At 42.6% G+C, this 57,671-nt stretch carries 55 protein-coding genes (1 of these 55 only partly in view); 28 read left to right on the forward strand and 27 right to left on the reverse strand.

Annotated features, from left to right (window positions below):
- The 3 genes from AAEY75_RS10515 to AAEY75_RS10525 all read left to right on the forward strand — a co-directional run.
- On the forward strand, window positions 1–5 hold the final stretch of the coding sequence (locus AAEY75_RS10515; RefSeq protein ID WP_227681475.1) for a DNA/RNA non-specific endonuclease. 817 nt of this gene lie to the left of the window's left edge; 5 of the gene's 822 nt are visible here — the last part of the coding sequence; its start codon lies beyond the left edge, outside the window; its stop codon occupies window positions 3–5.
- An 86-nt stretch (window positions 6–91) separates the two neighbouring features.
- Window positions 92–355, forward strand: a complete 264-nt coding sequence (locus tag AAEY75_RS10520; protein WP_110923647.1) for a hypothetical protein — start codon at window positions 92–94, stop codon at window positions 353–355.
- Window positions 356–614: 259 nt separating this feature from the next.
- On the forward strand, window positions 615–998 hold the full coding sequence (locus AAEY75_RS10525; protein ID WP_110923646.1) for a DUF2147 domain-containing protein: 384 nt from the start codon (window positions 615–617) through the stop codon (window positions 996–998).
- Window positions 999–1,483: 485 nt separating this feature from the next.
- Here the strand turns inward: AAEY75_RS10525 and AAEY75_RS10530 are convergent, their stop codons facing one another.
- The 4 genes from AAEY75_RS10530 to AAEY75_RS10545 all read right to left on the reverse strand — a co-directional run bounded on the left by AAEY75_RS10530 (window position 1,484) and on the right by AAEY75_RS10545 (window position 6,169).
- Entirely contained in the window at window positions 1,484–2,746 is a 1,263-nt protein-coding gene (locus AAEY75_RS10530; protein ID WP_110923645.1) for an ammonium transporter AmtB, read from the reverse strand.
- A 78-nt stretch (window positions 2,747–2,824) separates the two neighbouring features.
- Complete coding sequence (locus AAEY75_RS10535; RefSeq protein ID WP_010197981.1) at window positions 2,825–3,163, reverse strand: P-II family nitrogen regulator; 339 nt, start codon at window positions 3,161–3,163, stop codon at window positions 2,825–2,827.
- Between the two features lie 480 nt (window positions 3,164–3,643).
- Window positions 3,644–4,498 carry a universal stress protein gene (locus AAEY75_RS10540; protein ID WP_110923644.1) on the reverse strand — a complete coding sequence of 285 codons (855 nt, stop codon included), beginning with the start codon at window positions 4,496–4,498 and terminating at the stop codon, window positions 3,644–3,646.
- A gap of 171 nt (window positions 4,499–4,669) precedes the next feature.
- Entirely contained in the window at window positions 4,670–6,169 is a 1,500-nt protein-coding gene (locus AAEY75_RS10545; RefSeq protein WP_352259551.1) for a SulP family inorganic anion transporter, read from the reverse strand.
- Window positions 6,170–6,830: 661 nt separating this feature from the next.
- On the opposite strand from AAEY75_RS10545, the gene murD reads away from it, so the two are divergent.
- Window positions 6,831–8,243, forward strand: coding sequence for a UDP-N-acetylmuramoyl-L-alanine--D-glutamate ligase (murD, locus tag AAEY75_RS10550; protein ID WP_352259552.1), 1,413 nt, complete (start codon window positions 6,831–6,833; stop codon window positions 8,241–8,243).
- A gap of 275 nt (window positions 8,244–8,518) precedes the next feature.
- Window positions 8,519–9,715 carry a putative lipid II flippase FtsW gene (gene ftsW, locus AAEY75_RS10555; protein WP_181416295.1) on the forward strand — a complete coding sequence of 399 codons (1,197 nt, stop codon included), beginning with the start codon at window positions 8,519–8,521 and terminating at the stop codon, window positions 9,713–9,715.
- Between the two features lie 122 nt (window positions 9,716–9,837).
- On the opposite strand, the gene gluQRS is transcribed toward ftsW, so the two are convergent.
- From gluQRS to AAEY75_RS10585, 6 genes are all read right to left on the reverse strand, one after another.
- The gene (gluQRS, locus tag AAEY75_RS10560; RefSeq protein ID WP_110923639.1) at window positions 9,838–10,764 is read right to left on the reverse strand and encodes a tRNA glutamyl-Q(34) synthetase GluQRS; all 927 of its coding nucleotides are present in this window, start codon (window positions 10,762–10,764) and stop codon (window positions 9,838–9,840) included.
- Window positions 10,765–11,171: 407 nt separating this feature from the next.
- On the reverse strand, window positions 11,172–11,609 hold the full coding sequence (gene dksA / locus AAEY75_RS10565; RefSeq protein WP_110923638.1) for an RNA polymerase-binding protein DksA: 438 nt from the start codon (window positions 11,607–11,609) through the stop codon (window positions 11,172–11,174).
- Window positions 11,610–12,097: 488 nt separating this feature from the next.
- A complete protein-coding gene (locus tag AAEY75_RS10570; RefSeq protein WP_352259553.1) occupies window positions 12,098–12,946 on the reverse strand; it encodes a metallophosphoesterase in 849 nt (282 codons plus the stop codon).
- A gap of 285 nt (window positions 12,947–13,231) precedes the next feature.
- On the reverse strand, window positions 13,232–14,050 hold the full coding sequence (locus AAEY75_RS10575) for a metal ABC transporter permease (RefSeq protein WP_201592340.1): 819 nt from the start codon (window positions 14,048–14,050) through the stop codon (window positions 13,232–13,234).
- A gap of 99 nt (window positions 14,051–14,149) precedes the next feature.
- The gene (locus AAEY75_RS10580; protein ID WP_201550369.1) at window positions 14,150–14,893 is read right to left on the reverse strand and encodes a metal ABC transporter ATP-binding protein; all 744 of its coding nucleotides are present in this window, start codon (window positions 14,891–14,893) and stop codon (window positions 14,150–14,152) included.
- 162 nt (window positions 14,894–15,055) lie between these two features.
- A complete protein-coding gene (locus AAEY75_RS10585) occupies window positions 15,056–15,619 on the reverse strand; it encodes a transcriptional repressor (protein WP_197101981.1) in 564 nt (187 codons plus the stop codon).
- Window positions 15,620–15,787: 168 nt separating this feature from the next.
- On the opposite strand from AAEY75_RS10585, the gene AAEY75_RS10590 reads away from it, so the two are divergent.
- From AAEY75_RS10590 to AAEY75_RS10650, 13 genes are all read left to right on the forward strand, one after another.
- A complete protein-coding gene (locus AAEY75_RS10590) occupies window positions 15,788–16,672 on the forward strand; it encodes a metal ABC transporter solute-binding protein, Zn/Mn family (protein ID WP_352259554.1) in 885 nt (294 codons plus the stop codon).
- 265 nt (window positions 16,673–16,937) lie between these two features.
- Complete coding sequence (locus AAEY75_RS10595) at window positions 16,938–17,336, forward strand: ATP synthase subunit I (RefSeq protein ID WP_352259555.1); 399 nt, start codon at window positions 16,938–16,940, stop codon at window positions 17,334–17,336.
- A 685-nt stretch (window positions 17,337–18,021) separates the two neighbouring features.
- Complete coding sequence (gene atpB / locus AAEY75_RS10600) at window positions 18,022–18,888, forward strand: F0F1 ATP synthase subunit A (RefSeq protein WP_110923631.1); 867 nt, start codon at window positions 18,022–18,024, stop codon at window positions 18,886–18,888.
- A gap of 33 nt (window positions 18,889–18,921) precedes the next feature.
- Window positions 18,922–19,170, forward strand: coding sequence for a F0F1 ATP synthase subunit C (atpE, locus tag AAEY75_RS10605; protein WP_010197960.1), 249 nt, complete (start codon window positions 18,922–18,924; stop codon window positions 19,168–19,170).
- Window positions 19,171–19,287: 117 nt separating this feature from the next.
- Window positions 19,288–19,758 (forward strand): F0F1 ATP synthase subunit B, encoded by a 471-nt coding sequence (locus AAEY75_RS10610; protein WP_110923630.1) that lies wholly within the window; start codon window positions 19,288–19,290, stop codon window positions 19,756–19,758.
- A 13-nt stretch (window positions 19,759–19,771) separates the two neighbouring features.
- On the forward strand, window positions 19,772–20,395 hold the full coding sequence (locus tag AAEY75_RS10615) for a F0F1 ATP synthase subunit delta (RefSeq protein ID WP_110923629.1): 624 nt from the start codon (window positions 19,772–19,774) through the stop codon (window positions 20,393–20,395).
- A gap of 93 nt (window positions 20,396–20,488) precedes the next feature.
- The gene (gene atpA, locus AAEY75_RS10620) at window positions 20,489–22,033 is read left to right on the forward strand and encodes a F0F1 ATP synthase subunit alpha (RefSeq protein WP_110923628.1); all 1,545 of its coding nucleotides are present in this window, start codon (window positions 20,489–20,491) and stop codon (window positions 22,031–22,033) included.
- Window positions 22,034–22,259: 226 nt separating this feature from the next.
- Window positions 22,260–23,141 (forward strand): F0F1 ATP synthase subunit gamma, encoded by an 882-nt coding sequence (gene atpG, locus AAEY75_RS10625; protein ID WP_110923627.1) that lies wholly within the window; start codon window positions 22,260–22,262, stop codon window positions 23,139–23,141.
- A 38-nt stretch (window positions 23,142–23,179) separates the two neighbouring features.
- Complete coding sequence (atpD, locus tag AAEY75_RS10630; protein ID WP_110923626.1) at window positions 23,180–24,613, forward strand: F0F1 ATP synthase subunit beta; 1,434 nt, start codon at window positions 23,180–23,182, stop codon at window positions 24,611–24,613.
- A 114-nt stretch (window positions 24,614–24,727) separates the two neighbouring features.
- The gene (locus tag AAEY75_RS10635; RefSeq protein WP_011514632.1) at window positions 24,728–25,144 is read left to right on the forward strand and encodes a F0F1 ATP synthase subunit epsilon; all 417 of its coding nucleotides are present in this window, start codon (window positions 24,728–24,730) and stop codon (window positions 25,142–25,144) included.
- A 532-nt stretch (window positions 25,145–25,676) separates the two neighbouring features.
- Window positions 25,677–26,393, forward strand: coding sequence for a response regulator (locus AAEY75_RS10640; protein ID WP_021812806.1), 717 nt, complete (start codon window positions 25,677–25,679; stop codon window positions 26,391–26,393).
- 309 nt (window positions 26,394–26,702) lie between these two features.
- Window positions 26,703–28,391, forward strand: a complete 1,689-nt coding sequence (locus AAEY75_RS10645; protein WP_352259556.1) for an ATP-binding protein — start codon at window positions 26,703–26,705, stop codon at window positions 28,389–28,391.
- A gap of 177 nt (window positions 28,392–28,568) precedes the next feature.
- Window positions 28,569–28,748: a hypothetical protein gene (locus tag AAEY75_RS10650; RefSeq protein ID WP_352259557.1), complete on the forward strand. Its 180-nt coding sequence runs from the start codon at window positions 28,569–28,571 to the stop codon at window positions 28,746–28,748.
- A gap of 56 nt (window positions 28,749–28,804) precedes the next feature.
- Here the strand turns inward: AAEY75_RS10650 and AAEY75_RS10655 are convergent, their stop codons facing one another.
- Window positions 28,805–30,283 (reverse strand): ATP-binding protein, encoded by a 1,479-nt coding sequence (locus AAEY75_RS10655; RefSeq protein WP_352259558.1) that lies wholly within the window; start codon window positions 30,281–30,283, stop codon window positions 28,805–28,807.
- A 510-nt stretch (window positions 30,284–30,793) separates the two neighbouring features.
- Between AAEY75_RS10655 and rpsP the strand changes: the two genes are divergently transcribed.
- The 4 genes from rpsP to rplS all read left to right on the forward strand — a co-directional run bounded on the left by rpsP (window position 30,794) and on the right by rplS (window position 33,267).
- Window positions 30,794–31,063 (forward strand): 30S ribosomal protein S16, encoded by a 270-nt coding sequence (gene rpsP / locus AAEY75_RS10660; protein WP_197101989.1) that lies wholly within the window; start codon window positions 30,794–30,796, stop codon window positions 31,061–31,063.
- A gap of 188 nt (window positions 31,064–31,251) precedes the next feature.
- Window positions 31,252–31,785 carry a ribosome maturation factor RimM gene (gene rimM, locus AAEY75_RS10665; RefSeq protein ID WP_110923621.1) on the forward strand — a complete coding sequence of 178 codons (534 nt, stop codon included), beginning with the start codon at window positions 31,252–31,254 and terminating at the stop codon, window positions 31,783–31,785.
- Window positions 31,786–31,888: 103 nt separating this feature from the next.
- Window positions 31,889–32,662, forward strand: coding sequence for a tRNA (guanosine(37)-N1)-methyltransferase TrmD (trmD, locus tag AAEY75_RS10670; RefSeq protein WP_352259559.1), 774 nt, complete (start codon window positions 31,889–31,891; stop codon window positions 32,660–32,662).
- A 212-nt stretch (window positions 32,663–32,874) separates the two neighbouring features.
- Window positions 32,875–33,267: a 50S ribosomal protein L19 gene (gene rplS / locus AAEY75_RS10675; RefSeq protein ID WP_110923619.1), complete on the forward strand. Its 393-nt coding sequence runs from the start codon at window positions 32,875–32,877 to the stop codon at window positions 33,265–33,267.
- Between the two features lie 217 nt (window positions 33,268–33,484).
- Here rplS and AAEY75_RS10680 read toward each other — a convergent pair whose 3' ends face one another.
- Window positions 33,485–34,048, reverse strand: a complete 564-nt coding sequence (locus AAEY75_RS10680) for a DUF4442 domain-containing protein (protein ID WP_197101995.1) — start codon at window positions 34,046–34,048, stop codon at window positions 33,485–33,487.
- Between the two features lie 516 nt (window positions 34,049–34,564).
- Between AAEY75_RS10680 and AAEY75_RS10685 the strand changes: the two genes are divergently transcribed.
- Window positions 34,565–36,091, forward strand: coding sequence for a DUF3360 family protein (locus AAEY75_RS10685; protein WP_110923617.1), 1,527 nt, complete (start codon window positions 34,565–34,567; stop codon window positions 36,089–36,091).
- A 153-nt stretch (window positions 36,092–36,244) separates the two neighbouring features.
- Window positions 36,245–38,089, forward strand: a complete 1,845-nt coding sequence (uvrC, locus tag AAEY75_RS10690) for an excinuclease ABC subunit UvrC (RefSeq protein WP_352259593.1) — start codon at window positions 36,245–36,247, stop codon at window positions 38,087–38,089.
- Window positions 38,090–38,175: 86 nt separating this feature from the next.
- On the opposite strand, the gene AAEY75_RS10695 is transcribed toward uvrC, so the two are convergent.
- From AAEY75_RS10695 to urtA, 10 genes are all read right to left on the reverse strand, one after another.
- Complete coding sequence (locus tag AAEY75_RS10695) at window positions 38,176–38,307, reverse strand: hypothetical protein (protein WP_264298303.1); 132 nt, start codon at window positions 38,305–38,307, stop codon at window positions 38,176–38,178.
- Between the two features lie 259 nt (window positions 38,308–38,566).
- Window positions 38,567–39,133, reverse strand: a complete 567-nt coding sequence (locus tag AAEY75_RS10700) for a dihydrofolate reductase (protein WP_352259560.1) — start codon at window positions 39,131–39,133, stop codon at window positions 38,567–38,569.
- A gap of 64 nt (window positions 39,134–39,197) precedes the next feature.
- Window positions 39,198–40,058, reverse strand: coding sequence for a thymidylate synthase (locus AAEY75_RS10705; RefSeq protein ID WP_201592365.1), 861 nt, complete (start codon window positions 40,056–40,058; stop codon window positions 39,198–39,200).
- Window positions 40,059–40,106: 48 nt separating this feature from the next.
- Window positions 40,107–40,841, reverse strand: coding sequence for a DUF2971 domain-containing protein (locus AAEY75_RS10710; RefSeq protein WP_352259561.1), 735 nt, complete (start codon window positions 40,839–40,841; stop codon window positions 40,107–40,109).
- Window positions 40,842–40,852: 11 nt separating this feature from the next.
- Entirely contained in the window at window positions 40,853–41,737 is an 885-nt protein-coding gene (gene lgt, locus AAEY75_RS10715; RefSeq protein ID WP_352259562.1) for a prolipoprotein diacylglyceryl transferase, read from the reverse strand.
- A gap of 308 nt (window positions 41,738–42,045) precedes the next feature.
- A complete protein-coding gene (urtE, locus tag AAEY75_RS10720) occupies window positions 42,046–42,744 on the reverse strand; it encodes an urea ABC transporter ATP-binding subunit UrtE (RefSeq protein ID WP_201592370.1) in 699 nt (232 codons plus the stop codon).
- Window positions 42,745–42,832: 88 nt separating this feature from the next.
- On the reverse strand, window positions 42,833–43,678 hold the full coding sequence (gene urtD, locus AAEY75_RS10725) for an urea ABC transporter ATP-binding protein UrtD (RefSeq protein ID WP_201592371.1): 846 nt from the start codon (window positions 43,676–43,678) through the stop codon (window positions 42,833–42,835).
- A complete protein-coding gene (urtC, locus tag AAEY75_RS10730) occupies window positions 43,678–44,748 on the reverse strand; it encodes an urea ABC transporter permease subunit UrtC (RefSeq protein WP_101204890.1) in 1,071 nt (356 codons plus the stop codon). The genes urtD and urtC overlap by 1 nt, the downstream gene beginning before the upstream one ends.
- 10 nt (window positions 44,749–44,758) lie before the next feature.
- The gene (gene urtB, locus AAEY75_RS10735) at window positions 44,759–46,597 is read right to left on the reverse strand and encodes an urea ABC transporter permease subunit UrtB (RefSeq protein ID WP_502944402.1); all 1,839 of its coding nucleotides are present in this window, start codon (window positions 46,595–46,597) and stop codon (window positions 44,759–44,761) included.
- Between the two features lie 176 nt (window positions 46,598–46,773).
- Complete coding sequence (gene urtA, locus AAEY75_RS10740; protein WP_197218129.1) at window positions 46,774–48,078, reverse strand: urea ABC transporter substrate-binding protein; 1,305 nt, start codon at window positions 48,076–48,078, stop codon at window positions 46,774–46,776.
- A 434-nt stretch (window positions 48,079–48,512) separates the two neighbouring features.
- Here urtA and AAEY75_RS10745 point away from each other — a divergent pair, with 434 nt between their 5' ends.
- Together AAEY75_RS10745 and AAEY75_RS10750 are read left to right on the forward strand one after the other, a co-directional pair.
- Window positions 48,513–50,168, forward strand: coding sequence for a DUF4139 domain-containing protein (locus AAEY75_RS10745; protein ID WP_352259563.1), 1,656 nt, complete (start codon window positions 48,513–48,515; stop codon window positions 50,166–50,168).
- 73 nt (window positions 50,169–50,241) lie between these two features.
- Window positions 50,242–51,057 (forward strand): NRDE family protein, encoded by an 816-nt coding sequence (locus tag AAEY75_RS10750; protein WP_352259564.1) that lies wholly within the window; start codon window positions 50,242–50,244, stop codon window positions 51,055–51,057.
- Window positions 51,058–51,176: 119 nt separating this feature from the next.
- Here AAEY75_RS10750 and AAEY75_RS10755 read toward each other — a convergent pair whose 3' ends face one another.
- A complete protein-coding gene (locus AAEY75_RS10755) occupies window positions 51,177–51,695 on the reverse strand; it encodes an RNA pyrophosphohydrolase (RefSeq protein WP_110923585.1) in 519 nt (172 codons plus the stop codon).
- 544 nt (window positions 51,696–52,239) lie between these two features.
- Here AAEY75_RS10755 and AAEY75_RS10760 point away from each other — a divergent pair.
- Together AAEY75_RS10760 and AAEY75_RS10765 are read left to right on the forward strand one after the other, a co-directional pair.
- Window positions 52,240–52,653 carry an OsmC family protein gene (locus AAEY75_RS10760; protein WP_197218078.1) on the forward strand — a complete coding sequence of 138 codons (414 nt, stop codon included), beginning with the start codon at window positions 52,240–52,242 and terminating at the stop codon, window positions 52,651–52,653.
- Between the two features lie 14 nt (window positions 52,654–52,667).
- Window positions 52,668–53,093, forward strand: a complete 426-nt coding sequence (locus AAEY75_RS10765) for an MAPEG family protein (RefSeq protein WP_197218079.1) — start codon at window positions 52,668–52,670, stop codon at window positions 53,091–53,093.
- Between the two features lie 225 nt (window positions 53,094–53,318).
- On the opposite strand, the gene AAEY75_RS10770 is transcribed toward AAEY75_RS10765, so the two are convergent.
- From AAEY75_RS10770 to tatB, 4 genes are all read right to left on the reverse strand, one after another.
- Window positions 53,319–54,344 carry a tRNA dihydrouridine synthase gene (locus tag AAEY75_RS10770; RefSeq protein ID WP_197218080.1) on the reverse strand — a complete coding sequence of 342 codons (1,026 nt, stop codon included), beginning with the start codon at window positions 54,342–54,344 and terminating at the stop codon, window positions 53,319–53,321.
- Window positions 54,345–54,420: 76 nt separating this feature from the next.
- Window positions 54,421–55,920: a UvrD-helicase domain-containing protein gene (locus tag AAEY75_RS10775; protein WP_197218081.1), complete on the reverse strand. Its 1,500-nt coding sequence runs from the start codon at window positions 55,918–55,920 to the stop codon at window positions 54,421–54,423.
- 179 nt (window positions 55,921–56,099) lie between these two features.
- Window positions 56,100–56,966, reverse strand: a complete 867-nt coding sequence (gene tatC, locus AAEY75_RS10780; RefSeq protein ID WP_197218082.1) for a twin-arginine translocase subunit TatC — start codon at window positions 56,964–56,966, stop codon at window positions 56,100–56,102.
- A complete protein-coding gene (gene tatB, locus AAEY75_RS10785; RefSeq protein WP_352259565.1) occupies window positions 56,966–57,661 on the reverse strand; it encodes a Sec-independent protein translocase protein TatB in 696 nt (231 codons plus the stop codon). The genes tatC and tatB overlap by 1 nt, the downstream gene beginning before the upstream one ends.
- Window positions 57,662–57,671 lie beyond the last annotated feature (10 nt).

Below are 57,671 nucleotides of genomic sequence, written 5' to 3' on the forward strand. Positions count from 1 at the left end.
CATAGAGGTTTATATGTGAATGTAGACAATGACCGAAAGCGAGTGATACTAAGAAATAATGTAAGATGCTATTAATAGGATGGATGACCAAATGATTGAACCCTTTGCTAATAATCATCAAAGTATGCAGATAGGTGAACTTGTAATTGAAAATCAAGAAGACAAAATTATCATTTATGGTGATCTTGATCTGACTTTAGACGCGTCTGGATATGAGCAAGCCCAGCAGCTACATGCACTGACCGCTAAAATCATACAAGCTTTCGAAGTTAATGATACTTATAGCAAGAATGACAGTAAGTCAAAAGAAAATGATGACCAATTGGGCAAAGATATAGATAATCCATTTCTATAACTCTTTGATATAGTTTCGTTTTTACAGAAATAATAAAGTGTAAAAAAACTACTAGGCAAAGTCCAAAAATTGCTTATAATGAATTAAGACATTGCTTATATCACTCAAAGCTTTGAAGAGGCTGATAAGCAATGGTAGTAATCGGCTTTCAATTAGTATGAGATCGTCAAGCTTGTAATAAAGTATTCTAGCAACGGATAAGCATGGAATATCAGAAACATAATGTTTCGAGTAATCATTGTATGAAGGGAGTCAATTTATGAAATTATTTACAAAAACCGCTTTAGCAGTTGCAGGTATCAGTCTAGCCACTATGGCGTTTGCCGCTGATCCACTCGCCAATACAACTTGGCAGACCTTTGATGAAGGTAAACCAAAAGGCACAGTGAAAATTACTGAGTCAAATGGTGTGCTAACAGGGACACTTATCGCTACCAACTCAGCAACAGGTAAAAAGCATGTTGGTATGAAAGTCATTAAAGGTCTAAAAGCTGATGGTGGTGGTAAATATAGTGGTGGTACGATTACGGATCCTGAGAAAGGTAAAGATTATCGTATGACAGCTAGCTTAAATGGCAGTACCCTGAACCTAAAAGGCTATATTGGCCCATTCTCACGCAGTCAAACATGGAAAAAGAAATAATCTAATATAGTTGTTCTTTTATCAATATTAATTTTGATCAAAAAAATCCCGCATTACCGAAAGGCATTGCGGGATTTTTAATGCCTATAGTTTAGTATGGTTTCAAAGTATTTATCTTACAAAATCTGGATAATCTTTCATACCACATTCTGCTATATCTGCACCTTCGTACTTATCTTCTTCAGAGAGACGTAGGCTAATAACTACTTTGATAATTGCCAAAACGATACTAGGGCATGTCCTCAATTCAATCGATGGTAATCTAAATGGGTTAAAAATGGCTAAATCTTACCAAACAGCGTCAAATAGTTAACTAATATCTCGATATTACCTGCACTATTTTCCTTGTTTGACTGCAACTTATCTCATTTTTACCATCATTTTTGAAATGAGGACACACCCTAATTTTGATCAAAAAAATCCCGCTTTACCAAAAAGTATCGCGGGATTTTTAGTGCTTATATTTTAGTATGGTTTCAAAGTATTTATCTCACGAACTCTGGATAAGCTTCCATACCACATTCTGCTATATCTGCACCTTCATACTCATCTTCTTCAGAGAGACGTAGGCCAATAACTGCCTTGATAATTGCCCAAGCGATTAAGCTAGCAACGAATACCCAAACAAAGATGGTAGCTGCACCAGCAATCTGACCGACGAATGATGCCGCTGGATTGGTAATTGGTACAATAAGTAGACCGAATAGACCGACTACGCCATGAACTGAAATAGCACCGACTGGATCATCTATTTTTATTTTATCTAATGCTAAGATAGATAGCACAACGATAACGCCAGCGATTAAACCAAATAGTGTGGCTTGTAATGCAGATGGAGTAGAGGGTTCTGCCGTGATAGCGACTAGCCCTGCAAGTGCACCATTTAAGAGCATTGTTAAGTCAGCTTTGCCAAAGATGATGCGTGCTATTATTAGAGCACCAATTGCACCGCCTGCTGCTGCTGCATTGGTATTCAAAAAGACCATCGCAACTGAGTTGGCACTGGCGATATCGCCAAGCTTTAGTACTGAACCACCGTTGAAGCCGAACCAACCCATCCATAATATGAGTGTACCCAGTGCTGCTAGTGGTAGATTGGCACCTGGAATGGCACGTATCTCGCCATTAGGGCCATACTTACCTTTACGTGCCCCTAACAGTAGTACACCTGCCAATGCAGCCGCAGCACCCGCCATATGAACGATACCAGAACCTGCAAAATCAGAGAAGCCCATATCACCTAAGTTGAACATGCCAAATACATCATTGCCGCCCCACGTCCAGCTGCCTTCTAGTGGATAAATGACACCAGTCATCACCACGGCAAACAGTAAGAATGACCAAAGCTTCATGCGCTCAGCCACAGCCCCTGAGACGATAGACATACAGGTTGCAACAAATACTACTTGGAAGAAAAAGTCAGACGCGGCAGAGTAGACAGAGTCACCGTCAAAGCCGTTTTCAGCTGATGCTGTCAAAGCCTCTTCTACTAGTGTGTCACCACCTGCGATACCACTCAAAAACAAATCACCGCCATACATAATGGCGTAACCGCAAATCATGTACATAGTACAAGCGGTCGCAAAAAGTGCGATGTTTTTGGTTAAAATCTCAACGGTGTTTTTTGAACGAACTAGGCCAGCTTCTAACATAGTGAAGCCCGCTGCCATCCACATGACTAGCGCCCCACATATCAAAAAATAAAACGTATCAAGTGCGTACTGGAGCTCGAAGATTTGATTTTGCATATTAATTCCCCCTTGAATTGATGCAATACAGCTTATCGGTGTGATCTATAATTTTAGTTTATAGGTTGGTCATATGCTTTAGATAGCGTCAGGACCCGTCTCGCCTGTACGGATACGAATGACTTGTTCAAGAGCGGTGACGAAGATTTTGCCGTCTCCAATCTTGCCAGTGCTCGCAATGCGAGTGATTGCTTCGATAGCAGGTTCGACCATCTCATCGATAACAGCCACTTCAACTTTTACTTTAGGTAAAAAGTCCACCACGTATTCTGCGCCACGATAAAGTTCGGTATGACCTTTTTGGCGACCGAAACCTTTAACTTCAGTAACGGTGACACCTTTAACACCGATGTCAGAAAGCGCTTCACGTACATCATCGAGCTTAAACGGTTTTAAGATCGCAGTGATTAGCTTCATAAAATATTCCTTATTTGTGTGATGCTGCAGATTGATAGAGGCATTGTGGTACATCGTATCTCTGCCTTGCTTATCATAAGTTATTCAAGAACTGTGCCAATTTACTCAAGGGGGATAGGTAAGATTGGAACTTTGTGCTCAAAAAACTCACGTTCAGGGCAAAGAGTAATGACTATGCTACCACGGTAAGCACTGTCATTATGGGTATAAATGGCCTGTATAAACCTTTAGCGTTGAATCAACGAAAACTTTATTATAACCAACTTTTTAGGTGCTTGGGGAGGCTATCCATGTATTTCATGTGATGATTTGCTAAATTGATTTAATGTGTGGAAATGCATTGAGCGCTAGATGGAGAGAAGTATTAGAGAGTGTATTGATATATAGCAAAGCTGGGCGGCAGAGCCTGATATTAGTACTCATGCTCTGCATCTAACAAGATAATAATAGTCATGTAGTGGGCTACAGGCTATTTTGAGCCTACGCTTTAGGGAATAGCAGATAAGGTGTTTTAGTACTGCCTAGGAGCTTTTTGGTATCGCTACCTTGTAACAATGTGCGGATACGAGATTGACCAAAGGCTCCTGTCATCAGTAGACCGATGTCATTTTCATTCTGATAATAATGTAGAGCAGCAGTGACATCGCGGCAGTCTAGCAATGCTTTTTTAGATTTAATACCTGCTTGTTTGAGACGTGCATAAGCTTCACGTAGGGCATCACAGTTTTCTGAGTTGTCTTTGCCGATCATCACAATATGCACAGTCAATGCACGCACAAGCGATGTTTTACAGAGCCAATTAAGCAATTTATGCGACGTTGGACTGTTATCGAATGCAAATAACGCAGTAGTAGGGGGCAAAAATGGTGCATGAGTCACCAAAATGGGGCAGTGACTGACTCTAACCAGCTGGCTCAGTGTTGCTTTGCAGGTAACATTATGGCCTATGATGATAAGTTGTGCTTTATCGTCAACATAATCGATACTCTCATTGAGGTTTTCGTGCCGATGCAAGGTATATGTCTTCAGCTTTTTGCGCTGCTGCTCACAATAGGTTGTGGCTTGATGTAGCAATAGCTTGCCTTGAGACTTTAGCTCACAGTTACTCAAATGCTCTTTGGTTGTGAATTGCTCGAGCAGCATGTTTTCATCATCGATGTTCAAACAGCCAGAATAATTCACCGCTGCTTTTTGTTGTAAGCTCGGCACAGAGTGCAACAGTCCGATAGGCGCTTGTAGGCGAGTCGAGGCCCACATGCTCGCCTCTAATACGGCTTGCACATGATCAGGGCAGTCCAAGCAGGCGATTACGCTATCTGGTTTTAAATTACTCATAAGACCACCACATCATTCTAATGAAAATACAGCTGCTTGGTTTAAGAGTTGGATGGTAATGCTGATACCCAATTCTCTCAACCACTGCAGCTGTGTATTAAACTATTTATTCAATTGTTTATTTAGATGCTATCAAGCAACACCAGCATTTACCATGCAGACGTACTCTGCTTAATCCAATAGGCCAATATCTCGGCGATCATGGACAGAGAAGCGATCAATCAGTGTTCGACTTGCATTGTTGAGTCCAACCACTTTGACATCAATACCTTCACGTTGCAAGCGCATGACCAGCTTGTCCAAAGTATCTACGGCACTGACATCCCAGAAGTGTGCCTGGCTAACATCGATTTCAATGCTGTCTAGTGCTTCTTTGGTATCAAAGCTAGCTAAAAATTGTGTGGTAGATGCGAAGAATACTTGTCCTTGCACATAATAATAGCGGGTGTTGCTGCTATCATCATACTCACTAAAGATGGTTAAGAACTGACCAATTTTATTGGCAAATGCTAGGGCAGATAGTAGAACGCCCACGCCCACACCATACGCTAAGTTGTGAGTGAATACCGTCGTCAAAACAGTCGCTAGCATGACAATGTTAAATGACATTGGATGCGTTTTAAACTCGCGGATTGACTGCCAATTAAACGTCCCAATAGAAACCATAATCATCACAGCGACCAACGCTGCCATTGGAATTTGGCTGACCCATTCACTTAAGAATACAACCATGATGAGTAGGACAACGCCTGCCATTAAGGTAGACAGACGCGTACGTCCGCCAGATTTGACGTTAATCATTGACTGACCAATCATCGCACAGCCTGCCATGCCACCAAAGAAACCTGACACAACGTTGGCAATACCTTGACCACGGCACTCTTTATTTTTATCACTTGGCGTATCAGTCAATTCATCAACGATAGTAGCGGTCATCATAGATTCTAATAAACCGACAACGGCCAACGCGATAGAGTAAGGGGCAATAATTAGTAGGGTTTGGAGATTCAATGGAATGTCAGGCAATAAAAACATTGGCAATGAATCTGGCAAATCACCCATGCTGCCGACGTTACGAATATCGAGATTCATGTACATCGCGACAGCCGTCAAGCCAACAATACAAATAAGTGGCGAAGGAATCACACGCCCAATCTTAGGGATAAGCGGAAACAGGTAAATAATCCCCAAGCCCGCTGCCGTCATGATATAAACCGTCATGCCAACACGTTCAGTCATGGGATTAAGCTCGGGAATCTGAGCCGCAAATATCAATATAGCCAGTGCATTGACGAAGCCAATGACCACTGAGCGAGAGACAAAGCGCATCAAATTGCCAAGCTTTAATAAGCCCATCACAACCTGAATACCGCCACATAATAAGGTAGCAGCCAGTAAATATTGCAAACCATGATCGGCGACTAAGTCGACCATCACTAGTGCCATGGCTCCTGTGGCCGCCGAAATCATACCCGGACGGCCACCAACGAAACTAATCACGACAGCGATACAAAATGAGGCATATAAGCCGACTTTTGGGTCAACACCCGCGATAATAGAAAAAGCAATAGCTTCAGGAATCAGTGCCAGTGCGACGACCAAACCTGATAAGACGTCACCGCGAACGTTGGAAAACCACTCGTCACGTAAGTTATCAATAAAAGATGTCATAAGTAAACTGCATAGGGTTAGAGGCAAAAAAAGTAATCATTACTCATTAATAAAATGATCGCGTCGCTACAAAAGTAGCTATCCATCTTTCTTTTACCACGACACGCATTGCATCATGTGGTGGCATTGAATTATTAAAGGTCGATAATAAGTATGTCTACTGATTTATGATTGGTATCACTAATACGCTCACCAATCACTAATACGATGATAAATTCAGTGAGATTACCTAAAAAATATTGTTTAAAATAGGTTGCGTAAAATAGCACCTAAAATAATGAATAGAGTCCGTAATGACTTTGTGCGGTAGAGGGTGGTAAATAATCTGTCAAACAAACATTGTCGCTTGATAGAGCATGACCGCAACACCAATCTCTGTTAAAGATAAGTGACAATCGAACGCGAATAGCGCGTTAACTGTGGCAACATGCTAAACTAAAATGCTTGGGGGAATACCCAACCATTCATAGCTTAGGGCGACTATTATAGCACTAGCCACTTAATATAAAAACAGGCGCATAATAGCATAAAGTCATAAAAAACCAGTACCGAAATCTGAACGATACCGTTATGATGCTTCTCATCTTGAAGGCATTATTTGGACTCTTTATAGATTAGGTCTGCTTGATGCCATTTTGCTCGTAAAATAGAAGGAATATATATGACCACCAACACTGCAACAGATGCCTTACTTCATAAAGGCAGTGGTCTACAAGTCGTGGTCGGCTTGGGGCAATCTGGTCTATCCGTTGCGCGCTATCTGGCCAAGCAAGGCTATCAGGTGGCAGTCACTGATGCACAAGAAGCACCTACATTAGCGGATCAATTACCAGCTGAAGTTGATATCCGTCAGTTCGGTGCAATTGATGCCGAACTCTTGCAGCAAGCAGCACGTATCATTATCAGCCCTGGTATCTCTTTGGCTACCGAAGCCGTTGCTGCTGCACGCCAAGCTCACATTCCAGTGGTCAGTGATATTCAGCTATTCTGTGAAGCTTGTACGGTGCCGATCGTGGCTATTACAGGCTCTAATGCTAAAAGTACCGTGACCACGTTGGTCGGTCAAATGGCCGCCGATGCTGGTATCAATGTGGGTGTCGGTGGCAATATTGGCGTGCCAGCGTTGACGCTACTTGATAATCCTGAAATGGCATTGGCTGTGTTGGAGTTATCTAGTTTTCAGCTAGAGACCGTCACCAATTTGGGTGCGCAGGTAGCAACAGTTCTCAATATGTCGCCTGACCACTTAGACCGTCATGGCGATATGTTGGGTTACCATCAAGCCAAGCACCGTATTTTTCAGGGTGCTAAGTCCATCGTTATTAATCGTGAAGACGCACTGACGCGCCCGTTAGTCGCTGATAATTTAACCAGAGTAAGCACAGGTATTCATGCTCCTGATAAAGGCCAGTATGGTCTTATCATTGATCCTGAAGGTCAGATTTATCTTGCTCGTGGTACAGAATTGCTACTGTCGGCAGACAAACTGTTGATTAAAGGTCGTCATAATTTGCTCAATGCACAGGCAGCCTTAGCCTTAGGTGAGCTTGCTGGTTTACCACTTCATAGTATGCTAGATACGTTACAGCACTTCACTGGACTTGAGCATCGTTGTGAATATGTCGCTCATGCTGCCGATATTGATTATTTTAATGATTCCAAAGGTACTAATATTGGCTCAACCATGGCCGCAATCGAAGGGCTAGGTGCGGTCTATGCGCCAAAAGACGGCAAGTTATTATTGATTTTGGGTGGACAAGGTAAAGGCCAAGCATTTGGCGAGCTGACGCCATTCATTAATCAATACGTTAGCCAAGTGCTATTTATCGGTGAAGATGCTCAGCTGATTGAACAACATCTGCGTGCAGCGAAGATTAATACTGATGTGGCATTACATCAGTGTCAAACGCTAGAGAAAGCTTTTGCTACGATTCAACAGGTGACATCAAGTAGCCTATCGCAAGTACAAGCGGTGCTACTGTCTCCTGCTTGTGCCAGTTTTGATCAATATAGTGGCTACGCTGCTCGCGGTGAGCATTTTAGTCAACTGGTCAGCCAACTTGAATGTGTGTAATGAAATTAGCATAAAGGCTATTTGTCTTGATACCTAACTGGCTTGATAATTAGTTGTTCTGAGAATAAACAACAATATTGAATAATAAAACGTTATTTAGTTGGTGTTTATTCTCAGAAAGCATTTTCTGTATAAATGATTGTTTTGCTTATAGATTGCTGCTACTGTCAATCATAACCAGACAAGTGATCTGTTTGGTATTATCTTCTTCATATTTTTTAAACGGTGGCGTTTCATAGACGCCGTGTTTTTCGTTCGTTAGTGTATATAAAATTATGGCGCTCCCTTCGTTTTTTCGTTCCTCGTCCCAACCAAAACAAGCCGCTGGCTCTGATGGTATTCTTTCTATGCCGTCAGCACGTGCTGTTTTGATATCGAGCGTCGGCTGCATGCTGGTGCTCAGTTTACTAATGGTCGCTTCTGCGTCTATTCCTTTTGCGCTCAGTCGCGGTATGACAGAGCTGTACTTTTTTAACAACCAACTGCTGTATATGACGATTGGACTGGTTATCGCGTCTATTCCTTATTATAGCGTGTCCTTACGAACACTATATAAGACCGAAACCCAATTTATGCTACTCGGTATTACGGGCGTGCTATTAGTAGCAACCTTGTTTAGTACGCCTATTAATGGCTCTAAGCGCTGGTTGAATTTGGGAGTTTTTAACTTTCAGGTAGCAGAGCTTGCCAAGCTAGTTATGATTGTCTTTGTATCTGACTTTGTGGTACGCCGGTCTTTCGAAGTTCGTAATGGTTTAGATGGCTTTTTGCGAATTATGCTAGTGGTCGCGCTCATTACTATGCTGTTGTTATCGCAGCCAGATTTTGGTTCTTTTGTCGTGATTTTGGGCACCATCTTTGCGATATTTTATATCGCTGGTGCGCCTTATAAGCACTTCTTAGCATTGGCTGCGGCTGCTGTTGGTGGCGCAGTATTGATGGTCACGACAGCGCAGTATCGATTGGTACGTGTGATGTCGTTCATGGATCCGTTCGATGATGTGCAAGACACCGATTACCAGTTAGCACGTAGTTTGATTGCTTTTGGTCGTGGGCAGTTTACGGGTGTTGGCTATGGTGAGAGCGTACAAAAATTATCGCATTTGCCAGAGGCACACACGGATTTTTTACTAGCAATTACGGGTGAAGAGTTAGGTTTTGTTGGGGTCACTATGGTGTTGGTGCTCGAAGCACTGATTATCGGTAGTGCGATGCGTATCAGTTATAACGCGTTAAAACGTCGGCAGATGCGTATGAGTTATACGGCCTTTGGTATTGGCGTGGTATTTATCGCACAGACGATTATTAATGCAGCGATGAATATGGGCGCGATTCCGACCAAAGGTTTGACCATGCCATTCTTTAGTTATGGTGGCTCATCTATGTTGATTAGCCTAGTGATGGTTGCGCTATTGCTGAAAATTTATAAAGAAAGCCCTGAGATCGAAAAAAGCCAGTGTCGTTATTATTAGCAGTTTATTATTATGCATGGTGCTTAATAACTAGTGCTTGGTTTCCTTTAAAAAAGCGTCGCTAATGAGTGGCGCTTTTTGTTGCCTCTTGTTTGAGTATCATCTTGTTTGAGTATCATTTCTTATAAGTTAGGCAGGTTTAATTGTTGTTGGTTCTGCAGAGGCGTGTTGTCCCACTGCGCAATGGCTTGCTTGAGCATGTTTTCAGGGGTATCCCTGTCTACGACGGGTTGTTGTAATAGTTTTAGTGCATGAGCGATTAACTGACTTGTATTGCGTGTATCGATGGGTTGTGCAAGGTTTTGTTTGGAGAGTTTTTGTCCATCAGGATTGCATATCAACGGCAAGTGATACCAGTGGTCGATAGCGGGTAAGTGAGCAGCATTCATGATGCTAATTTGGGCTGTGGTCATGGGTAATATATCCAAGCCACGCATGATGTGGGTAACTTGTTGTAAGCCATCATCGAGACTCGCAGCCAAAATATAATTGATCATGCCATCTTGGCGACGAGCCACCATATCACCTAATGTCTGCTGAGGGTTATCCCATTGCATTCCTTGAATACCATCATTGAAGCCAATTTTATAGTCTGGTAGCTGTATGCGTAGTTTATGCTGCTGTCTATCAAGGTCAGCGGCGACACAGCAGCGTGGATAACGCTTTCTATTTGGCTGGTTTTCATTATGAATTTGGCTCTGTTCTTCTTTTGCCCAATATTGCTCTAAACCTTTACGTGAGCATTGGCAGCCATAAGTGAGCGAATGCAAAGCAGAGTTTAAGTAATCATTATAGATATCAATACGCTCAGATTGATAAATGATATCGCCGTCCCAGTGTAAGCCAAGCGCTTCTAGATCAATCAAGATTTGCTCAGTGAACTGTTGATCGCAGCGCTCAATATCGGTATCTTCAATGCGTAGTAACCATTGACCACCCAGTGATTTTATATGGCAGAAGCTGGCAAGTGCTGTCGTTAAAGAGCCAAGGTGTAATTCACCAGTGGGTGAAGGTGCGAAACGGCCGATAGGCTGAGAAGGAGTAGGCATAGGAGTCTTGATTTTTTAAATAGGTGGTTATCGATGATAGCGTTATTCAGATAGAATAATAAAGTTGGGTCCAAAAAGATATTTATTAAATGAGATAATTTGTTAGGAGTATAGTCAATCCTCTATAAATTGGATACGGTGTCAGCCTCGCTCAGCCTACAATTTGTAGTACTTTCACTCGGCTTCCTTGTATCCAAATTATATTGAACCGACTACATGACTTCTAAAAAATAAAATTGGTTTTTTAATGCTTATCGTTAGGGGCTATTATCGTCAGCGGCTATATTTATAGATTGATTAAAGGTTATTCAGTAAAGAAACGATAGCCTAAAACGCAACGAGCGACCAATAATATGGTCGCTCGTACTTAAATATGGTCTTCTTATGCTTGATTGAAGCTATCTTATCTAAGCGCCTTGGTTCTGACGTTCTTTGATTTCAGATAGCGTTTTACAGTCGATACACTGAGTCGCTGTTGGGCGTGCTTCAAGGCGACGCAAACCAATCTCTACACCACAAGTCTCACAGAAACCATAGTCATCATTTTCGATTTCTGACATAGATTTATCGATTTTGCGAATGAGTTTACGTTCACGGTCACGCGTACGCAAAGCCAACGCAAACTCTTCTTCTTGAGTCGCGCGATCATTGATATCTGGCATGGCACTTGACTCATCTTGAATATAAGTCTTGGTACGATCTGCTTCGCCAATCAGTTGGTTTTTCCAGTCCAATAAAATCGCTTTAAAATGCTCTAACTGAGCATCAGACATATATTCTTCGTCTTTGGCTGGCACATAAGGAGTAAACTTCACTTCACTCGGATTCGTGGTCACGGTGCTCATATGGGTATCCTACTTTTTCAAATTAATTCAATAAAACGACGTATCAACAGATAAGACGTTATTAATTTTACGAACGCTATAATGCTTTCCATTTATAAAACGTTTTACCACTTGGTAACACAAGTAACACAGCTGATCTAATAGTATGGCTATCTTGCTATGCTGACATCAACATAGCGATGGTCAAATATATGGTTACGCTTATCTTTATTTAAATAGTCTTGTTTAAAAAATACTGCAAACCACTGACGGTTAAAACCTCAATTATGGTCGACTTAGTCATCCTAGCCATTATGATTGTACCTAATGGTAGGTGTTAGGCAGTCTTCATTTTATAAGTTGTATCATTGTTTCTAATAATAATGAAGTGATTTTTTATACTGGTGGCTATTTTACTTCGATATCCATTTTATATTAAGGTGGTTAATGTTAGCTAAATGCTTAATATATAAGGGTTAAAATTATCTTTGAGCCAGTAATTATGGCCATCAAGTATCCAGTCTTTCAACCCAGCTTGCAACCGTTCCATTGTTGGCTAATTGCAACCAACGGTAACCAGGTCGAGCGTCTTCATCGTAAGCAAAGTCATCTTCGTTGGGCATGAACTGATAGCAGGTTGAGGGTGTTGTATAGACAGAAACGCCTTGACGATAGCGAACTTGGTCTTGGTGAATATGTCCACTAATGATTACTTTTAGATGCTCAAAAGCTAGCATATGCTGCCAAAAATCTTCGCTATTTTCTACCATGTGAGCATCAATCCAAGCAGAGCCTACCGGTATAACATGATGGTGTAGGGCGATTAGCGTAGGCTTGTTACAAGCACTGAGTCTTTCACATAACCAGCTCATGTCGGCAGGTGTTATTTCGCCTGCTACCTCACCACTAATGGAGGAATCTAGCAGCAGTAACTGCCAATACTCAGTTTCAATAATATGTTGGCTCAATAAACGAGGGTCAGCAGGCTGAGCAACCAATGTGCGCTGCAAAAACGGCAAATGGCAGCCAACTTCATCAGTGACGTCATGATTACCAGCAATACAAGCAAAAGGAATGTTGGTCGCTTGTAATACCTTAAAGATATGGTCATAAATCGTAGGTATGATTTTATTGACCAAGTCACCTGTCACGAGAATGAGATCACAGCGAATATCTTCATTCAATGCTTGTTGAAGCACCTTCTCAAAGCTATGCTGATAAATGGCAGCTTCATCACTGTCAATATTATCGTTATCTGTAATAAAAGCGCTAGGTGTCAATAAGTGTAAATCGGTGACTTGTAAGATATTAACTTGCTCATCTAGCGTACTGATGCTACTGATAGTATTGCTTGGCATTGGGTCAGTCCCTTATTAAAGCAGAGCAATTGACGCTGTCAACATGACCATAAGTAAACGAGTCTCTATTATCTGTTTTCACTACTTTTTTCATCATATATGATATTTAATCGCAGTTACCACACTATATTTTCAATAGCTATTATAGGCAGCTTTCTATTATTAATGATACCAATAGTGTCGAGGCAAGTTTATAACATAAAGTAAAACAAAGCTCTAGCAATATTAATCAAATAAAGTTGAATAATTAAGCAAGATCTCTTTTATGCGGTGTTTTATAGTCTGCTAATGACGCGCCACCCAAAATTTTGAGGTTATCACCTTTGATAAAATCAGTGCCAAAAAAAACAAAATGGCCAATATCAATACAATAGATAGTCCAGTCTGAATATCTAGCCAAATGCTGCCCCAAACTCCTAAAGTAACACCTAACTGAGCAATAACTAAAGATATAATGACCATTTGTTTTGGTGATGTCACCCATAATCGTGCGGTTAGTGCTGGCAATACCAACAATCCACTAATTAGTAAGCTGCCGACTGCCTGTAGCGCAACAGCACAGAAGCCTGCCAATATCCCCATAAAAAATAATCGTTGGCGTGTCGGGTTGATACCTTGAATACGTGCCAATGCTTCATGAGTCGCAAGCTTAATTTGTGCTGGCCATATATAGCGCAGTAAGCCCAAACCCACCAGCACGCTACCCGCAAGTAGAGGTAAATCAGCCCAATCTAGCTCCAATAAATTACCAAATAAAAAACCTAATACATTGGCTTGCTGATCTGTCAGCTGGGTTAAGGTCAATAATCCTAAACATAACAATGAGACAGCCACCACTGCCAATACGGCATCCGCTGGTAGGCGTTCATCATCAATTAATACCAGTCCTAACACTACCGCAATGCTGACTAACAAAACACCAATGCCCATCGGCAGTTGCCACCAAGCAGCTAAGGCCACACCAAGTAAAGTGCCATGTGCCAGAGCATCAGCAAAAAAGGCCATACGGCGCCACAATACCAAACACCCTAATGGTGCTGATAGTAGTGCTAAAATACTGCCAGCAATCCAAGCAGGAGCAATAATGGCTAACCAAGTGGTCATAATGAATATCCGTAAAATTTTTATAAAGGCATGAGACAGTATCAGTAAATATCAAAAATATCTGGCTAGATACAGCCATCATATATTTGGTTTTGATGATTATGGTTCGAGCTCGTTTGGTGCGTGATGCTGGCAAGCATGTGGCTGATGCACATAAGGTTGCTCATAATAATGACCAAATAGCTTTTTAAATTCGGTGCTAATGGCCAGCTCGCTTGGTTGCCCCTCGCAGCAGATATGTTTATTGAGGCAAATAACACGTCGACTACCTCTCATTACCCAATGCAAATCATGCGATATCACTAACATGGCACAATGTAAGAAATCTGGTAGCTTGTCAATGAACTGATAGAGCCAAACCTCAGTATCAGGGTCAAGCCCTTGCATGGGTTCATCCAAAATCAATAGATTGGGTTTATCCAATAAGGCTCGGGCTAATAAGACGCGCTGTGTTTCGCCACCTGACAAATGCAGCATCTGCCGTGATAGCAAATGCGTCAATGCTAAATTATCAAATATGAACTGGCGCTGCTCGTCGGTTAGACGCTTTTTATTTGCTTGACCCAGTAGGTCACTGACTCGCAAGGGCAATATAGGCGGTACGGTAAATCGCTGCGGCACATAGCCAAGTTGTAGTGGCTGATGCGCTGTGATATTGCCCTTAGTTGGATCGATCAAACCTAAAATAAGTTTAACCAACGTTGATTTGCCAGCACCGTTAGGTCCCACCAGACTTACCGTCTCATTGACCGCAATGTCAATATCGATATTTGAAAGGATACGTTGCTGTCCAACATGGTAGCTGATATTGCTTAAGCTCAGCAGCTGGTTGGTATCTTTCATAGGACGGTTATCAGCAGTAGAGGAGAGCGGCTGATTAGATATTGAAGTAGATGGGCTCATAATATGACAACGAATGGATAAGTAAAAGATAGGAATAATCAGAATATTGCTATTAAAAACCAATAAAAAAGTACTAAAAATAGTGAAAGCAAGACTGATAGATTATTGGCAAGCTTGGCATCGACCACTAAGTTCAATAACACTATTCTCCACAACAAACCCAACATCTTGCTCAGCAAAGCTCATCATCTCTCGTACTGGCAAGCTGCTGCATTCTTGTACCCGCTGGCACTGACCACAGATTAAAAAAGCCGCCGTATGCTGCGCTCTTGGGTGACAGCAAGGAACATAAGCATTGATAGACGTTAATTGATGAATCAAACCTTCGCTCAATAAAAACTCCAAGCTGCGATAGACCGTTGGTGGGGCGACGTTTTTGTTGGTTTGTTTTTTTGATGAGGACTTTTTTGAGTCAGCCTCTTTATTATCATCACTGCTCTGAGAATCTGACAGGCGCATATTCTGTAATAGAGTGATTAGGTCATAGGCACCGATGGGCTTATTGGCTTCTAATACCAACTGATATATTTGCTGACGTAAAGATGTAAAGCGCGATCCATTTAAACGGCATCGCTCTTTTGCTTCGGTTAAGCGCTCGACAACATCATGCGGCGTAAAGTCTTGCGCATCATGTAGATGTTCACAATCTGATGAGTGGATAGACATGGTGCAGACTCCTAAAAATAAATGGCTGTTTTATTATATTTTTTATTGTTATAGTATAACATAATAAAACGAAAAGAAGATAAGCTGTCTTATGTTATCTACTGTATCGTCACTCTTGATTAAACATGATATCTCAATACCATCACTCATATACCAAAGACACCTACTATGAACTCAGCTTTCAATCAGTTACTACGTCCAATCATCAAGATAAAACGTCTGCTAGTTTCTGGAGCACTACTAGGATTTTTAACGCTAAATGCTCAAGCAGCAACCGTTAGTGTGAGCAACTATCCGATGTTTTTACTCAGTGAAGCGGTGACTGAAGGAACACCATCCGCCAATAGAATTCTACAACCAGGTGATGTAGGGCATCATGGAAGTGTCAGTCCAAGCGATATTAAAGCGATTAAAGACAGTAAGTTCGTCGTTTGGTTTGGACCTTCATTAGAAAACAGCCTGACTGGCAGTTTAGAGACAGCCCCTAATGCCATTGCTATGTTTGACTTTAAAGCCTTCAACCGCTATCCACTTCGTGATGTGAAAGGTGTGCCGATTGCAGGCACGCTTGATCCGCATATCTGGCTAGATCCTGAAAATGCCAAAGCCATTACTCGTGCATTGGCCGTGATACATAGCCGTGCTAACCCAGAGTACGCAAGCAATTATCAAGCCAATGTTAAAAAATTCGCTGCTCGTATGGATACAGCAGTTGCCACTATACAACAAGCTTCACAGAAAAACCGTCCTTATTGGGCTTACCATGATGCCTATCAATATATTGAAAAAGCTGCGCATATCGAGCTAGCAGGTAGCTTAAGTCCAGATCACCATATCTCTCCAAAAGCCAGTCAATTGCGTTGGTTAAATGAGAACCGTCCTGTTAAGCAAATGTGCATGGTTAATCAAGGCGTCGTCTCTAAAGGACTGCTTGCTAAATTACAGCCAATCAGTACTTCTGTACAAATCGAAGACATGAGCGACAGTCAAGACTTTGTAAAAGGGTGGACGAATATGGCACAGCAAGTTAACAATTGTGTGGATGGTAAATAGGAATAAATCGAAGTATTCTTCAAATAAATGTTACCATGCCTCAAACTAAGTGCTTTGAAATGAAGTGTGACCTAGTTTGAGGCGTGTTTTCACGCTAAATAGTTGACAAATTTCATATTATGCTTGCTTAAAACTCACATGCTCCTTATAATAAGTGGCGTTTAATTTTGGTTGAAAGGCATTACCTGTAGAGTGAGCGATTCACGGATAAAAGTGTCAAAAGGATACTAGATTATCCCAATATTGTAGGGCTATAGGAATACCGATGACCAAGCCTGCCAAACGCACGCAGAAAGATAAGATTGGTATCTATATCAAACGCCAAGCATGGATATTGTTTATCCTGATTATTGTTGTTTGGATTCTAGATGCTATTTGGTTAGATAGTGAGCTTACTGTAACGAAAAGTGCCGCAATCGGTGCGTTGCTAAGTTTTACTACTCAAGCCGTATTTGCTTTTTTTATCTTTTGGCATACTGGATATCGCGCACGCCAACATATTGTTAGCCAGCTATATCGAGGGCAGATGGCCAAATGGCTATTAGCCGTGTCAGGTTTCGCACTAATTTTTATTACCGTACAACCCCTATCTGCGCCTGCGCTGTTTATCGGTTTTATGGTAATGCAAATTAGTCACAGTTGGATGTTGTGGCATATACGCTAGGGTTAATCATATAACTATTTATATGGTTTTGTGATTAATAACGCTATGCAAGCCACCCTGCCGTCCAACTTCTCTATGACTAGTTTTAAAAAGTCAAAACATAAAAATCTGTCTTATGACAGCGCTAGTGACTATAAAAACTGTGGTATAAGTGTTCTAAATGAATGTAGCATTTAAGAATGCGGTGATAGGGTAGGGCAAGTTTCGCTATCGTTATCATTTGTAATTAAATTATTACAATTAAATTACAGCCGTAAAGCTATATTGGTAAACGTTAAGCGTAGCTAACTTATTCATACAACGGATAAAAAAGTAACAATTGACTTTACACGAATACAACGCTGCATTAATATAGGCAGCTAAATATTTTGCTTACAAACCTTGTATAAGGCGCCAGTCGTGAAACACGACAGTAGGCGAGCACATATATAATAATTTTTTGTACACATGCAAGGGCTATTACTGATTCATCATAAGCCCTTTTTTGATAGCTAAAATTTATTTGTGGCTATCGAGTTGCGCACTAGTAATAGAACTATGGGTTGGATGTTATTGATTACATGAGCGCGTTAGCATGAATTATTTGCTTGCTTATAAGCACATCAAATAAAACACTAAACCTCATCAGATGACAACCATATTTTTGGTAGTTGATTAAATCGTTGATTAATAAGAAGCTTACATTATGGCATCCGAGCAAACATCATCAGAATATATCTCTCACCACTTAACGAATTGGACGTACGGCTATCTGCCGGGCGAAGGTTGGAAAGTTGCCTATACTGCTGAAGAAGCAGGGCTAATGGGCTTTAAAGCTATCCATCTTGACTCTATGCTATGGTCAATTGGTCTGGGCATTCTATTTTGTACCATCTTTTGGATGGTTGCCAAAAAAGTCACTTCAGGCGTGCCAGGTAAAATGCAGGCAGCAGTTGAATTGATCGTTGAGTTTGTTGATAACAACGTTCGTGATTCATACAGTGGTACATCAAAACTGATTGCACCATTGGCGTTGACCATCTTTGTTTGGATCTTTTTGATGAACTTGATGGATTTAATACCTGTCGACTTCGTTCCAGGTATTGCGGGACAAATTGGTGCTGCAATGGGCCATGATCCACATCATGTTTTCTTTAAGATTGTTCCAACGACTGATCCTAACATCACGCTTGGCATGTCGTTCTCTGTCTTTGCACTGATTATCTTTTATAGCATTAAAGAAAAAGGTTTGGGCGGCTTTATCGGTGAATTAACACTACATCCGTTTGGCGCCAAAAACCCAATCGTACAAGCGATTTTGATTCCCATCAACTTCATCCTAGAAGCAGTTACTCTAATAGCCAAACCTGTATCACTTGGTTTGCGTCTATTCGGCAACATGTATGCTGGGGAATTGATTTTCATACTGATTGCTCTAATGCCGTTTTGGATTCAATGGGCGTTATCGGTACCGTGGGCTATCTTCCACATCTTAGTTATTACACTTCAAGCGTTCGTATTTATGATGCTGACGATAGTTTATATGTCGCTCGCATCATCAACTGAACATTAATTAGACATTCAATAGGTAAATGAGGATACATCAATGGATCCAGTATTAGGTGGTTACACAGTTATCGCAGTAGCGCTACTTATCGGTCTTGGCGCACTTGGCACAGGTATTGGTTTTGCTATTCTAGGTGGTAAATTCCTAGAAGGCGTAGCACGTCAGCCAGAACTAGGCTCACAGCTACAAACTCGTATGTTCATCGTAGCAGGTCTTCTTGATGCTATTCCGATGATCGGTGTTGGTATTGCTATGCTATTGTTATTCGCTAACCCTCTAGCAGGTTAATCAGAAAGCTCAGTTGTAAATGTTTGGTAGTCAAAGTTTGTATCTTAACCATAGCCAAAGTTTGGCTATCAAATATGATCAATGAAACTGATTTTTCATTAACAAAGAGGTGATCACGTGAATATCAATTCTACCCTCATCGGTCAAGCCATTGCTTTTGCAATCTTTGTGATGTTCTGCATGAAATTCGTGTGGCCACCACTTATTGGTGCCATCAATGAGCGTCAGCGTAAAATTGCTGAAGGCCTGAATGCCGCAGAAAAAGCAAAAGCAGATCTGGCGACCGCGGAGCAAGATGTCCAGCAGGAGCTTACTCTTGCAAAGACTAAAGCTGCTGCTCTAATCGAGCAAGCGAACAAGAGTGCCAACCAGCTTGTCGAAGATGCAAAAACGCAGGCCCAAGTGGAAGGCGAGCGCATTCGTCAACAAGCGCAAGCGTCTATCGACCAAGAAATCAATCAGGCGCGTGACTCATTACGTGCTCAAGTTGCTGAACTGGCTGTACTTGGTGCAGAAAAGATTTTGCAAGACAAAGTCGATGTGCAAAAACATGCCAGTATGCTAGACCAACTGGCGGCGAAGCTGTAACTGTGAGGATATAATGGCTGACTTATCAACCTTAGCACGACCCTACGCTAGAGCCGCGTTTGACTATGCCAATGAAAACGGGGCCGTAGACGAGTGGGAAAATTTCTTGTTTATCGCTGGTGCAATTGTCAATGACAAAGCGTTCCGTACTTGGCTAGAAAATCCAGCCGTTACGGCTGAGCATAAGTCAGCTGCTTTGGTTGATCTTTATGACTCACAAGTGGCTGGTGATAACGACTCTGCTTTTAAACAGCTATTAGGTGAGAACAAAGGTTCTCGCTACGGTAATAGTATTAGCTATCCTAAAGTATCACCAGCGCTCAATAATTTTATTAAGCAGCTGGCAGAACAAGAGCGTCTGGCGCTGCTTCCTGAAGTTTATGAGCATTATCGTCATCACAAGGCAGTAAGCTTAAAGCAGCTTGACGCATATGTGACTTCTGCTTATCCATTAACGGATGACCAACGTCAAATGATTCAAACACGTCTCGCCGCTTCGCTAAATGCTAGTGTGGTGATTCACGAATCAGTTGATCCAAGTCTATTGGCAGGTGCTACGATCAAAGTCGGTGACAAAATCATTGATGATTCGATGCGCGGCAAGTTACAACAGTTAAAAACACAGCTAACTGCCTAATGCCATTCATCAACGCAGTCATTTAATATCTGCGTGATAGTAAGAGCATTTAAGTCAGTGGGCGGGTTATCATAAATTAAAGGAAACAAGGCAATGCAACAATTGAATCCAGCGGAAATCAGTAACCTGATTAAGCAGCGTATTCAAGACCTTGATGCGGGTGCAACTGCAAAGAATGAAGGCACGATTGTCAAAGTATCTGACGGTATCGTGCAGATTCATGGTCTTGAAGATGCCATGTACGGCGAAATGATTGAGTTTGAAGGTGAAGTCTATGGAATGGCGCTTAACTTAGAGCGTGATTCTGTTGGTGCGGTAGTACTAGGTGACTTCCTAAAGTTACAAGAAGGTCAAAAAGCCTATTGTACTGGTCGCATTCTTGAAGTACCCGTAGGTCCTGAGCTGCTAGGCCGTGTTGTTGATGCTTTGGGTAATCCTATCGATGGCAAAGGTCCTATCGATGCCAAGATGACTGACAAAGTCGAAAAGATCGCCCCAGGCGTTATCGACCGTCAATCAGTAGATCAGCCAGTAATGACTGGTTATAAAGCCGTTGATACCATGATTCCAATCGGTCGTGGTCAGCGTGAGCTTATCATTGGTGACCGTCAGACGGGTAAAACCGCAATGGCTATCGATGCGATCATTGCACAGAAATCATCTGGCATTAAGTGTGTGTACGTAGCTATCGGTCAGAAACGTTCGACCATCGCCAACGTCGTACGTAAGCTTGAGCAAACTGGTGCATTAGAATATACCACGGTTGTGGTTGCATCAGCTTCAGAGCCAGCAGCACTACAGTATATCGCTCCGTACTCAGGTTGTACGATGGGTGAATACTTCCGTGATCGCGGTGAAGACGCACTGATTGTATTTGATGATTTATCAAAACAAGCTGTTGCTTATCGTCAGATTTCACTATTGCTACGTCGTCCGCCAGGCCGTGAAGCATATCCTGGTGACGTATTCTATTTACACTCACGTTTACTTGAGCGTGCATCACGTGTAAATGCTGCTTATGTAGAGAAGTTCACTAATGGTGAAGTTGTTGGTAAAACAGGTTCTTTAACTGCATTGCCAATCATTGAGACCCAAGCTGGTGACGTTTCTGCATTCGTACCGACTAACGTAATCTCAATTACTGATGGTCAGATCTTCCTAGAGTCTAGTTTATTCGCATCAGGTCTCCGTCCAGCAGTCAACGCTGGTATTTCGGTATCTCGTGTTGGTGGTGCTGCACAGACTAAGATCATTAAGAAACTGTCTGGTGGTATCCGTACCGCACTAGCTCAGTATCGTGAACTGGCCGCATTTGCTCAGTTTGCTTCAGATCTTGATGACGCAACTCGCGAACAGCTTGATCATGGTGAGCGTGTGACTGAACTTATGAAGCAGAAGCAGTACCAGCCAATGTCTATCTCTGAGCAAGCAGCAGTTATCTATGCTTCGAATGAAGGATTTTTATCTGACGTGCCTGTTGAAAAAATTGGTTCTTTCGAAGAAGCTTACTTACGCTATATGCATGATGAGCAGAGTGAATTGATGCGTGAGATTGATGACACTGCGAACTACAACGATGATATCGCAGGTCGTTTAAAGTCAGCTCTAGAGACATTTAAACAAAATCACAGTTATTAATTTAACGGGTTAAGCCGGATTTGGTTATGGCTATCTTTGATAGCTGATAAAGTGGCGCGTTGTCTGATCAGATTTTGTCAAGATAGAGCGCCACTGTTTTAACCATTAACGGTATTAGATCGCGTAATGCACAAGATATAAAATATTACTCTGTCAGATTAATGTTGTATATTAAATGATTGTCGCTTGCGCCAATGCTTTTTAACCCTCTTATATTGGAATCATTATGGCAAGCTTAAAAGAGATACGTGCCAAAGTCACCAGTATTAAAAGCACCCAAAAAATTACTCGCGCAATGCAAATGGTTGCAGCAAGTAAAATGCGCCGTGCACAAGAGCGCATGGAAGTGGGTCGCCCGTATGCTGATAGTATGCGCCGGGTTATCTCACATTTGGTGCATGCTTCATCAGACTACAAACATCCGTATATGGTATCGCGCCCAGTCAATAAGGTTGGCTATATTGTCATTACCTCTGACCGTGGTCTAGCGGGTGGTTTGAACGTCAACCTATTTAAAGCTTTAACTAAAAGTATCCAGCAATACCAAGACCAGTCTGTACAGACTGAGTTTGCAGCCATTGGCGCTAAAGGTGTGAGTTTTTTCAAAAACTTTGGTGGTAAAGTTACCTCGGCCGTGACCGATTATGGTGATAAGCCAACGTTTGAGCAATTGAACGCACCTGTTCAGGCGATGCTTGAGGACTATAGTAACGGTAATTTAGACCGTATCTATGTGGTATATAACCAGTTTATCAATGCCATGACTCAAAAGCCGACAGTCAGTCAGTTAGTACCTCTTCCAGAGGGATCGCTTATTGATGAAGACAGCGGCATGCAGACTGAGCTTAGCTGGGATTATATCTACGAGCCTGACATCAAGACTTTGATTGATGAATTGCTTGGCCGTTATATTGAGTCGATTGTTTATCAAGCGGTAATGGAAAACATTGCCTCTGAGCAGTCGTCACGTATGGTTGCGATGAAAGCGGCTACAGATAATGCTGGTGACCTTATTAACGATTTACAGTTGGTTTATAACAAGCTGCGTCAAGCGGCGATTACTCGAGAAATCTCGGAAATCGTTGGCGGTGCTGCTGCTGTTTCATAATTGACTACACCTATATATAGAAGTTCAAGGAGAACGCAATGAGTAGCGGTCGTATTGTACAGATTATTGGCGCGGTTCTTGACGTTGAGTTCAACCGTAACGAAGTTCCTAAAATTTTTGATGCCTTGCAAGTAGACGGTACCGAAACCACCCTAGAAGTACAGCAACAGCTAGGTGATGGCATCGTACGTACTATCGCAATGGGTTCAACTGAAGGCCTAAAGCGTAACCTACCAGTTACTAACACTGGCGCACCTATTTCTGTACCTGTGGGTATTGGTACACTAGGTCGCATCATGGATGTTCTTGGTCGTCCTATCGATGAAGAAGGTCCTGTTGCTGCTGATGAAAAATGGTCTATCCATCGTGAAGCCCCAAGCTATGCAGAGCAGTCAAACAGTACTGAACTATTAGAAACAGGCATCAAGGTTATTGATTTACTTTGCCCGTTTGCAAAAGGTGGTAAAGTTGGTCTGTTTGGTGGTGCTGGTGTTGGTAAAACCGTCAACATGATGGAATTGATCAACAACATCGCACTTAAGCATGAAGGCTTGTCAGTATTTGCTGGCGTTGGTGAACGTACTCGTGAAGGTAATGATTTCTATCACGAAATGCAAGAAGCTGGCGTTGTAAACACTGAAGACTTTAGCAAATCTAAAGTAGCAATGGTATATGGCCAGATGAATGAGCCACCGGGTAACCGTTTACGTGTTGCACTGTCTGGTTTGACCATGGCTGAGTACTTCCGTGATACCAAAGATCCTGCTACTGGCAAAGGTCGTGACGTATTGCTGTTTGTTGATAACATCTACCGTTATACACTAGCCGGTACTGAAGTATCAGCACTACTAGGCCGTATGCCATCAGCAGTTGGTTATCAGCCAACGCTAGCTGAAGAGATGGGTATGCTGCAAGAGCGTATCACGTCAACTCAGTCAGGCTCTATTACTTCAGTTCAAGCTGTTTACGTACCTGCGGATGATTTGACCGATCCATCACCAGCAACGACGTTTGCTCACTTGGATGCAACCGTTGTACTAAGCCGTGATATCGCTTCACAAGGTATCTATCCTGCGGTTGATCCATTGGATTCAACATCACGTCAGCTAGATCCACAAGTTATCGGCGAAGAGCATTACAATGTTGCTCGTGGTGTACAGGAAATCCTACAGCGCTATAAAGAGCTTAAAGATATCATCGCAATTTTGGGTATGGATGAGTTATCAGAAGAAGATAAACTGGTTGTTTATCGCGCTCGTAAGATTCAGCGCTTCTTATCACAGCCATTCCACGTTGCTGAAATCTTTACTGGTGCACCTGGTAAATATGTACCACTACGCGATACCATTGCTAGCTTTAAAGCAATCATCGCTGGTGAATACGATGACTTGCCAGAGCAGGCATTCTATATGGCTGGTGGCATCGATGAAGTTGTTGCCAAAGCAGAAAAAATGAAATCTTCTGCAGCGTAAGTTGCTTAAGCATTGGCTAACGAGTAGATAGGCTATAATACGTTTATCTACTCATCAGTAACGCATCGCAGTTTTTACTGTTTTTGATCGCGTTTTGATAGTAAGGAGTTAAGTATGGCAACGTTACAATGTCGCGTCGTAAGTGCTCGTGAAGAGTTGTATTCAGGCGAAATTAGCATGTTAATAGCGACGGGTACCGAAGGCGAGATTGGTGTATTGCCAGGTCACACACCGCTTATTACTTTGTTAAAACCGGGTGCGATGCGAGTGCAAACACCAGACGGTGAAGAAGAAGTGATCTATGTATCAGGCGGTGTATTAGAAGTACAGCCGAAGATGGTTACCGTATTGGCTGATACAGCCATGCGTGCACATAACCTTGATGAAAGCAAAATTGTTGAAGCACGTAAAAAGGCTGAGCAAATGCTTGTCAATCAATCGGACACTGTACAGACTAATGCAGCTTTAGCATCATTAGCAGAGTCTGTGGCACAGCTACAGACTATCCGTAAGTACAAAAACCGTGCTTAAAATTTTTGTTTGAAAGTCTAGGCTTTAGTCTTTCGACGATAAAAAAACAGTCCAATATGGGCTGTTTTTTTATGCCTGTTTTTAGAGTGACCATATCAAATATATATGAATCAAAGAATATTAGACAATTTCTAAAAAGTCACTGGCGACAACAACAATATATCGCTATATTATATGTCATAGAGAGTAAGTTCTGAGTGAGAGTAAAGCGATTAGAAGTTCCTTGAAAAGCTAATTTGGTTAGTTTACTTACCAATATTTAGACATTCAAAGAGTGATAAAACCAACTTGTCTGCTGTTATTTGCGCAAATCACGTATTTTTTGGACGTAAACTAACGTTTTAATAGGTGTAGTTTATAGGTTTTGTTAACGACTATAAGCTATAGTATAGGAAGCTGTATATTTAATAGTATACTGTGCTACCAAGTTTGTAACAGCTATACGAACATCAATTGTGCCACGTGATGGTGCTATTAATTTACCGCTCTTACTTTTACTACTTTTAAATTAGATGTATTAGAGGATATAACAATGACAACGAATGAAGAAGACAACACCCCCCGAATCTTGATTGTTGAGGATGATGAGCGTCTGGCCATGCTGACCCAAGATTACTTGGTCAAAAACGGTTTAGAAGTAGCGATTGAAACAGATGGTAATCGTGCTATTCGCCGTATCGTCAATGAGCAACCAGATTTGGTTGTACTTGACGTGATGCTTCCTGGTAGCGATGGATTAACGGTTTGTCGTGAAGTTCGCCCGCATTACCAAAATCCTATTTTGATGCTGACGGCTCGTACTGAAGATATGGATCAGGTACTAGGTCTTGAGATGGGCGCCGATGATTATGTCGCAAAACCTGCTCAGCCACGTGTCTTGCTTGCCCGTATTCGTGCATTATTACGCCGTTCAGAAAATGCACCATCAGAAGACGTGCCACAGCGTCTAGAGTTTGGTGAGTTAGTCATCGACAATGGTGGTCGTTCAGTGAATCTAGGCGATGAGCTGGTTGATTTCACCAGTGCTGAATATGACCTTTTATGGTTGCTAGCTTCTAATGCTGGTCGTATTCTATCTCGTGAAGATATTTTTGAGCGTCTACGCGGTATTGAATATGATGGTCAAGATCGTTCAATTGACGTACGTATCTCACGTATTCGTCCAAAGATTGGTGATGATCCAGAAAACCCTAAACGTATTAAAACCGTACGTAGTAAAGGTTATTTATTTGTGAAAGAAGGCAACTAATTCTCGTTCCTTTGAGCAATTACTTACTATTGATAATCGTCATATAAAAAACCAGCAACTATGCTGGTTTTTTTATGGCTAAATTCGAATTTTTGAACTTAATTATAGCGTTATGTGGTTTAATTAAACAATTATTGTAGTGACTGAGACCTTGCACATGGTACAGAGTGTGCTAGGTGTTAGCTCAACACTAAAAACATAATAGCTAGGATAGTTTTTACTCCATACTGTTTGATATTATTTGTTATACAGCGCTTATGTGCTGCATGGTATCAGCAGTTTTTATTCATTAAGTTGGTCACGGCACGTATGTCATTAGTCTCTTCTTTAAAACACAGTATTTTTGTTCGTATCTATGCTGGACTACTCATAGTCTGTTTATGTGTGGCATTATTTGCCCAGTTATTGATGGATACAATCAATAAAGAACGTGTACAGTCCTATCGTGAAAATATGGCCAAGGGCGCTTTTCATCTGGTGAGCGAAGGCGTTTCTCATCAGGAGAGTGAAGAGCAGCGTGAGTATTGGTTGTCTGATGCGAGTAGTTTGTTTGGCTCGAAATTCAGTATCGTGCCTATTACTGACGTGGACTTTAATGCCAGTGAATTGCGACGTTTTGAAAATGACAACACAGTTGTACGCTATGTTACTCAGCCTGTGCATGCCGATGTCTATTATCGTTTACCTGACAATAAAAATGTCCTAACGGCTAGGGTTACGCAAGTCACTGAACAGCAAGTGCGTGCAATAGCTGTGTTCTTATTAGATGATTTGTCTTATCACGTGACGCTGCCTGACAAACGTGCACGCTTGGCTCAGTTAGAAAAGAAGTTCTCCTTCCCATTGGAATTCAAAGCAGTTAATACGCTGGATTTAGATACCGATCAGATGGGGCGCTTACGCCGTGATGAGGTTGTTATCTCACTGCAGGATACCAATAGCAGTAAAAGTAATTCAGCTATCCAGATAGTCGTGCCTTCTGAAATCAATGATATGGCCATTTTGATTGGGCCAGTACCTTTATTTAACTGGTTCCCACTCAACTTGATTATAAGTATGATTTTGATCAGCATGTTTTTGATCAGCTTGGGTGTATATGCATTGATTTTCCCGCTTGAACGCAAATTGCAGTTGATTCAGGTCGGTGTCAATGAAGTCAGTAAAGGTAACCTTGAAAGTCAGGTGCAAGTGATTGGACAAGACGAAATTGCCCGTTTAGCAGCGACCTTTAATGCGATGACCTCACATATCAAACGTTTGATTGAGTCGCAGCGAGAGCTGACGCGAGCAGTATCACATGAGTTACGTACGCCTGTGGCTCGTATTCGCTTTGCTGTCGATATGCTTGCTGATACTGATGATGAAGACTCACGCTTTATGCAGCGCGACTATATTGATGAAGATATTGAGTCGCTCAATGGTTTGATTGATGAGATTTTGACCTATGCCAAGCTTGAAGAAGGCTCGCCAAAACTAGATTTGGAGCCAGTCAATCTTAGAGAATTGCTTGAGCAGATTGAACGTGAGACCAATGCACTAGGTAAGCCAATCAAGATAGTGACCAAGCTGCCGAATGCTAAAGTAACCGCCATTGCAGACCGACGTTATCTACATCGTGTGATTCAAAACCTTGCAGGCAATGCATTACGCTATGCAGAGACCACGATTGTCATTAGCGCAGGTGTCAAAAAAGGCAATGCGTTTGTTAGTGTTGAAGATGATGGCCATGGTATTCCAGAAGCAGATCGCGAAAAAGTATTTATTCCATTCTCACGCCTAGATGATAGTCGTACGCGTGCATCAGGTGGCTACGGTCTGGGCTTGTCTATTGTATCGCGTATTGCTTTTTGGTTTAATGGTAGTATGAAAGTCGATGAGAGCGAACCACTTGGTGGTGCCCGATTTGTTATGACATGGCCGATTAAACCACTGACACAAATTCTGGCTGCTGACGAGTTGACGCAAGAGAAAAGTGAACGTGGTTTTGATGACAAGTGATGATAAATAAAGGCAGTATATAATGTCATAGCTACTCTTAAAGAGTAGTTGAGACATAAATTAATAGGTTATAAATTACCACCAGTCTAATTATTTTTTAGCTGTAATCATCATCAGTATTGCAGTACCAATAATGGTTTTAAAAGTAGATTTTTTGAAAGTAGAGGAGGGCAAAGGATGCCGTATTTATTTGGTGGTTTGGTAGTTTTAAACGCAATAACGCTAGGGTATTACTTATTCTTACAGCAGCCTTCGACGACTCAAACGTTAAAAGCTGCGCAAGAAGGTATTACTCAGCCATTAGAGTTTACCAATAGCGCCAAGTATATTCCCCCTGTCATCGGAACTAGAGACTAGTTTTTATTCATGCAAAAATTGCAATGAAAAAATTTCTAGCTCTAGTCAGGTTTAGTCTAGTCGTTTTTATACAATAGGTTGTTATCAGAGCCAGAATTCTCTTCAGTATCGGCAGCGACTGTCTTATCTCCAGCAACTTTAGAAAGCAAAGGTATACGTACACAAACCTGTAGACCGCCTTCGGGATGGTTAATAGCTTCTACTGTGCCATGATGCAATCTTGCGATACGGTCTACGATAGCCAAACCTAAACCGCTACCTTGGGTGGTACGTGCGGTCTCTCCTCGTTCAAAAGGTTGCATAATACGCTCTAATTGATCCTCTGCAACGCCGTCACCACAGTCCCTTACGCATATCATCAGTTGCTCTTGTGCTTCCTGATTGACAGCACTTTCACTGACCACGTCACTATCTTCATCTTCAATAGTCTCTATAAATGTCGGCATCACAGTCGCCGATAGGTAAATAGGTCCCTTGCCATAACGCTTCGAATTGTTTACCAGATTTATAATGAGGCGTTTGATAGACATGGGGCGTATAGGAACAACTTTGTGACACTCTGACTGATAAATAAATTCCATCGGTGCAAACTGCACCATAATTTCATTGAAAATGGTATTCAAATTAGTCAGGCTCACTGGCTCATCGGAACCATCTTTCATAAATGAAATAAATTGCTCCAAGATGGCATCCATATCCTCAATATCATAAATCAGCCCTTCTCGAAAGAAGTCATCTGGTAGCATCTCAGCGGTCAATCGCATACGAGTCAATGGCGTTCGCAGATCATGTGAGATACCAGCAAGCATAATTGTGCGCTCTTTTTGTGCTTGGTTTAACGTCGTAAATAGGTGATTGAATGCCATATTGACTTGGCGTATCTCGGTAGGACCTTTTTGCGTTGGTAGAGTAGTTGCGTGACCGAGGCGAATATAATTGGTTGCAGCACGCTGTAAATATCGCAATGGGCGGTTTAGTTGTCGTGCCAGTAAGATAATGGTTAGCAGCGACAAAATAGGTAACCCAATGAGGAATAGTACCAACAATCCTGGACTGTACTGTGAGTAATAGACCACTGGTTCACGAATCCAAAAACTGTTGTCTCGGCTGTCTTGTACCCAAAGCTGCGGTGTTGGTTTAAATTTAAAATATACTTCAACAGGCCGACCTAACTGCGCACCGATTTCGCGTTGTAACACATCAGTAAAGACACCAACAAACGCCTTATCAGACACTTCTGGAAAGTCATTCGGATTATTTACAACCACCACATGAGAATGCTGATAAATCCATCGGCGTACCTCAGGACGATCTTTCCAATCTTGATTGACACTGTTCATCAGCTGTAGCTCGCTCGTCAAATAGCGCGCATGGTTTTTTAGCTCTGGTAAATACAAGCTTCGCCAAAAAAACAAAATCGACAAGCCAACACTGATAAGGACAATAAAGGAGACCATCAAGGTTGTCAGCCAAGTGTTGGAATAGGAGCGTGGCAGCCAACCTTTACGACGTGGTTTTGGGTGTGAGGTGGTCATATTAATCCAACATGTTGAGAGAGGTATTTTATTAAATCGATTATTGAGCCAAACCGTTATTATACTGCTTATAGGGTGAACTCTGCTTTTTAGACTTGGGCATTATCAATTAGATGACGGTATCGAACTTGGTCAGTATATTTATCTTGCTAAGCATACTAATGTATAACTTGCACTTGGTTTCCTTGTATCGAAATTATTTGAATTCAACTATAGCATAATCCATGAAAGGTACTGACGTCGCTTTGACTTGATAAATCAGCCATAGGACTATCTAAAATGCGTGTGAGAATAGGGATAAGGTGACTTTGTATTTTAGCTATTCCATATGCTGAAGACAGTAAAATTACTGATTGAAAATAAAAGGTTATGAGCAATTATGTTTTACATCGATGTGCATTTAAGCTATTGTTAATAAATAATTAAATAAGCACAGTTTATGTTTTCAATAAATAAAGACTGTGATATAATTATGCCCTTTTTGGTATACCTGCGAAAGAGAGAATTCACATGGTTGTTATTCGTTTAGCACGGGGCGGTGCCAAGAAACGCCCATTTTATCAAGTAGTTGTTGCTGATCAACGCCGCGCGCGTGACGGTCGCTATATTGAAAACATCGGCTTTTTTAACCCACTCGCTAAAGATTCAGAAGAAGCAGTGCGCCTAAACATGGAAGCGTACAACGCGTGGATCGCAAAAGGTGCACAACCTTCAGATCGCGTTGCTTCATTAGTAAAAGCTTACAACAAGTCTGTAGCACCAACTGAAGCAACTGCTTAAGTTTTCGTTACTATTACTGAGATGCTGATAGCAAGATCATGAGCATACCTCAGTAGACTTTAGTAAATATAGCGTAACTGGTCTAACCAGGGTGCGCCATTAACTGTTTATTGATTTTGATTGCGTTTATCGCTTTTGATTGAAATGTAATTATAATTTCTGTTTTAATCATTGTTAGGTTAGCCGTTATGTCATCAGTTCCAAACGCTAGTGCCCTTATGAAAATTGGTCAGCTGAAAAAGCCTTATGGTATTAAAGGCTGGCTTTGGGTCTTTAGTGATACAGATGATCGTACGGCAATATTTGACATGCATCCGTGGTGGATGAAAACTGCCACAGGCATGAAACCTTTGACTGTTAAAGCTTGGCGTGAGCAAGGAACAGGAATCGTGGCTCAATTTGAGCAAGTTCCTGATCGTAATGTTGCTGAGACCATGAACGGTGTTACCGTTTGGGTCGAACAAAACGTTTTGCCTGAAACAGCTGAAGACGAATATTATTGGTCGGATTTGGTCAGCTTGCGCGTGATGAACGAGCAAGATGAATATCTAGGCAATATCACTGAAATGTTTGAGACCGGTGCCCATGACATCATGCGTGTAACGGCAAACTCAGACAGTTTGGATAATGAAGAGCGCCTGATTCCATGGCATAAGCAAACGGTAATGAAGGTCAATATGACTGAAAAAACAGTGCTTGTGTCTTGGCCAAGTGATTATTGATATCAGCTTTAACGATATAAGTTTCGGCTTTGTTGTTAAGTGTCATCGATAATTATACCGATTCATTTAACCATTATTAACCACTACGCCAAGTAGACATCAGATGTATTTTGCCGTTATTAGTATTTTCCCTGAGATGTTTGCCACGATTCGTGATTTTGGTATCACGGGGCGGGCAGTTACTCAGGAGCAAGTGACGATAGAATGCATTAATCCACGTGATTATACCACTGATAACTATCGCCGTATTGATGAACGCCCGTATGGTGGCGGTCCTGGGATGCTGATGATGGCTGAGCCATTGTCAAAAGCCATTGAGGATGCGCGCTTACGGGCCAGTCAACATGGCTGCCGTGTCGATAGTGAGCACTGTCCGGTGATTTATATGTCGCCACAAGGTCAAACGCTCAGTGAGAGTAGTGTGGTCAGCATGACTGATTACGATGGCATGATTTTATTATGCGGTCGTTATGAAGGTATTGATGAGCGCTTACTGTCACAATATGTCGATATGGAAGTATCACTCGGTGATTATGTCTTGACTGGTGGTGAGCTACCAGCAATGGTGCTAATGGATAGTGTGATACGTCGTCTGCCTGACATTATGGGCGATGATAAGTCAGCTGAGCAAGACTCCTTCGTTGATGGATTGCTTGATTGTCCACATTATACTAAGCCACATGATTTTGCTGGTATGGCGGTTCCTGAGGTTTTACTGTCAGGTCACCATGCCAATATCGCTAAGTGGCGCTTTAGTCAGCAAGTCAGTCGCACGCAAGCGCGTCGTCCAGACTTGTGGCAAGCTTTCACACCAACGGTAGAGCAAGCAAAGTGGTTAAAAGCATTAGCAAAAGCAGAGAAAAATAAGACCTTATAAGGTTAGGATTGATAAAAAACTGTCTTATAAAGCACGGATTCGATAAACAGTTAAGAAACAAAATTTTGAGCAATAATAAAACAGGTCATAGCATAGTGGCCGTTGGTTATAAACCATTTACGTTGTGTCTCACCATAAAGAGATGCGATTAATTATTACAAACAGGTGATATGCGTTAAGCCTCTATTATCTAATGTGAGGAGATAACTCTCATGAGCAACAAGCATCCATTAGTTCAGGTCATCGAAAATGCTCAATTGATTGAGCGCCCAAGCTTTGCACCCGGCGATACCGTTGTGGTTCAAGTAAAAGTACGTGAAGGTGAGCGTGAGCGTTTACAGGCTTTTGAAGGCATTGTAATTGCTAAGCGTAACCGCGGTCTAAACTCAGCGTTTACCGTACGTAAAATCTCAAGCGGTGTTGGTGTTGAGCGTGCATTCCAATTGCATTCACCAATCATTGAAAGCATTGAAGTTAAACGCCGTGGTGCTGTTCGCCGTGCGAAATTGTACTACTTACGTGAGCGTTCTGGTAAATCAGCACGTATCCGCGAAAAACTTGCTCCGCGTGCAGCTGCTCCAAAGAAAGCTGCCGCTAAAGCATAAGTTTAAGCAACTGCTTAAACTTGCTACGGTTGCTGAGCTGCTAATGAAGTGGCAAGGCAACTACGCAAAAGTAGATACAAGCCCTTATTCATAGGTTTATCATATAAATAAGCGGGCCATACCAAAAAAGACAGAACCCCAATCTATGCGAAAGCTAGGTTGGGGTTTTTGTATGTGGGTTTTAAATGAGAGTTGAGAATGACATGTTTAGTAGGCTCTAATCTTCGTCATCAAAATTATCTATACGGCTGCTTTGGTCTTTAGATTTGCTGTACTTACGCAGTCGGATATATATCGTCTTTGTGACGATCGCAATAACTTTTTGCTGCTCGTCGACTATATCGACTTTATATTCACGAAAGACCGCATCACCATCTTTCGCCATTTCCTGAATAGTAATAATTTCAGAGCTGGCAATTTTCATGCGTGCGGTAACTTTGCTATAACCCGGCGCGATAAAATCAATATTTGAGCTTTTGTCCCACACAACATAGCTACTACCGAGTTGGTGCATGAGCATAATCATATAAAATGGATCAACCATTGAATACAAACTGCCACCAAACTGAGTACCGACAATATTTTTGTTCAAAGCATTGAGTCCCATACTGACGACGCACAGACCTTGATCCAGACTTATATGATCGATTTTGATGCCTGCACCGACATAGGGTGCGTAAGTATTGATACGCAGCTTAAGTAAATGTGGTGTCAGTAATGGCATGATACTTTGTTTAGCCCGACGTTTTAAGGTCTCAAAATTGGATGGTAGTAAACGCATGAACTTATCCTGTTATTGCTTCTAAGTTTTTCTATTTATTTTGATATAGCTGATTATCTGAAAGGTATCTTTATTGAGCATAATCATTAGGGGGTATTTATCATAAGTAAAAAACACTAAGACCGCTAGCCTTAAAGCGTAACTGACATGGATTTTCTAGAATTATTTAAAAGTTATAATAAACTATTTATTATACCTATCTTTAATATTTAGTTATGTGATAACAAATGTCTAGATACAGATAATTATTAAGAAAAAGGTCATTTATTCTAATTTAAAGCCTATATTAGGTATGTTTTTTCCTCATGGTTTTCTATTAAGTTAAATTTTGCATTAAATAGAAACTTTAATTTATAGATTATAATAGTGTATCGGCTTTTTGAGTGGTTCTAAGTTCGCATTTCGAGTTCTCATGTCATACAATGGCTTGCAATTTTTAATGGACGCTTTAGTCACATTAAATGTCACTATCAAATTATCAGTTAAATCAAGCCTCAGACGACACAAGGAAATGTGATGAGTAACTCTCAGATCCCTTCTTCAGGGTCTAATCAACAGCCGTCAAACCCATCCGATTACGACACAGAGTTATCAGGTAGCTATGTCGATTTGCACAAACCAAGTTCGAGTTTTGAGAGTCGTGATGATTATCTCAATCATGAATTGCAAATCATGCAGCCCAAACGCTGGCGTCCCAATTTGCCCTTTCGTGATTATCGCTTTGAGTATGAAGATACTATTCCTGCAATGGCAGCGACGATTGGTAAAGTGGTTATGGTGGGTGCGATTGCTGCAACATTTGCAGGTCCACTTGGTTTGGGCGATGCGTTTGTTTTAGAAAACGTTCGTTATGAGCTATTAATCGTTTCGTTTTTTATCATCTTATTTTCAGGATTTCTACTCCCGACAGCCAACCTTGCAGGTACTCACGGCCCCCTTATTCCCCTTATTCCTATTGTTGTAGCCGCTGGTGGCCATCCAATGGCATTTGGTCTGCTCATCGGTGCCTTTGGCTTGCTATTAGCAATCAGTAAAGGGGGCAGTCTGCTGGCAAATCTGACCAGTAAAGGTGTGTGCGGTGGCCTCTTGATTTACTTAGGGTTTATCGGTACTACCTCACAGGTCAAAAATCTCTTTGCTTGGGCAGAAGGTATTGGCATGTCGCATATTGCCTTTTTTATTATTTTGGCCACTATCCTGCTATATGCATTACTTGAGCACTGGCAAAAACGCTGGCTTGCGGTACCGCTAAGCTGTGTACTAGGTGGCGGACTTGCATTTGCATTAGGTGCGCCCTTTGAGTTCAAAACTGCACCAGGCTTGCCGAATATGAACCCGATGTATTGGTGGGGTGAAAATACCGGTTGGATGCTAGGATTACCTACGGTTGAAAGCTTTATTGTCGTACTGCCATTTGCTATTTTGGCCGTTGCGATGTGGTCACCAGATTTTTTAGGTCATCAGGTGTTCCAAAAAATCAGCTATCCTAAACGTACTGAAAAAGTGCTTATGGATATCGATGACACCATGACTAGTGCATCGTTTCGTCAGGTCGTCGGCTCTGTATTGGGCGGTGCTAACTTTGCGTCATCGTGGGGCACGTATATTGTCCCAGCAGCGATTGCCAAACGTCCGATTCCTGCCGGTGCCTTATTGACAGCATTGTTCTGTATTATCGCAGGTGTTTGGGGCTATCCAATGGATTTGGCTATTTGGCAGCCAGTGATGTGTGTGGCATTGATCGTTGGGGTGTTCATTCCACTGCTTGAAGCTGGCATGGAGATGACGCGTGAAGGTAAAACTACGCAATCTGCTGCTATCGTGGTATTCGCGTCTGCACTGGTGAATCCGGCATTTGGTTGGTCACTCACGTTGTTGCTCGATAACTTGGGCTTAATTGGCTCTAAAGAACGTAGTGCCAATTTGACTAAGATGAGCCGCTGGATCATACCGGGTATTATGTTTGTCGTATTGACTGGCGTGATGGCTATCGTCGGTATGTTGCCAGGCATTCCAGCATTGATGGCAAACTTCCGTCATTAATAGCATCTTGCTGAATAAACGATAATAGAACAAATTAAGTCAGCGAAAGCTGGCTTTTTTATGAGTGAAGCTATGATAATAATTGGCTTGTAAAACAATGACTCCCGCCCCATAACTAGCAGTATTATAAGACTTTTAAGAGCAATGAATTCTATGGTCAATGTCTCAGAATCTAGCCCTATCGATGATAAAAAAGCCCGTCTTAAGCATTTAATTCAGCGCTTACCCAATTTGCCAGGCGTGTATAAAATGCTGGGAAAAAATGGTGATATCTTATACGTTGGCAAGGCTAAATCCCTTAAAAGCCGTGTAAACAGCTACTTCGCAAAGACGATTGATCATCCAAAGACACGAGCGTTAGTGGCACGTATCCATGATATCGAAACCATTATCACCCGTAGTGAGACTGAAGCGTTGCTGCTTGAGCAAAACCTGATTAAAGAATATCGTCCTCCCTATAACGTGCTGCTACGAGATGATAAATCTTACCTCTATGTGTTTATCTCAGCCGACAAGCCTTATCCGAGATTGGCGTACGGTCGCGGCAAAGGCAATCATCAAAAAGGACGGTTCTTTGGGCCGTTTCCGTCTGCTCATGCGGCAAAAGAGACATTGGTGCTGATGCAAAAGATGTTTCAAATGCGCCAATGTACCAATACTTTCTTCAATCAACGTAAGCGCCCATGTCTTGAGTATCAAATCAAACGCTGCCGTGCGCCTTGCGTGGGTCTGGTATCAGCAGAAGAATATGCAGAGGACGTCAACAATACGATTCGCTTCTTAAAGGGTGACTCTGGCGATATTCACACCACGCTGATTGAAAAAATGGAAGCGTCAGCTGAAGAGTTGGATTTTGAGAAAGCAGTATTTTATCGCGATCAGCTCTCTATGCTCCGTGAAGTGCAGGCCAAGCAAGCTGTCTATACCGTACAAGGTGAGGCCGATGTGATTGCGATTGCCAGTCAGGCAGGCATGACGTGTGTCAACGTACTGACTGTCCGTGGCGGGCGGGTACTGGGTGGTAAGAACTATTTTCCGGATGTCGATAGCAGCGAATCGCTCGCGGATAATTTATCTGCTTTTATTACGTCTTTCTATTTTCAGGTGACGGATGATTTGCCCGCAGAAATTATGCTAACTCATGAGTTACCTGATCAGGTGGCAGTGAGTGAGGCATTGGCGACGCATTTTGGTAGCAAAGTCGTCATCAAAACCAATGTACGTGAACATCGTGCAGAGTGGCTAGATTTGGCAAAACTGAACACCAATAACGCGCTAAAAACCAAGCTGGGCGATTATTTAGAATTGCATGCACGCTTTGGTGCATTGAAAGATGTATTGGCGGATGTCACCGAGCGAACCATTGATCGCATCGAATGCTTTGATATCTCACATACCATGGGTGAAGCGACCATTGGTAGTTGCGTGGTATTTGACCAAGGTGGTTCGCGTCGCCGTGATTATCGTCAGTATGCTATCCATGACATCGTAGGCGGTGATGACTATGCGGCGATGAAGCAAGTGCTGACACGGCGTTATAAGAAGCAGCCATTGCCTGATTTACTACTGATTGATGGTGGTAAGGGTCAGCTTGGTATTGCCAAAGAAGTATTGACTGAGTTGGAAATTCTTGGTGATACTTTGCTTATTAGTGTGGCAAAAGGAGAAGGGCGCAAGGCTGGGCTTGAAGTATTGCACTTTATCGATCATGAGCCATTAGATCTACCGATGGATAGTAAAGCGCTGCATTTATTGATGCATATTCGTGATGAGGCGCATCGTTTTGCGATTACGGCGCACCGTAAAAAACGTGACAAGCGCCGTTCATCGTCAGTGCTAGAAGTCATACCCGGACTGGGCGAAAAGCGTCGTCGCGACCTGCTGAATCACTTTGGTGGTATGCAGCAACTGCTTGGTGCATCGCAACAAGAGCTGTCAGGGGTACAAGGTATTGGGCCTGTGCTCGCAAAAACTGTTTATAAAGTGTTGCATGAGTAGCTGGACATATTAAAAAAACGACAACAGAACCAAATCTGTTGTCGTTTTAACGTTAGGAATATTTAGCAGATTAAGACCTCTAATCGCTAAAAATCAAAACTTAACTGCTGGTTTGGATAGCTACGGCAGTGCTCACAGACGCGCTCCCAACGATTAAATCGATAGCGTAAATACCAACGAACATGCACAGCTTTAGGATAACCGCATTGAATGGTCATGATGACCTCCATAATTATGATTAGGAATTCATAACTGTGGAGACATAGACACTTACTAGCATTTACTATAAAATATATGAACCCTGCAAGGTAAATAAACTTTATTAGTATGCTAATAGCGGAGTCTAGCTCCACAGTTGTCTTATCTAAAAGTTTTTTAAGCTCAGCAATTAATTTTGCTGGGCTTTTTTAATTTTTCATATTTGGTTCCTCCTTTTAAATTATATCTTATTAAAGCTGAATAGAAGACCAACCAACGTTAGGCTTTTACTTTATAAGTCGTAAATTTGAAGCTTAGACCGCTCTTTTCATCATGCATCTGCTCAGACTCTTCTGCCACTTCAAATTCACTTGGCAATTCAGGATAGAACGCATCACCATCAGTAATATCGGTGTCGACGTGGGTCAGTTCAATACGGTCGGTATACATTAAGGCATCGCTAAAGACACGCTCGCCACCAATGACCCAAATAGTATCCAGATGCGCGCCATGTGCCAGACTGGCTGCTTGTGTCAAAGCATCGTCTAGGTTGTGTACCACGTAAGCATTGTCCTTTCCAACGAGGCCTTTTTGCTCAGCATAATCCAATTGGCTGCTGATAATGAAGCTAACTCGTTTTGGTAAAGGCTTGCTGCCCATTGATTCAAACGTCTTACGGCCCATAATGACGATACCTTGTATGCCACCGTCGTTTTGTTTGGTCGTCATCTTTTTGAAGTGCTGCAAGTCTGCTGAGATATGCCACGGCAGCTCATTATCCTTACCGATACAACGGTTGCTACTGATAGCAGCGATTTGGGCAACTTCGGTGTGGGCATAACTCATAATCTATCCTTTTTATTATCTTTTACAATTTTAAGCTTATTTAAAGTAGTCAATCAGACCAATGCTATACCGCAACTTTCGCTTTGATAGCAGGATGCGACTCATAACCCTCAACATTAATATCTTCGTAATTGAAGGCAAAAATATCATTAATATCAGGGTTAAGCGTCAACGTTGGCAGTGCATATAGCGAACGCGTCAACTGTAATTCAACTTGCTCACGGTGGTTTTGATAAATGTGGCAATCACCACCTGTCCAGATGAACTCACCTACTTCTAGACCACAAATTTGCGCGACCATATGGGTAAGTAGGGCATAGCTGGCAATGTTAAACGGCACACCTAAAAATAAGTCTGCTGAGCGCTGATAGAGCTGGCATGACAGTTTATTGTCCGCGACGAAGAATTGAAACATGGTATGACAAGGCGGTAAGGCAACTTGATCTGCTTCTCCAGGGTTCCAACCAGACACGATTAAGCGACGTGAATTGGGGTTGGTCTTTATTTGCTCGATGACTTGGGTGATTTGATCGACACCATCAGCATGGTAATTGCCGTCTTCATCTTTGGTTGCGCCATAATTGCGCCATTGATGACCATAGACAGGGCCCAAATCACCAGCAGGACGATTAAAGCGCGCCGTCTGCTCTGCAGTAGCCCATTCATTCCAAATTCGTACGCCATTGGCTTGCAAATAATCAACGTGAGTACTACCACTTAAAAACCAAAATAGCTCATAGGCGATAGATTTAAAATGAACTTTTTTGGTAGTCAATAGCGGAAACCCTGCCGCTAAGTCAAAACGCAGCTGTGCGCCAAAGTGGCTGAGCGTACCAGTGCCAGTACGATCGCCTTTTTCAGTGCCTTCATTAAGGACAAGACGGAGCAAATCGAGATAGGCTTGTTCGTTCTTTGTGCTAATCATATTCTTCAACTTCAATAAATATTTAAGAGGTTTTAACGTTCAGCTAGATTAATTTTTGTGACCAACTAACGACGATTTACAGATTGGAATATCTAGCTGATATGTATCGTTAATAAGTTTGCGAACTGTATCTTCAAACCAAGCTGAAGCGTTAGGATGCAAAATAATCTTCGTTATCATTTCTCTGGTATCTTTAATAGAAAAATGAAGGCCAAGTCTTTTATTCTTCTTCTCTAATGTCGCATCATTATCTACTAGCACTAATCTTGCTTCATTTTCAAAAGAAAAAGCTTCATGTTTGTGAAATAACTGTAATGGTAAATAATTAAAAATAGAGTGGCGTACAGTATATTCATCTCTAAACCAATCAGGTATCTTTTTTCCATCATATAAATGATAGGCATTATTAGGCTTCTGATACATTACTGGGAAAAATCTAGCATGCATGTCAATCCTAGATCGCCCAAATGCTAATTTGAATTTTCGATGAGTAGTTTGAATTGCTAAAGAATCGTTAGATTGTCCATAACTATTCCACATAGCATGAGATTCAGGCTCATCTAAGTACCAACAGCTTACATAAACCCATTCTTTTGCAGCTATTAATTGATTTTCAGTTTGAAAGTTGTCTTTTTCACCATTGAATAAATGAAGACTTCCTTCCCAGCTATCAGTGAATAAGTTTGCTTTTGGAATGAAAAAGCCCTGTTCAAGCATAGATATTAGTTTCACAAATGGAATATATCTTGTCAAAACAGCTTCTATTTCTATTTGTTTATCCATTTTCGAACGTCCTAATAAGCAGCTTGCTTACCCCAGTCATAGATGCCGCGTTTGTAGGCATAGATTAATAGGATAAAGCCAATGATTATCATCGGGGCGCTTAGCATTTGCCCTTTGGTCATCCAACCTAACAGGATGAATCCTTGGTCGACGTCTGGCTGACGGAAGAACTCGATGATGAAACGGCTAATGCCATAACCCAACATGAAAATACCGGTCGCTGCCATACGAGGGCGGGGTTTTGATGAATACCACCATAAGAATAAGAACAGCAATAGACCTTCAGCAAGCGCTTCATATAATTGTGAAGGATGACGAGGCAGCAGATACTGACCATTGACTTCAGTCATTAGCTCTTGAAGTTCAGGATTGGTTTGTAATTGTTGCATATCAGCAGCAGCGGCTTGCGGGAAGTACGTCAACCAATTATAGCCGCCATCAGAGACACGGCCCCACAGCTCACCATTGATGTAGTTACCAATGCGACCAAACAATAAACCCGTTGGTACGCACGGCACGACAAAATCTAGTACTTGGAATGGTGTCTTTTTATACTTACGAGCGAAATATAGCATACCAAGCATGACGCCGATCAAGCCGCCATGGAACGACATGCCGCCTTCCCAGACCTTGAAAAGATAGGCAGGGTTTTGTAGCAATTCACCGAACTGATAAAACAAGACGTAGCCAACACGGCCACCTAAAATGACGCCAAGTGCACCAAAGAATACCAAGTCGGACACCATGTCGGTGGTCCAGTTATCGCGTTTGGTGCTGCGATACCACGCTAGGCCGTAAGCGGCAGCAAATGCCAGCAAATACATCAGCCCATACCAATGGACTTCAACAGGCCCAATGGCTAACGCTATAGGATCGTACTGAGGATGAATCATCATAAGGGCATCATAATATTGGTAATAAAGTGCTGACTATAATAGCAAATTTCATTCGTCGAGCATACACAATTGCTATGATGCCAATCAGTTAGCATTGAGAAGTTGAACGGTCGATACAGTGCAGAATACATAGGGTAGGAAGCAGGTAAGATGCTGAATAAAACAGGACAAATAGCTGTAATCATGAAAAGGTTTCGTAACGGTATGCAGTCTTGGTAGCTAGCAGCTTAGGATAAGAACGCTATTTTTAGCATTATCTAGCGTTCACTACCAAGTGCTCATAAATAAATGCAGTTAAGTAAAAGCAGCTAGATAGCGACTAGATCTTGTACTTTGTTTTCGACCATCGTGTCGCCTGCGCCTTGTGACACTACTTTGCCGCGTGATAGCACGGTGTAATTGTCAGCCAGCTCTTCGGCAAATTCGTAGAACTGCTCAACCAGCACAATGGCCATGTCACCTTTGTCAGCCAAGTCACGTAGAACTCGGCCAATATCTTTAATAATAGACGGCTGAATACCTTCAGTTGGCTCGTCTAAAATTAACACAGTCGGCTCGGAAGCTAAGGCGCGTGCAATGGCAAGTTGCTGCTGCTGACCACCAGATAAATCACCACCACGCCGATGTTTCATCTCATCGAGTACGGGGAAAATATCGTATAAATGCTTGGGTACGTGCTTTGCCTTGCTACGTGAAAATTTGGCCATACCGATCAAGATATTTTCTTCTACGGTCAGTGTCGAAAAGATATCACGACCTTGTGGTACATAAGCCAATCCTGCTCGTACCCGCTGCTCGGACGACATTTTGCTGATGTCTTTATCATTGAGCAGGATTTGCCCTGATTTAATCGGTAATATCCCCATTAAACATTTGAGTAGGGTGGTTTTACCCACGCCGTTACGACCAAGTACCACACTGCATTCACCGATGGGTGCTGTGAGCGAGACGTCCCGTAGAATATGGCTGCCGCCATAGTATTGATTGATATCGTTAACTTTTAACATGGCTGTCTCCTAACATTCGAATCGTTTCCTAATCTCTAAATGGCATAGCAGTTTGTCAATATTACTATCAACTCAGTTATCAACCTAGCTATCGACCTAAATAGGACTCAATCACGGCTTCATTGGCTTGTACTTCCGCTAATGTACCTTCGGCCAAAATCGCCCCTTGTGCCAATACCGTGACTTTTTCACTGATGGCATCGATAAAGGTCATATCATGCTCAACCACCACCAAGGTATGGTTCTTTTTAAGGCGTAGACACAGCTCGGCAGTATGCTCAGTTTCTGCATCAGTCATACCGGCCACCGGCTCATCAAGCAAAATTAGCTTGGGGCTTTGCATCAATAGCATGCCAATCTCTAACCACTGTTTTTGCCCATGTGAAAGCAAACCAGCGGGCTTGTTGATTTTATCGGTCAGGCGAATTTGCTGTAGGGTCGCGTCGAGGGTATCGCGAGTATCGGCATTGAGTTTATTGAATAAGCTTTTGACTACACGTTTGTCTTTCGGCGCAGCAAGTAACAGATTATCCATGACCGTAAAGTTCTCAAAGACAGTAGGTTTTTGAAATTTACGTCCGATGCCAGCTTCGGCGATTTCTTCAGTGGATAAATTAGCAAGATTGTGTGTTTGACCAAAAAAAACGCTGCCTTCAGTGGGCCGAGTTTTACCTGTGATGACATCCATTAGCGTGGTTTTACCAGCGCCGTTTGGGCCAATAATACAGCGTAGCTCACCTTCTTCAATATATAGCGATAAATTATTGAGTGCTCGAAACGAATCAAACCAAACACTTAAATCTTCTAAATATAATGCAATGCCATGGCTAAAATCGACGCCTGATGGCTTCGGGTGACTGTGGCCAGTACCGCCATGAGTACGTCCATACTCGTTAATAATTTGCTCAGTCGTTGAAGGTTTATCATTTAGCATTATTGCTTCTCCTTTTTGAATCGATCGAACAAGCCCATAATGCCATTGGGTAAAAACAACGTCACGACGACGAACAGTCCACCTAATATCAGTAGCCAAAATTCAGGGTAGGCGACCGTAAAGTAGGTTTTCACAGCGTTCACCACACCAGTACCTAAGATCGCGCCAATTAAGCTTCCTCGACCACCAGTTGCTACCCAGACGGCTATCTCAATTGAGTTAACTGGGTTCATCTCACTCGGATTGATAATACCTACCTGCGGCACGTATAGCGCACCTGCGATACCAGCGATGACAGCTGACAACACCCAAGCGGATAGCTTGTACCACAACGTACGGTAACCTAAATACTGCAAGCGGTTTTCGCTATCACGAATGGCGCCAAGCACTCGACCATAAGGCTGATTCATTAAATGACGCAAACCCATATAAGAGACTAACAATGCTAAGGCCGTGACAAAGCACAGCATTGAGCGAGTAGAGGCAGCGGTAATGTCGTAGCCGAGAAGGGTCGTAAAACCAGTAAAGCCATTGTTGCCACCGAAGCCTGTCTCATTACGGAAGAATAGCAAGGCTGCTGCGTAGACCATGGCTTGAGTGATGATAGAAAAGTACACCCCTTTGATTTTGGAGCGAAAGGCAAAGAAACCAAAGATAAAAGCAACCAAGCCAGGCACTAATACAACCAGTGCGACTGCCCACCAAAAGTGCTGTGTGCCAGCCCAGTACCATGGCATTTCGGTCCAGCTCAAAAACCGCATAAAATCAGGGAGCGCGTCGCCCGCTGTCTCACGTGTTAGGTACATGCCAAACGCATAACCACCCAAGGCAAAGTACAGGCCATGTCCCAAGCTCAAAATACCGGCATAGCCCCAGACGAGATCTAGTGCCAAAGCGACCATCGCTAGTGCCATGATTTTGCCAATCAGGGTAATCCAGTAGGCTGAAAGGTGAAAAGCTGAAGTCTCCGGCATAAGATGTAGCCAAGGCAGTATCAGTAGTACGGCAAAACATAAGCCAATTAAAACAGCACTACGCGGTGTATCAGACAGTAATTTAGTCAGTATCATAGGAATCTCCTTATTCGACAAAGCGGCCTTTGAGTGCAAATAAACCTTGTGGCCGCTTCTGAATGAACAGAATCACAAGAACCAACAATACTATTTTTGCCAATACCGCACCGATACCAATCTCGAGTACCGTACCACTCACACCAAGTCCTAAGGCTGCTAGTACTGCACCCCATACTTGACCGACACCGCCGACGACGACGACTAAAAATGTATCAATGATATACGTTTGACCCAAATCAGGCCCCACGTTACCTACTTGGGCAAGGGCACAGCCTGCCATACCAGCCAGCCCAGAGCCCAAACCAAACGCCATCATATCGATACGTGCAGAAGGAATACCAACTGCTTTTGCCATTTGGCGGTTTTGGGTGACTGCTCGTATAAACAAACCAAAGCGCGTTTTGTTGAGTAAGTACACCAGTAGCGCCACGATGATGACCGTAAAACCAATAATGGCGATACGGTTATAAGGCAGTACAAGGCTGGATGACACCTGATATGCGCCGCTTAACCATGCCACGTTACTAACTTCAACGTTCTGCGCACCAAAAATCATCCGCACCAGTTGCATCAAAATCAGACTGACGCCAAATGTCGCTAATAAGGTCTCTAGCTCACGACCATATAGTGGGCGAATGACAATGCGCTCAATAATCATGCCGATGACAGCGCTGACTAAAAAAGCAGCCGGAATAGCAGCAAGCAAATACCAACCTGCCATATCTGGCATATAAGCTTGAAAGAAGTTTTGCACCATATAAGTGGTATAAGCCCCAATCATAATCAGCTCACCATGCGCCATATTAATCACGCCAAGCAAGCCAAAGGTAATGGCAAGGCCAAGAGCCGCTAGCAGTAAAATACTGGCGGTACTCATACCGGTGAAAATATGACCCGTCCATGTGCTTATTTCAATACGCCGTGACACACTGGATTCAGCATCGATAAGCGCCGCTTCAAGTGCAGAATCTGAATTATCAGCGGCAAGGGCAGACTCGATATCAACTAATACTTGTGGGCTATCACTATCAGCAAGTAGCTTTGCGGCTGCGATTTGAGTGGGTAGGTCACCATTTTTGAAATCAATACGAGCCTGTAATGCAGTTAGTGCCTTTTTGACTTTAGTATTGTCTTCATTTGCCGCTGCTGCCGTAATAATGGCTGGATCTACTTGGTCAATGTTGTTGGCTAAAATATCAACTGCTTGTAGTCGCTGTGCAGGTTTGTCAGATGCTAGCTTGACCTTAGCTTGTCCAAAAATGAGCGCCGAGCGCAGCGCATTGGTCAGTGTGATTTGTGATAAGTCACTAGGCCAATTCGCCGTTTCTTTTTTATCAGGATAAGTAAATAGCTGATCATCTTTATTCAGTAAATATGTTTGCCCATCATTACCTTGATATAGCTCATCATTGGCAATGAACTCAACCAGACTATCCAAACTCTCAACGGATCCTGGCCAATCACTTAACATGGTTTGACGCTTACTAAAATCACCTGCTACAAATTGTTGAATGGCATCGCCTGAACTTGTAGAAGTTGCTGTTGAAATATTTGAGGTACCTGAGGTGCTGGCTTGAGTAGAAGTAGATACGTTCGCAGTTGTGACCAATGATGGCTCATTATGAGCAGTATTTGTATCGTGGTCATGTGGTTGACCGTCATGATCAGCATGCGCAGAAGTGGTGAAAACCGTTATAAATAATGCAGTCAGAGCAAGTAGCCGCATAGGTATAGATATTGAAAAAATCGCAGCGTGTCTCATGAACCTGCTTGTTGGTGCTTGCTGATCATTACCATTCTTAGATGATATGTGCCCTGCAATAGGGCATAAAGTGTGACGCTGCATATGCGGCTCCCTGTGTTCCACGGTCAACAAATTCTTGGCTCTACTGCTTAGCGTACTAAGCAATAGAGGTATAGATAAGGCGTATAGATATATAAGGTGTTGAAAATAAATGTGGAGAGTAGGTACTGGGTCATCGATTCATGCACCTGTCAGCACAAATTTATTCAGTGGACAGCCTATTTAGGAATGTACTCGCTCCAAGGCTGCGCTTGAATAACCTCTGGCGTTTTAAAAATCGTGTCAAACTGTCCATCCGCACGAATTTGTCCAATCATCACAGGCTTCCATAAATGATGGTTTGTGTCATCCATTTTTAATGTGTAACCAGAAGGCGCATCGAACGTCTGACCAGCCATACTAATACGTACTTTATCAACATCAGTGGTGCCTGCTTTTTCAACAGCTTGCTTCCACATATTGATACCGACATAGGTAGCTTCCATTGGATCATTGGTCACGACTTTTTCAGCATTCGGTAGTTTTTGGTCTAATGCATATTGCTTATAGCGTTTGGTAAATTCACTGTTGGTTGGGTTTTTGATCGACATAAAGTAGTTCCATGCCGCCAAATGACCTTGCAATAGGCTGGTGTCGATGCCACGCAGCTCTTCTTCACCGACTGAGAATGCCATGACTGGAATATCTGACGCTTTGATACCTTGGTTGGCAAGCTCACGATAGAACGGAACGTTTGAATCGCCGTTGATGGTAGAAATTACTGCTGTCTTTTTGCCCGTTGAGAATTTTTTGACATTAGATACGATGGTTTGATAATTGCTGAAACCAAATGGTGTGTACTCCTCCATAATGTCTGCATCAGCCACGCCTTTTGATTTCAAAAATGCCTTTAAAATCTGATTGGTGGTACGTGGATAGACGTAATCAGTGCCTAGCAATACGAATCGTTCTGCACCGCCGCCTTCCTCACTCATCAAGTATTCTACTGCTGGAATAGCTTGCTGATTTGGCGCCGCACCCGTGTAAAAGATATTTTCTGACTGCTCTTGTCCTTCGTACTGCACTGGATAGAACATCAAGCCGTTTAACTCTTCAACTACTGGCAGTACTGATTTGCGTGATACCGATGTCCAACCGCCAAAAATAACATCCACTTTATCTTGAGTTAATAGCTGACGGGCCTTTTCAGCAAATAACGGCCAATCAGAGGCAGGGTCAACGACTACAGGTTCTAGCTGCTTACCCAGTACGCCGCCATTGGCATTGATTTCATCAATGGTCATTAATGCGGTATCTTTTAGAGAGGTTTCGGAGATGGCCATGGTGCCAGACAATGAGTGCAATATACCCACTTTGATGGTCTCGCCATCAGCAGCAGGCTCAGTCGTTGTTTCTGTGGTGGTTTCGGCTGTTGTCTCTGTCGATGTTGCGGTTTCTGCAGGTTTTTGACAGGCAGCGAGACTCAAACTACTAATGACGGCTATCGCCAATAATGAAACGCGTGATTTGAGTTTGCTGTGAATATTCGACTCAACAAACTGAGGGTTGGCTAAAATTGGTAACGAAAACATGGACATCTCCTAAGTAAATACAAAAGATAAAATACTGTTACTTAACAGTAATTAATAGTTCAAGTTCCGTGCCAAGTCAAAAAGGCCGTTATTTGGGAAATAACAGCACAATAATTAAAAATTGTTGCGTTTTTTCATTAATCTAGTGCATAGATTTTGGTAGGTTGCACCATAAAAGGGAATAAACAGAGAAACCGTGCGCAATATAAAAATATAACGTTAGCTTTGATAGAGACATTTGTTGCTAAAAAGTGTCAAAAACGCTACGGTTATATCTTTGAGAGATATTATTTTTGATAAAATTGTCTTGTGCGCTTATAGGATGGCAAGTCTGATAGTAAAAGTGCGCTGCTGCCATGATGGATTTTACTTCTAAGGAATGATGTATGAACGCACATGTAATACAGTCGTCAGTTTTAACGGACCATGGCAGCGTATTATCGCCGCTTAATAACATGGCCAGATGTCTTGCTTTGCCGCTTATGTTTGGTAGTAGTGCCATATTGGGGTTGTCTTCGGCGCAAGCGGCAACGAGCAGCGTCGAGCAAGTGACTATCTATCAAGGGCTGGCAAGCGTGACACGGGCGCTGCCCATCACAGGTAATGGTGAACAAACCGTTGTGTTTTCATGTTTGTCACCTCAAATGGACAAAGAGAGTCTAAGCGTACAAGCGGTGGGTAACGTCAATGTCGGTGAAATCAGTATTGAAGAATTGACTGGAGAGCAAGCAGCGCAATGCCAATATCAAGGTGATGCTAAGGTACAGACGCAGCAAAGTACTTTAGCCAATATCAATGCAGAATTGGAAGCAGCACGCTTAGCAAAAGCATATTTACAGAATTTGACCAAAGCCACTCAGGTCAATACGGATAGTACGATTGCTAATAATGCGCGTGATATAGAAACTCAAGCAACTAGTATTAACCAAAGAATTTTAGAGATTCAACAGCGTCAGGCGCGTGCTCAAGATGCACTTAATCAGCTTATGTCAGGCAGCGCGACATCAACCTTTAATAATGTGACACAGGTGAGTGTACGCACGGCCAGTCGCTCGCCAAGTAGCGTTAAGTTGCACTACCAAGTGCGCGGCGCAGGTTGGGAACCTGCGTATCAAGCCCGCCTAAACACAAATAGTGAGCAGTTAAGTATCACAGCCTCTGCAATTATTGCTCAGCAAACCGGTGAGAATTGGACCAATGTACCTGTGACACTCAGTACCGTTAATCCCAATCAGAGTACGACAGGGCAACTGCCGTATGTGCAGCGTCTGTCATTATATGAAGAGAATCAAGATGCTAAGGTTAGGCGTGAGTCACCTATGATGGATGCTGCTCCTGTGATGATGGCAGAAGCGGCTTACACCAAAGGAGCAGGAGTCAGTATGGCACCGCTACCGAATTTCACCGTCAGTAGTCAAAATAAAAATGGCATCATCGAGTATCGTTTGCCGCAGCTGGTTAGTATTCCAAGTGATGGCAGACGTGTACGTACAGTGATTGGAGAGCAATCTGGTAGCAGTAAGCTATGGATTCGCAGCACACCAAGCGTCGAGACTGCCGCCTACTGGTATGCCTCAGCGCCATTTTTGACACCAGACTGGGTCGATGGTTCGCTACAGCTGTACCGTGATGACAACTATGTAGGTCAATCACGTTATAGCTACCAAATGCTAAAAGAGCAAGGGATTGGGTTTGGTAGCGATTCAAATATGATTGTGAAAGAGCTGACCAACGAAGACAAGCAAGGCGAGAAAGGCGTGCTGAACCGCACGCAAACCATAACGACCACCAACGCCTATCAATTTACCAATCAGCATAATCGCAGTGTACGCTTGCAGGTGTTGGGCAGTGAGCCTATCAGTCGCGACGACAGTCTAAAGGTTACGGTCACTCATACGCCGCCTGTAACCGAACGAGATTGGAATGACAATCAAGGCATAGTAGCATGGGAGTTCGATTTACCAAGCAAGCAGTCACAAGTGATACGCTCAACGTCTCAGGTTAGCTATCCCGCCAATAAAATGCTAGCTGGCAATCAATAAGTAAAACCTTAAACGATGCTCTTTATTTTTGCTAAAAAGCATTGGTATAACAGATTATTATAAAAGGAATGCTATGTGTATCGTCGCCATTGCTTGGCAGTTATTTGATGAGCTGCCATTGGTATTATTGTCCAATCGTGATGAGTTTCTGGAGCGTCCAACTGAGTCGCTACATCAATGGTCTGATCAGACTATTTATGCTGGGCGTGATAAGCAAAGCGGTGGCACGTGGTTAGGTATTCATCAAGAAAAAAAGACAGGTTTTTTTGAACAGAATGGTCGTTGGGCTGCGGTACTAAACTTTCGTGATGGTGTGCAGGCAAGGACGGACGAGCGTTCGCGCGGTGCGCTCGTGACTGACTTTTTGACAAGTACTATTAGCCCAATGGATTTTGCCCGAAAGATTACTTTGCAGGACTACGCTGGGTTTAATCTTATTATTGGTGATACAGCACAAGCCGTCATTGTCAATAATCGCGGTCATGCGCCAACGCCATTATATGCAGGTTTGCATGTGCTTTCTAACGGTCAGCCAGAGGACAGTTGGTTTAAGACGGAACGTTTACGTGGCAGGCTACGGCAAGAAGTATTGCCTCTTATTGCTGAAAATAGTGCACTCGAATACTGGCAAGAGGCTGCCTTTGATGTGTTATCTGACAATACGCCAGCACCAGCAGATAAGCTGCCTGATACTGGCGTGGCGTTTGAGGTGGAGCAGATGCTGTCTTCTGTTTATATTGAACCAGTGGCTTTTGGCAATACAGAAAACAATGTACCCACTTATGGGACTCGTACCCAAAGTATTTTGACGTTGCGCAAAGAGGGCGCTACGGGCGCAAACTTCACGGCCAATATTACCAGTCGAGAGTTTGATCATCACTCAAAATAACTGAAACCAATAGCTGGAAAACAATAGCTGAACAACAATAAAAAACACCCTTGGTAATGGCTAAAAACTCTAGCAATTACCAAGGGTGTCTTTTATTACATTATAAATTGAGCGATTTATTACACTATCAAATGATTTTCTTGCTCAGGGATAATCAGTTCTTGCTTTAGGGGAAGCTCGCGTACCAGTTCTTGCAAGGCACGGCGATAAACGCCTCGTTTAAAATGAATCACTTGTCCGAGTGGATACCAGTAACTGACCCATTGCCAATGGTCAAATTCCGGCTTCCCTTCATCGAAGCGGATATGTTGAGTATTTGCCTCATCTAAGCGCAGCAAAAACCATTTTTGTTTTTGCCCAATACACAAAGGGTGTTGTCCATGTCGCACATAGCGTTTTGGCAAACGATAACGCAACCAATCTTGCGTCACTGCCAACAAGTCTACATGACGCGGATGTAGGCCGACCTCTTCCCAGAGCTCGCGATACATCGCATCCATCGGCGTCTCTCCGCGGTCGATACCGCCTTGCGGAAACTGCCAAGCGTTGTGACCAATACGTTTTGCCCACAGAACCTGCCCTTGTGTATTTGCCAAGATGATGCCGACATTGGCGCGAAAGCCGTCTGCATCTATCATGACTAAACCTTTTTGATTTATTTAAAATAGCTTATTTTGATTTAAAACCATGACAATAATCATAATTATTATAAGGTGATTGTTGTCGATATTAGGTCAAAATAAGATTCATTACCGTTATTAAACCAAGAAACAAGCAAAATGTGTAACAGTATTTTGCTATAAAATGTTTCACGAGTTTAGCTGTTTAAAATCAAGTAGTTATAAATAGACTTTTGTAAGTTTATTTAAAGGGTATTACGGCAGGGGTAAGTTTCAGTAATGGCGGCAATATAAGTGTATTGGTATTAATCTACGACTCAAGAAATATCGTTATCAATAAACTATGAATTAAAGAAGCTAGACTAGCTACACATGACTAAGGTTATGGCAATAGCCAACGACAGTTAACGACAATGGCGATATAAAATCTCGCTTTGGCTTATGCTACACTAGCAACGTGATATAACTACCAGTACGGTATTAAGGCAACAGGTATTATTAAAAATAAAAAGCAGAGAACCTGCTAATTGAAATCTAATAATTGAAATAAGGAATAGGCAAAATGTCAGAGTCAAAAGCAAGTGTTACGTGGCAAGAAAACAAAGCATTTATGGGCGTGTCACCGTCAGGACATAACGTACAGATCGATGCAGACAAAGGAAAAGGCGCCAGTCCAATGGAGCTGATTCTATTAGGGCTAGGTGGTTGCGCTAGCTATGATGTGGTAGAGATTTTACAAAAATCACGCCAAGCAGTGACAGATGTACGTTGTGAGCTAACCGCACAACGTGCTGAAACCGTACCAGCGGTATATACCGATATTCATATGCATTTCGTGGTGACGGGTCAAGACGTCAAAGAAAAACAAGTCGAAAAAGCCATCCATTTATCAGCAGAAAAATACTGCTCAGCCAGTAGAATGTTGGTACAGGGCGGCGTGAACGTCACTCATGACTTTGAAGTTATAGCAGGGTAGAGGCGAATATATTAATGAATGCACTTTTGGAGTTGGTCTCTAATACCGCAGCATCTGCCATTTCGGCAATGGTGGCGGCAAGCTTACTACCATGGTTAGTATCAATCGTTGCAAAAGCATCTGGCGGTTTTAAGCTCAGAAATAATGCGCATCCTCGCGATTTTTTTCAGCATGCGACAGGGGTTGCAGCACGTGCTAATGCGGCACAGCAAAACAGCTATGAGACATTGCCTATATTTTTGGCGGCTGTCCTAACAGCGATGCTATTCTTCGTTCCGCAGGCGATTATCAATGTATTGGCTTGGCTATATGTGCTGATTCGTATTGGTTTTTGTGTGGCTTATATCACCAATTTGTCGGCTTTTCGCTCGATACTTTGGGCGTTATCGATGGCTTGTTCTTTGATGCTATTTTATTTAGCGATTCGAGTGAGTGTATAACGCTTGAGAGCTAATTTTTACAGGGTCTAGGGCGTATCATCAATCAGCACATTAATACATTTAGTGGTCTTAAAATGGCTAAATTTTGCTAAACATCGTCAGTAATTTTGTCAATATATTCATATTAACGGCAATTTCTTCCTTGTTTATCTGTAATTTTTCTCATTTTAAGCCTCACAATCTAATTGATGACACGCCCTAGATCAACCAAATATGAGCAGGTGATTATTGTTGTATGCTAAATTGTAGCGCACTGATAATCACCGCTTTATTTTTCTCTCGTTTGATAGCATCCCATAAGACTCTTGCTTCGCTATAGCCTTTGATGAGCATCGCGAGCCATTGCTTATAGCGACCGACCAATATCACTTCAGTTTTAGCCCGACCTTCCAAAAATTTTATCTGATGGGTGACCATCGCTTCCCACGACAACGTTGCCGCACTTAGCATGGCATCATCTGAACCGCAATCCACACGAGCAACCAAATCTGGACGGGTAACCGCGCCGCGACCTAACATCAAATGTTTTGTACCTGCTTGCGTCATACAGTTCTTTGCATGTTCTGCGTTCCATATCTCACCATTGGCAATCACTGGAATATCAAGCGCGTTAAAACTTTGAATCTTGTCCCAATAGGCTGGTGGCTTATAGCCTTGGGTTTTGGTTCGTGCATGAATGGTCAGCCAATCAGTACCACTGTCGTTAATCGCGCCACGAATATCATCCATTCTACTGGTATCGGTGTAGCCTAAACGTATCTTGGCCGATACTGGAATATCGGCAGGTACTGCTTGACGCACCGCGCTGATAATCTGATACATGGTTTCGGGTTCATCCAGTAATACTGAACCACCACGATGGCTGTTTACCGTTTTAGCAGGGCAACCAAAATTGATATCAATGGCAGGTGCACCAAGCTCAGCAGCATAAGCAGCATTGTCTGCCATAAGTTGCGCTTCGCTGCCTAAAAGTTGCAAATGAATCGGTGTGCCACAGGTAGTTTTGGCCTCATGACGCAATTCTGGCACGTATTTGTAAAACACATGTGCTGGCAAAACGTGCTGAGTCACCCGAATAAACTCGCTCACCGACCAGTCATAGGGACGACCTAAATCTGCCGCAATTTGCGTGAGAATTTGTCGCATTAATGGATCGGTCAAGCCTTCCATTGGCGCAAGTAAGCGGACGGGGTTGGCAAATAACTGACGGATGGTGTTTTGACGTGCTTGAAGTTGCTGACTATTATTCATGCTTGTTGTTCACTACTAAAAGGTTGCTATAACGAAAGATAGAATGAAGCTCGAGATTGGCAGAGATGGAGGAAAATTAAGTCTTACCAAAAATCACTTTTTTACCTGTCTGCAATCCTGATATCAAGTCTTTAATATTATGAATGTCTAAGTTGGTCTGGGCACGCGTGCAAGCAACGTATAGTAAGCGCAACTCTTCAGGGCTTATTTTGACGGCATTAGTGGTGACATCATAATAAAAGTCATCGTCCAACTGTACTTTTCCCCATTCGAGCCCTTTGGCTTTGTGAGCAGTTGAGATGACATAGTCCGCATTTTCGATACTGGTCAAGCTATTGACCGCTTGACTCAATACGTTGGTACCATGATCGTCGACCAATTTCACCAGAGTTTTGAGATCGCTGCCTTCATTGGTTTCGGCGTATTCTTGCACATCGCCCCAATTATAAAAGTATGCCAGTTCAGGCACGCCATAAGCAGACTTACCATTTTTTAAGTTTTCGGCGGCCTGACAGAATTTGAGCATACGATCAGTGTCTGCTTGCAGCGCCACTCTATGACCGAGTTTAAGTCCAGTCAATAATTGCGACATCGCAGCGGCATTGGTACGGCATAGAATGGCATCTTTTTTACTGTGTACCATGCCTTTGTCAGTAGAGGATTGTTTATTAGGATTACCCTTAAGCGGCACATCTTCTTGCAATGCCTTCAACAATGTATTGGCAACTTCTGCAATTGGCTCGCCAAAGCGAAAAGACTGCGTCAATAAGGTTTGCGGCAGTGGCAATTTTTTCATAGCATTGACCGCACCACGCCACTCGTAAATCTGCTGATGCGCATCGCCTACATAGATGACCTGTCGCGGTTGCTGAGTCAAAATCCCCATCATCAATGGATCTGCATCTTGCGCTTCATCAAACAAAATAAAATCCGCTGGAATGCTAGGTTTAGACAATGCCCAAAGCTTCAGATAAATGTCATGTCCAATGCCAGCAGGATGACGTGCATCAATCGACTGTAACCAACGATGCTCTACGGCAGGGTAGAGCATCTCACGCAATTGCTCTGCATCTGACTCATCGAGCCAACTTGGAAACAATATATGTCTGGGTGCAGGGTAGCTGGCATGCGTACTACAAAAATTGCTCACGGCATCACTGACGAAGCGCGATAATCGAGCTGGCGTGAGCGTAATATATTTGTTTATGCCATCCATTTGCCGACGTACTTGGACAGGTTGCAAGCCCAAATCATCGCCGAGGCGTTTGGGTGAAAAGCGCGGCAAGGACAGTTTGGCCGTGATATCACGGGCGACATGACGATAGGCAAGCGAATGGAAGGTGCGACATTCCACATGCGGTGGAAACTTTGAACGAGCATCATTGGCAATCGTTTTGTTAAAGGCTAAATATAAACCGCGTCCGCGCAGGCGCTCACCGATTAATTTTAACGTCGTAGTTTTACCAGCACCCGCATAAGCCACCACTTTGAATGACTTGTGATCCATCGCCATATTGAGCGCATTTAATTGCTCGTCAGTGGGATCGCTCATATAAGCTGGCATAGATGCGGACATAACAAAGTTACCTAAAAGAATAAAACATGGTCAAAAATGATGGGGGTAAAAAAAGCCACTGCATAGACAATGGCTGATTAGTGATAATATAGTCAAAAGAGGTATCGACGATTACTTGAGGCTGAAGTAACCATATTAACAGATTAGCGCGTTGGCCTGTTTTGAATTAACTGGTAAGTTCATTCTTTGTGCGAGGCCGTATTAGCAGCTAAAGCAGCGCTAGGCTCTTCTTTGATTAAAATTTTGGCTAAAAACAAACCAAGCTCAAACAACAACCACATCGGAATGGCAAGCATCAGCATCGATACGCCATCGGGCGGTGTGACGACTGCTGCTACGGCAAAGCAGCCCACAATGATATAGCGGCGTTTGTCTTCTAGACTCTGAATGGAGACAATGCCAGTCAATATCAATAGCAAAGTGACGACTGGAATCTCAAAAGTTAAGCCAAATACCATAAACAGTTTGAGTGCAAAGCTTAGATAACTGTCGATATCTGTCATTGGTAGGACGTTTTGCGGGGCAAACATGATAAAGAACTTTAGAACCCCTTTGAGTACGATGAAGTAGGCAAACGCTACGCCAGAATAAAATAAGAATATAGAGGACAGTAGTACTGGAATCGCGATTTTCTTTTCTTTTTTATATAAGCCTGGTGCGACAAACGACCAAATTTGATACAGAATATAAGGCATGGCAAAGAACGCAGCGACAAAAACGGTCAGGCGTATCGGTGCCATAAAGTTGGAGGTGATGTCCGTCGCAATCATGGTCGAATTGGCGGGCAGTTGTGCAACCAGTGGGTCTGACAATAGGTTGTATAGCTCGCGTGAAAATCCGACTAGCGCCAAGAATATGACCAGTACAGCAACACATATCTTGATTAAGTGTCTACGTAACTCAATCAAATGCTCTGTGATAGGCATATCAGCCACAGCGCTTAACGCATCTGTAGACTCATTTTTATCCATTGCATCGGCGGTTGTTTCTTTATCTGAACTAGCGGCTTTTTCTTGGCGGCTTTTTTTGCGTTTGAATAATCCCATCAATCAGACTCCTGTTTATTGTCAGAAGTTTGCGTGCTTACAGGACTATTTAATAAAACATCGGCTTTATAATTCGGTAAGTAGGGAGGCATAGGCAGACGGCGAGCTTTGTCATAAGCACCAAGACGGAACCACATGTTTTCCCAAGGTTTGGTCGTGATGTTTTGAACCACTTGATGAGTACTATCCTGAGGTGCCCTGCCTGTGGAAGAGCCGTGTAAACTGTCGTCTGATTCTAATGGCTGCTTAGTATCTGCTAGTGTCGTATCTTGCCCATAGGCGTAATCGAATTCTTTAGGCGTGACTGACTGACTTTTTTGTTCACTACTATTTTGCTCACTATTATTTTCATTAGCCTTGCTATATGCACGTTTATCGACAGTATCATGTGTTGCATGAAATTGTTGGTTTTGAGAGTTTTCAAACTCTTTCATATTGCCACGCATTTCTGCTAGCTCGCGTTTCATATCCGACTCAGTCTGGCGAATTTTGGCCAGCTCTTTTTGCATTTGCTGCCGTGTTTCAGCCAAGTCTAATTCAGCCTCTATTTCAGACTGTAAGGTAGAAACCGTGCGGCGAATTTTGGCATACCATTGCCCAGCCGTCCGTGCTGCCTGAGGCAGTTTTTCTGGACCCAGAACAATCAAGGCGATTATGCCAAAGAGGAGTAATTCGGAAAACCCAATATCAAACATAATGGTTGAG

Origin of the sequence: Psychrobacter sp. TB55-MNA-CIBAN-0194, assembly GCF_040309505.1 — a bacterium.
GTDB classification, from domain to species: Bacteria; Pseudomonadota; Gammaproteobacteria; order Pseudomonadales; family Moraxellaceae; genus Psychrobacter; species Psychrobacter fozii.

Coding starts and splice junctions, on each gene's coding strand:
- gluQRS (WP_110923639.1), bottom strand. CDS start 10,764: ATGCCTACTCCTTCTCAGCCTATCGGCCGTTTCGCACCTTCACCCACT.
- AAEY75_RS10695 (WP_264298303.1), bottom strand. CDS start 38,307: ATGACCATTCAATGCGGTTATCCTAAAGCTGTGCATGTTCGTTGGTAT.
- AAEY75_RS10535 (WP_010197981.1), bottom strand. CDS start 3,163: ATGAAGCTAATCACTGCGATCTTAAAACCGTTTAAGCTCGATGATGTA.
- rplS (WP_110923619.1), top strand. CDS start 32,875: ATGAGCAACAAGCATCCATTAGTTCAGGTCATCGAAAATGCTCAATTG.
- urtE (WP_201592370.1), bottom strand. CDS start 42,744: ATGTTAAAAGTTAACGATATCAATCAATACTATGGCGGCAGCCATATT.
- AAEY75_RS10570 (WP_352259553.1), bottom strand. CDS start 12,946: ATGCCAAGCAATACTATCAGTAGCATCAGTACGCTAGATGAGCAAGTT.
- AAEY75_RS10595 (WP_352259555.1), top strand. CDS start 16,938: ATGACCAAGCCTGCCAAACGCACGCAGAAAGATAAGATTGGTATCTAT.
- AAEY75_RS10540 (WP_110923644.1), bottom strand. CDS start 4,498: ATGAGTAATTTAAAACCAGATAGCGTAATCGCCTGCTTGGACTGCCCT.
- urtC (WP_101204890.1), bottom strand. CDS start 44,748: ATGATACTGACTAAATTACTGTCTGATACACCGCGTAGTGCTGTTTTA.
- AAEY75_RS10615 (WP_110923629.1), top strand. CDS start 19,772: ATGGCTGACTTATCAACCTTAGCACGACCCTACGCTAGAGCCGCGTTT.
- AAEY75_RS10760 (WP_197218078.1), top strand. CDS start 52,240: ATGTCAGAGTCAAAAGCAAGTGTTACGTGGCAAGAAAACAAAGCATTT.
- atpG (WP_110923627.1), top strand. CDS start 22,260: ATGGCAAGCTTAAAAGAGATACGTGCCAAAGTCACCAGTATTAAAAGC.
- atpA (WP_110923628.1), top strand. CDS start 20,489: ATGCAACAATTGAATCCAGCGGAAATCAGTAACCTGATTAAGCAGCGT.
- dksA (WP_110923638.1), bottom strand. CDS start 11,609: ATGAGCACCGTGACCACGAATCCGAGTGAAGTGAAGTTTACTCCTTAT.
- AAEY75_RS10645 (WP_352259556.1), top strand. CDS start 26,703: ATGTCATTAGTCTCTTCTTTAAAACACAGTATTTTTGTTCGTATCTAT.
- AAEY75_RS10705 (WP_201592365.1), bottom strand. CDS start 40,058: ATGATTAGCACAAAGAACGAACAAGCCTATCTCGATTTGCTCCGTCTT.
- AAEY75_RS10575 (WP_201592340.1), bottom strand. CDS start 14,050: ATGACCACTTGGTTAGCCATTATTGCTCCTGCTTGGATTGCTGGCAGT.
- rpsP (WP_197101989.1), top strand. CDS start 30,794: ATGGTTGTTATTCGTTTAGCACGGGGCGGTGCCAAGAAACGCCCATTT.
- AAEY75_RS10650 (WP_352259557.1), top strand. CDS start 28,569: ATGCCGTATTTATTTGGTGGTTTGGTAGTTTTAAACGCAATAACGCTA.
- lgt (WP_352259562.1), bottom strand. CDS start 41,737: ATGATGATTCATCCTCAGTACGATCCTATAGCGTTAGCCATTGGGCCT.
- AAEY75_RS10755 (WP_110923585.1), bottom strand. CDS start 51,695: ATGATAGATGCAGACGGCTTTCGCGCCAATGTCGGCATCATCTTGGCA.
- AAEY75_RS10770 (WP_197218080.1), bottom strand. CDS start 54,344: ATGAATAATAGTCAGCAACTTCAAGCACGTCAAAACACCATCCGTCAG.
- atpB (WP_110923631.1), top strand. CDS start 18,022: ATGGCATCCGAGCAAACATCATCAGAATATATCTCTCACCACTTAACG.
- AAEY75_RS10525 (WP_110923646.1), top strand. CDS start 615: ATGAAATTATTTACAAAAACCGCTTTAGCAGTTGCAGGTATCAGTCTA.
- AAEY75_RS10750 (WP_352259564.1), top strand. CDS start 50,242: ATGTGTATCGTCGCCATTGCTTGGCAGTTATTTGATGAGCTGCCATTG.
- tatB (WP_352259565.1), bottom strand. CDS start 57,661: ATGTTTGATATTGGGTTTTCCGAATTACTCCTCTTTGGCATAATCGCC.
- urtB (WP_502944402.1), bottom strand. CDS start 46,597: ATGCAGCGTCACACTTTATGCCCTATTGCAGGGCACATATCATCTAAG.
- uvrC (WP_352259593.1), top strand. CDS start 36,245: ATGGTCAATGTCTCAGAATCTAGCCCTATCGATGATAAAAAAGCCCGT.
- AAEY75_RS10700 (WP_352259560.1), bottom strand. CDS start 39,133: ATGAGTTATGCCCACACCGAAGTTGCCCAAATCGCTGCTATCAGTAGC.
- tatC (WP_197218082.1), bottom strand. CDS start 56,966: ATGGGATTATTCAAACGCAAAAAAAGCCGCCAAGAAAAAGCCGCTAGT.
- AAEY75_RS10710 (WP_352259561.1), bottom strand. CDS start 40,841: ATGGATAAACAAATAGAAATAGAAGCTGTTTTGACAAGATATATTCCA.
- AAEY75_RS10585 (WP_197101981.1), bottom strand. CDS start 15,619: ATGTCTATCCACTCATCAGATTGTGAACATCTACATGATGCGCAAGAC.
- AAEY75_RS10590 (WP_352259554.1), top strand. CDS start 15,788: ATGAACTCAGCTTTCAATCAGTTACTACGTCCAATCATCAAGATAAAA.
- AAEY75_RS10520 (WP_110923647.1), top strand. CDS start 92: ATGATTGAACCCTTTGCTAATAATCATCAAAGTATGCAGATAGGTGAA.
- AAEY75_RS10775 (WP_197218081.1), bottom strand. CDS start 55,920: ATGTCCGCATCTATGCCAGCTTATATGAGCGATCCCACTGACGAGCAA.
- atpD (WP_110923626.1), top strand. CDS start 23,180: ATGAGTAGCGGTCGTATTGTACAGATTATTGGCGCGGTTCTTGACGTT.
- rimM (WP_110923621.1), top strand. CDS start 31,252: ATGTCATCAGTTCCAAACGCTAGTGCCCTTATGAAAATTGGTCAGCTG.
- AAEY75_RS10685 (WP_110923617.1), top strand. CDS start 34,565: ATGAGTAACTCTCAGATCCCTTCTTCAGGGTCTAATCAACAGCCGTCA.
- ftsW (WP_181416295.1), top strand. CDS start 8,519: ATGGCGCTCCCTTCGTTTTTTCGTTCCTCGTCCCAACCAAAACAAGCC.
- AAEY75_RS10655 (WP_352259558.1), bottom strand. CDS start 30,283: ATGACCACCTCACACCCAAAACCACGTCGTAAAGGTTGGCTGCCACGC.
- AAEY75_RS10765 (WP_197218079.1), top strand. CDS start 52,668: ATGAATGCACTTTTGGAGTTGGTCTCTAATACCGCAGCATCTGCCATT.
- AAEY75_RS10640 (WP_021812806.1), top strand. CDS start 25,677: ATGACAACGAATGAAGAAGACAACACCCCCCGAATCTTGATTGTTGAG.
- urtD (WP_201592371.1), bottom strand. CDS start 43,678: ATGCTAAATGATAAACCTTCAACGACTGAGCAAATTATTAACGAGTAT.
- AAEY75_RS10545 (WP_352259551.1), bottom strand. CDS start 6,169: ATGACATCTTTTATTGATAACTTACGTGACGAGTGGTTTTCCAACGTT.
- trmD (WP_352259559.1), top strand. CDS start 31,889: ATGTATTTTGCCGTTATTAGTATTTTCCCTGAGATGTTTGCCACGATT.
- AAEY75_RS10580 (WP_201550369.1), bottom strand. CDS start 14,893: ATGAAAGATACCAACCAGCTGCTGAGCTTAAGCAATATCAGCTACCAT.
- murD (WP_352259552.1), top strand. CDS start 6,831: ATGACCACCAACACTGCAACAGATGCCTTACTTCATAAAGGCAGTGGT.
- AAEY75_RS10680 (WP_197101995.1), bottom strand. CDS start 34,048: ATGCGTTTACTACCATCCAATTTTGAGACCTTAAAACGTCGGGCTAAA.
- atpE (WP_010197960.1), top strand. CDS start 18,922: ATGGATCCAGTATTAGGTGGTTACACAGTTATCGCAGTAGCGCTACTT.
- AAEY75_RS10530 (WP_110923645.1), bottom strand. CDS start 2,746: ATGCAAAATCAAATCTTCGAGCTCCAGTACGCACTTGATACGTTTTAT.
- AAEY75_RS10635 (WP_011514632.1), top strand. CDS start 24,728: ATGGCAACGTTACAATGTCGCGTCGTAAGTGCTCGTGAAGAGTTGTAT.
- AAEY75_RS10745 (WP_352259563.1), top strand. CDS start 48,513: ATGAACGCACATGTAATACAGTCGTCAGTTTTAACGGACCATGGCAGC.